Genomic DNA, 57671 nt, shown 5'->3' with positions numbered 1-57671 from the left:
TTTCCGGTACAGCGTCAGCCAGTCCGGCGACGGGTGGACCGTCACCCACCGGGCCCCCCGGGTCATCACCGACGCCGACCGATCGACGCTCCAGGTCCGGGAGACAGGGACCCTCGGGGCGGTCTCCGCCATCCGCCTGCTGGGGCGGGAACGAAAGTGGGAACCAGGCCGTTTCGAGGTGTGTGCCGGCGTCCCTCTCCAGGGCGCGGAGGGTTCGCGCTCCTGGCTTTTCCCCGTGGACCGGCGGCCCTGGATGACGAAGTACGACTACGGTTTCCGGATCACCCTCAAGGACGGCCGCGAGATCGACCTGCTCCGGGGCGGCGGCCTCATGACCGTCCGGTTCCGGGGCGACGTTCCCCTCGCGCTGACCCTCGTGCACGTCATCCCCATGTTCGTGGGCCTCTTTTTCGTGATCCTGGCCTGCCTCCTGGCCTTCCGCGAGATGCGGGACCGCACGTCGCCGCCCGGCGCCGTGCGGACCGGTTTCAAGGGCTGGCTCCTGATGGCGCTGGGGGGCCTCCCGCTGGGGTGGCCGATGAACTGGTACGCCTTCGGGGTCGTGTGGGAGGGGTGGCCCTTCGGCGCCGACGTGACCGACAACAAGACCCAGGCGGCCCTGCTGGCCTACGGGATCGGGCTGTGGCTCGCCCGGCGGTGGGGGAAGACCTGGCTGGTCCCGGTCGCCACCGCCGTCGTGGTGATCGTGTACCTGATCCCCCACAGCATCTAGGCGCCCGGGCCCCGGGGGACCCATGTCAAAGCTCGAGGACCGGATCTGGGAAGCCCTGCGGGAAGCGGGGGCCGCGGTGCCCGCCGACGAGCTGGCGTCCCGGTTCCTGGGCTCCGGGGCGGCCGCCGTCGGGGGGCGCGTGATCGAAACCGTGCTCGCCCGCGACCGCCGCTTCGCCCGTTCGGGCGACGGCTGGGCCGCGATCGAGGCCGTCCCGGACCCGTCGCCGAAACTCGAGGACTGCGAGTGGGTCGCCCTCGGCGGGGACCTCCTCCCCGTGGGCCCGACACGGGAACCGCTCCTCGCCGTCACCCGCTTCCGGCCGGGCGGCCCCGGCGGACCCGGCGCCGACGCCCCCTGCCGCACCGAACTCTACCTCCTCGACTCCCCCCGCGTTCCCCGGGGCCTGGCGGAGGACCTCCGGGACCGTTGGGGCTTCCCCTGCACCCTGGCCCCGGAACGAAAGGTCCTCCGCCTCCTGGACGAACTCCTCGCCGGCCGGGGCCTCTTCCTCCGACTGTACGCCTCCGCGCCGGTGGGAGCCCTTCTCGGCCTTGCGGAAGCCACGGGCACGGCGCTCCCCGAGCACTTCCACCCCCTGGCCGACGTGGCCCGGATCGCGCTGCCCGGCGGCGCCCGCCCGACGCTCGAGGACGTCCTCACGGCCCTGCACGTGGAGGTGCGGGGGGAGACCCCGCTGCAGACCGAGCTGCGGGCGCTGCCCGACCTGCTCCCCGCCCTCCTCGAGGAGTTGATGGCCGCCGGGCTGGAGACGCTGGCGGACGTTCCCGCCCGCCTCGCCGAATTCTGCCGCCCCTTCGACTTCGCGGGGCGGGCCTTCGGCGCCGCCGACCTCGAGGCGCTCCCCGAGGCCCCGGGGGTCTACCTCCTCCACGACGCCGACGACCGGGTCGTCTACGTCGGCAAGAGCGTCAACGTGCGCCGGCGGGTGTCGGGCTACTTCCGGTTTCTCGCCGAGGGGGACGTCAAACTGGAGAAGATCCAGGCCCTGACCCACCGCGTCGGGGCCATCCCCCACGGTTCCGACCTGGAGGCCTCCCTCGAGGAGGCCCGCCTCATCCGGGAGCTCCGGCCGCCCGTCAACACCCAACTGGAAATCCGGCCCGAGCCCGAGCCCAAGCCGCTCACCGAACCGGTGGTCGCCCTGCTCCCCCACGCCGACGAGGGCCGCGCCGCGGTCTTCGTCCTTCACCCGGCCGGCTGGGTCCACCGGCGTTCGCTGGAGCGGCGGGCGACGGACGTCCTCGGCCTGGAGCGGTTCCTGGAGAGCGCCTGCGGGGACGCCGCGGCCGCGCTCCCGGGCGCCGACCGGGAGGGGTTCCCCCTCGCCCTGCGCTGGCTGCGACGGAACACCCACCGGGTGGCGTTCTTCAAGTACCACGACCACCCGGACGCCCCGGCCGCGGTCCGGGCCCTCCTGGCGCTCCTTCGCGACTTGCCGCCGCCGGCGCCGCCCGAGGGGGGACCGGCGCGTTAATCCCTTGGCACGGAGAAGAGGCGTTCCCGTTCGCCGCGGGGATACCCAACGTCATCACCGGTCCCTGGTTTCTGTCTTCTTCGTTCGTGTGGTTCGTGGTTCAATTTCCGGTTTATCCGGGCCGGGAGGTAGGACATGGCGGAGAAACCGAAATTCAGGCTCCCTCACACCCTGGTGCTGATCTACGTCCTGGTGCTCCTGGCGTACGTCCTCACCCTGGCCCTGCCCTCGGGGCGCTTCGAGATGCGCACGGCCGTGATCGGCGGGACGGAGCGCTCCCTCCCCGTCGCCGGCACCTTCCACGCCGCCCCCAAGCCGCGGGTGGGGCCCGAGATCCTCCTGCTGGCCCCGGTGAAGGGTTTCGAGGACGGCATCGAGATCATCGCCTTCCTCTTCATCATTGGCGGGGCCTTCGCGGTGATCCTGAAGACCGGCGCCCTGGAAGCGGGGATCCAGCGCCTCTCGGCCCTCTTCGCCCGCCGCCCCTCCCTGCGGTGCCTGGTCGTCCCCGTGCTGATGACCGTGTTCTCCGTGGCGGGGGCCGTCTTCGGGATGTGCGAGGAGACCATCCCCTTCGTGCTGATTTTCATCCCTCTGGCCCTCTCCCTGGGCTACGACTCCATCGTGGGGGTCGCCATCCCCTTCCTGGGCGCCGCGGCCGGGTTCGCGGCGGCCTTCCTCAACCCCTTCACCGTGGGGATGGCCCAGAGCGTTTCGAAGATCCCCCTCTACTCGGGCATGGAGTACCGGCTGGTGCTGTGGGTCCTCGGGACGGCCGTCATCGTGGCCTACGTGATGGTCTACGCCGAGCGCGTCCGGCGACGGCCCGAGCTGAGCCCGGTCCGGGACATCGACCTGGCCCGGGACCTCCACGGCCTGGACCGTGCGGAGCCCCTGCCCTGGGGGTTCGTGCAGAAGCTGGTGGTGCTCCTCCTCGTCGCCGCCATGACCACCCTGGTCTGGGGGATCCTGGCGAAGCAGTGGGGCATCCCCGAGATGGCGTCGCTCTTCCTGGCCCTGGGGCTCGCCGCCGGCTTCGTGGGGAGGCTCACCCCCAGCGAGATCGCCGCCCTCATGGTCTCGGGCGCCAAGGACATGGTGGGCGTGGCCTTCGTCATCGCCTGCGGCCGGGCTTTCCTGATGATCCTCCAGGCGGGAGTGGTGGAGCACACCGTCCTCGAGGCCATGGCCTCGGCCATCTCCCTGGTGCCGTCGTTCCTCCGCGCCCAGGTGATGTTCCTGGCCCAGGCGGTGATCAACTTCTTCATCCACTCCGGGACGACGCAGGCCGTCCTGACCATGCCCCTGATGTCCCCCCTCGGCAACCTGGTGGGCATCCCGAGCCAGGTCTCCGTCCTGGCCTTCCAGCTCTGCGAGTTCGTCAACCCGGTCCTCCCCACCTCGGCCGTCACCATGGGGATCCTGGGGATGGCGGGCATCCCCTACGAGCGCTGGGCGAAGTGGTTCTTCCCCCTCCTCCTGATCCTGGTGGCCTTCAGCCTCCTGGCCCTCGTCCCGCCCACGCTGTTCTTCCACTACGGCCCTTGAGGAGAGGTGGTTAGGCTGAAGGCTGTTAGGCTGAAGGCTGTTAGGCTGAAGGCTGTTAGGCTGAAGGCTGTTAGGCTGAAGGTTGTTAGGCTGTAGGGCTGTAGGCTGTAGGTCCGGAGGAATTACCGTCGGTATCGGTATCGCAATCGGGATCGCAATCGCAATTGCTGTCGGTATCGCAATCGGGATCGGTATCGCCGTCGGTATCGTTATCGGTATCGCAGTCGCCGTCGTGTCGCAACCGCCGTCGAGATCGGCCGGGTCGCGAGGCTGTGGGTTGTAATCCTTGCAAAGAATACCCTTGACGTTCCCTCAAAAAGTGCCATCGCCAACCGGGCGATGGCTCGAACAAAGGCGCTCTCCAGAAACAAACTCGCAACCGATTTGGAAAGAACAGGTTGCGAAATATGGTTTCTGGTCGATTGGACGGCCATCCCGCCGCCCCCTCTCTCCAGAAACATATTCGCAACCGTTTTGGAGAGAATCGGTTGCGAAATTCGGTTTCTGGTCGATTGGACGGCGACCCCGCCGCCCCCGGAACGCGACGGCGGGGGGATCAGACGCACCCTGAAAGGGTGCGGGGAAGGCGGGTTTTTCCCGGCCGCTGCTCCCCGGACCGGAAAAGGGGAATTCCTTTGCGAGGCTTTGCATCCTGGCGCCTTTGCGAGAGACCTGTCAGGTCGATTCCGGGCCCGGATCGGCACAAGCGGGGCATTTTAGCCCTGGGGTATGCCGGACGACGCTGCCGGGATTCCCTTTTCCGTCCCCCCCATCGGGTACAACTGCTCTGAAAGGGGTGGGAGCCCACCGACGATCATTTTGGCAAAGATCTTACTTCGAAGGGACTACGCTTTCTCCGGGACCTTGCCCGGTGAAGTGGCCTCGGCAGGCAACCGGAAATGACAACATGTTGGCAAAAGCGCAGCCGCTAAAGCGCCTACCGGCTCTTCTGTTCGATCTTGATGCGCACGCCGCCGGCGCGGGCGGTTTCCACCTCGATCTCGGCCGTGGCGTTGGGCGCCTTGGCGAGCCGCCAGTACGCCTTGAAGGGCTTGTCCTGGAAGCCGGTCACCTGCCAGCCGGCCGACTTGATGTAGTTGTCGTAGAACGCCTTGACCTCCTGCAGGGTCGCCGTGGTGGTCAGCTTGACCTCGGTGATCCGGGCCCAGCCGCCCTTGCCGCTGCCCGTCTGCTGCTCCGCGACGGTCGCCCCGGGGTAGGAGGGGATGTCGGACCCCGTGTCCGCGGCGGGGGTTCCGCCTTCGGCGGGCGGCGGGGTCCCGGGGGCGTACGCCGCGGGGAGGCCCTCGCCGGTGCCGGCGGGCAGCGCCCCGGCATCGGGCGGGATCGCCGTGCCGGCGGGCGGGGCGGCGGCGGCGGGCTGGGCCTGGCTGGTGGCCGCGGGGGTGCCGGCGGCTTCCTGCGGCTGCTGGGAGCACCCCGCCAGCACGGCCGCGGCAACGAGCAGGATCACGCTCAACAGGGATTTCATATCGCCTCCTTCCACTGGATTCCGAGAGGGGGTTGACGACCTCATTCTATGCCTGCTCCCCGGCGGCGGTCAAGGGGTTCCTTCCGGGGCGGTCCGTCAGTGGAACACCGCCGGTTGGCCGGTGGCGGCCAGGACGCTTCGCCAGAGGCTCCCGTCCGTGAACACCCGTTTCTTCCGGCTGGTGGACAAGGCGATGGGGACGTAGGTGAAGACGTTGTTGGTGTGTCCCACCAGCACCCCGGTCATCCCCGCCATGCCGGCGTGGACGGCGTACCGGGCCAGCTGGTCCGACAGGACCCGGTCCGTGGCGTTGGCGGGGACGCTGCGGATGAAGTAGCTGGGGTCGAAGTACTTGACCTCCACCGTGGTGTCCTGCCGCTTGCAGTGCTCGCGGATCCGGTCCCGCAGGAGTTCGCCGACATCGTGCAGACGGACGTTCCCGGAGGCGTCGGTCTCGCCGGACTTCTCGGCGAAGAGGTCCTGGCCGGCTCCCTCGGCCACCACCACCACCGCGTGGCCGCGGTTGAGGATGCGCTTGTGGAGGACGTGGAGCAGGCCGTGCTCCCCCTCGAGGGAGAAGGGCACCTCGGGGATGAGGCAGAAATTCACCTCCTGGCTGGCCAGGGTGGCGCCGCAGGCGATGAAACCCGCGTGGCGCCCCATGAGCTTGACCAGGCCGATGCCGTTGGGTGCGCTCTTGGCCTCGTTGTGGGCGCACTCGAGCACTTCGCGCGATTTCTCGATGGCCGTGTTGAAGCCGAAGGACATGGAGACGTAGGGGATGTCGTTGTCGATGGTCTTGGGGATCCCCACCACGGCCAGCGGGTATCCTCGCCGGGACGCCTCCCGGTGGATCTGCAGGGCGCCGTTCTGCGTCCCCTCGCCGCCGAGGCACAGGAGCAGGTTGATCCGCTCCCGCTTGAGGTAGTTCACCATGACGGCCGGGTCCTGGGCGCCCCGGGAGGAGCCGAGCACGCTGCCCCCGGCGTCCTGGATGCGGCCCACGAATTCCGGGGTCAGGGGAATGGGAGGCTGCCCCTCCGCCGGGTTGAGGCCCTGGTAACCGTACCGGACCCCGAAGATCTCCCGGACGCCGTAGTTATGGTACAGCTCGAGGGAGGCCGAACGGACCACGTTGTTGAGCCCCGGCGAGAGGCCGCCGCAGGTGACGATGGCCGCCCGGGTCTCCTGCGGGTCGAAGAAGATCTTCTCCCGGGGGCCCGCCTTTTCGAAGAAGACGTCGCCGGGACGGTCGGCGGGGGTGTTCACCTCCACCTGGTAGCGCACCCGGGACTCGGGGTGGATGAAAAATTCCGGGAAACTCTCCCAGCGCTTGTCCCGCAAGGGGGACTCGATACGGGGTTCCCCGAGGGTGGGGACGACGGTCTCTTCGGGTCTGATCATGGTGCCCTCCCGGCGCGTGGTCCGCCGAGTCCGGTCGGCTTGACGGCGCCTTCCGAAGGGTAATCGCTTCCTCTCCCCCTGTCAAGGTCTCGAACCGTCCGCCGGCCGGGGGGCTCGCAACCCGTATGAACTTTCGTGTTCCTTGGCCGCACCCCCGCGACCCGTTTTCCTCCGCGGTCTTTGCGCCTTGGCGAGAGCGGGTCCGTATCCTGATCTCGCCAGGGCGCCTGCTTGTGCGGCATGCCCCATATGCGCCTCCTGCCGCGACGGCTCAGCCTGTCCCTATGGTCCCCTTGGTCGCTTGGTCCCTTTGTCCTTTAACGCCGTTTTTTCATCACGGTGCTTTCATGCCTGTTAAAAGCTTGTCACCCTCCGCTTTGTGCCTGCGCGCCGCAATCCACAAGATGCAGGGTTGGGGGCTGTCGTCGCCACGGTGGCCGCCGGTCCCGGCGGCGAACGCGTCCCCGGTTGCGACGGCGACAGCGATAGCGACGCGGCAGCGACGGCGACTGCGACGGCGATTGCGACTGCGATTGCGACTGCGATTGCGACTGCGATTGCGATACCGATACCGATTCCGATTCCGACCCCGACGGTAATTCCTCCGGACCTACAGCCTACAGCCTATTTCCTCCCCATCGACATGCGGGCATTTTGCAGGGCATAGGCCGTGTCGAGGATCTGTTCGCGGGTATGGAGCAGGTCGCGTTCCGGGATGCCCAGGTGTCGGAGGAGCCGCGTCTCCAGCTCCCCGTGTGTTTCGAGGGCGGCGTCGGGGCGGATGTGGGCGATGGGGACGCCCCGCTCGGCCATCCGGCGGGAGACGAGGATCGCGCGGTGGCAGAAGAGCGGGTCCTTCTCCGCGCACAGCAGCGCGACCCGGTAACGGGTCATCCCCTCCATCACCCGGTCCAGGCCCCGTCGGAACCGGTCGGTCCGTGCCAGGCGGACGTAGGAGACCCGTCCGTCCTCCCGGCAGGCGGGGTCGTCGCTGCGGGCCCCCAGTTCCTCCCCCAGGAAAACGTAGGCCGAGCCCATGGCCCGCAGGGAAACCCGGAGGGGCTCCCGGTTGTACTGGGGGTTGAAGCGGCTGTAAGGGCTTGACCGAACGTCCGCCACGGCGTTGATGCCGTGGGCCGCCAGGAGTTCGGCGAAGCGCTCGAGCGGGTGTGTGGAGTGGCCGAGGGTGTAGAGCAAGTTCTCCATCCCTTGAAGTTTACCGCTTCCGGACAGGAGAAGCAACGGCGTTGTCTGGCCACGGGGGGGCCGTGGTGGACGGGCATCGGAACGGGAAGGCGGGCACGGGAAACTCCCCGGGTCTCGGCGGAGAGTTCATGACCTCCGACGGCCTTGACGTCATCTTGACCCTTTCAACCCGCTTCTTGAGCCGCGATTGACGCGGGCGGGGATAATCTGAAGGAGAGCATGGGGGAGGTACGATGCAGGACCTGATTTTCCCGGTGGTGCTGGCGGTTTTTTTCGGGGCGGGACGCTGGCTGGCCCGCGCCTGCGACCGGCTGACGAGGGTGTCATGAACCTCTTCCACGTCATCGCCGGCATCCTGGCCGCGGGGCTCTTCCTGTACCTGCTCCGGGCACTCCTGAAACCGGAGGACTTCTCGTGAATTTGCACGACGGGGGGCAGATCGTCCTGTTCGTGGGGGTGCTGATGGCCCTGGCCTGGCCGCTGGGCGCCTACATGGCCCGGGTGTACGAGGGGCGGCGGACCTTCCTCCACCCGGTTCTGGCCCCGGTGGAGCGCGGGCTCTACCGCCTCTGCGGCGTGAGCCCGGGCACGGAAATGAGCTGGAGGGCCTACGCCGGGGCGCTCCTGTCGCTGAGCCTGCTGGGCGGCCTTGTGGTGTACGCCGTGCAGCGCCTCCAGGGCGTGCTTCCCCTCAACCCGGCCGGGATGGGCCCGGTCCCTCCCGACCTGGCCTTCAACACGGCGGCCAGCTTCGTCTCGAACACCAACTGGCAGTCGTACGGGGGCGAGAGCACCCTGAGCTACCTCACGCAGATGACGGCCCTGACCGTCCAGAACTTTCTCTCGGCGGCCACCGGGATGGCCGTGCTGGCGGCGCTGGTCCGCGGGTTCACCCGGCACTCGGCCCGGGGGATCGGCAACTTCTGGGTGGACCTGGTGCGCTCGACCCTGTACGTCCTGCTCCCGCTCTCGGTGGTCCTGGCCCTCCTCCTGGCCGGCCAGGGCGTGGTCCAGACCCTCGGGGGACCGGTCAGTGTGCGGACCCTCGACGGGAGTCCCGACCTAGAGGGGAAACCCGCCGGTTCCCAAACGCTGGCCCGGGGGCCCGCGGCCTCCCAGACCGCCATCAAGCTCCTGGGGACCAACGGCGGCGGGTTCTTCAACACCAACTCCGCCCACCCCTTCGAGAACCCCACGCCGTTGTCCAATTTCCTGCAGATGCTGGCCATCCTCCTGATCCCGGCCGGCCTCTGCCACAGCTTCGGCCGCCTGGCGGGGGACACCCGCCAGGGGTGGGTCCTCCTGGCGGCCATGCTGTTCGTGTTCCTGGCCCTGCTGGGGCTCTGCGTGTGGGCCGAGTCCCGGCCGCACCCCGGGTTGGCGGGGCTCGGTATCGACCCGCACCGGAGCGCCGACAACCCGGGCGGCAACATGGAGGGGAAGGAGGTTCGCTTCGGGGTCGTCAACTCGGCCCTCTTCGCGGTGGTCACCGCATCCACGTCCTGCGGGGCTGTGAACGGCATGCACGACTCCTTCTCGCCCCTGGGGGGGATGGCGCCCCTGTGGTTGATCCAGCTCGGCGAGGTGATCTTCGGCGGCGTGGGGTCCGGCCTGGGCGGGATGCTGGTGTTCGCCGTCATCGCCGTCTTCGTGGCCGGGCTCATGGTGGGCCGCACGCCCGAGTACCTCGGCAAGAAGATCGGGGCCGGGGAGATGAAGATGGCCGCCCTGATCATCCTGATACCGGTTTTTCTCACCCTGGCGGGAACCGCCGTGGCCGTGACGACGCCCGCGGGGTTGGCCGGCCCCTCCAGCCCCGGCCCCCACGGTTTCACCCAGGTCCTCTACGCCTTCTCCTCCGCCGCCAACAACAACGGGAGCGCCTTCGGGGGCCTGAACGCGAACACCCCGTTCTACAACATCCTGCTGGGGTTGGTGATGCTGGCCAGCCGCTTCTGGCCGATCATTCTCCTCCTGGCCCTCGCCGGTTCGCTGGCGGCCCGGAAAAAGACACCCGCGGGGGAGGGGACGCTCCCCACGAACGGCCCCCTCTTCGCCGCCTGGCTCACCGCGGTGGTGGTGATGGTGGGGGCGTTGAGTTTTCTCCCGGCGATGGCGCTGGGCCCCATCGTGGAGCACCTGCTCCCGCGGTGACCCCGGTTCCGCGCCCGGCACCCGGAGCACAAACCCGGTCGCCGGCCCGGCGACCCTGGAGTCGACACCATGAGCACCACGGAACCCCGAGACCATAAAAGGCGCCGGTCGATGTGTCTGCAGCTTTACCGTCGAGCCCTTCTCGATTCGTTCGTCAAGCTCGCCCCCCGCCGGATGGTGCGGAACCCCGTCATGTTCGTGGTGGAGGTGGTCAGCGTCCTCACCACCGCCCTGTGGGCCCAGGCCCTGGCCGGACGGGGGGAGGCCCCCGCCGCCTTCATCGGCTGGGTGACGCTGTGGCTGTGGTTCACAGTCCTCTTCGCCAATTTCGCGGAGGCCCTGGCGGAAGGCCGCGGGAAGGCCCAGGCCGAGTCGCTCCGCCGGATGCGGAAGGACTCCCGCGCCCGTCGTCTCGCCCCGGGCTTCGTCACCGGGGCCGGGAGGAAGCCGGACGACCGGTCATGGGAGACCGTCTCCTCCTCCGACCTCCGGAAGAACGACCGCGTCCTGGTGGGCCCGGAGGACCTCATCCCCGCGGACGGCGAGGTGGTGGAAGGTATCGCCACGGTGGACGAGAGCGCCGTCACCGGCGAGAGCGCCCCGGTGATCCGGGAATCGGGCGGGGACCGCAGCGCCGTCACCGGCGGGACGCGCGTCCTCTCGGACTGGTTGATCGTGCGGGTGACGGCGGTGTCCGGCGAGGGCTTCCTCGACCGCATGATCGCGCTGGTGGAGGGCGCCCGCCGCAGGAAGACCCCCAACGAGATCGCCCTGGACATCCTCCTGGCGGGCTTCACGTTGGTCTTCCTGCTGGTCTGCGTGACCCTGCTGCCGTTCTCCCTCTACGGCGTCCGGGCCTCCGGCACGGGGACCCCCCTCTCCCTCACCGTCCTCGCGGCGCTGCTGGTGTGCCTGATCCCCACCACCATCGGCGGGCTCCTGAGCGCCATCGGCATCGCCGGCATGGACCGCCTGATCCGGCGCAACGTCATCGCCCTCTCGGGGCGGGCCGTGGAAGCCGCGGGGGACGTGGACGTCCTGCTGCTGGACAAGACCGGCACCATCACCCTGGGAAACCGTCACGCCGTGGAACTGATCCCGGTGGGGAGGACCCGGGTCGAGGACCTGGCGGAGATCGCCCAACTGGCATCGCTGGCCGACGAAACGCCGGAGGGGCGGAGCATCGTGGTCCTGGTCAAGGAAAAATACGGCCTGCGGGGCCGCCCCGTCAAGGCGCCCGGCTCGCCGGGGATGGTTTTCGTCCCGTTCTCGGCCCAGACCCGGATGAGCGGGGTGGACCTGGACGGGACCTCCATCCGGAAGGGGGCGCCGGAAGCCATGATCGAGCACATCCGGAGCCACGGCCAGGCCGTCCCGCCGGAACTGACGGCCGCGGTCGAGACCATTGCCCGGTCGGGGGGCACCCCGCTGGTGGTGTCCCGGAACGGGGCCGCCGCCGGGGTGATCCACCTCAAGGACGTGGTGAAGGGCGGGATCCGGGAACGCTTCGCCCAACTCCGGCGCATGGGGATCAAGACGGTCATGATCACCGGCGACAACCCGGTCACGGCCGCGTCCATCGCGGCCGAGGCCGGCGTGGACGACTTCCTGGCCCAGGCCACCCCGGAAGCGAAACTGAAGTTGATCCGGGAGTACCAGGAGGGGGGGCGCCTCGTGGCCATGACCGGCGACGGCACCAACGATGCCCCGGCCCTGGCCCAGGCGGACGTGGCCGTGGCCATGAACACGGGGACCCAGCCGGCCCGGGAGGCCGCCAACATGATCGACCTGGACAGCAACCCCACCAAGCTCATCGAGATCGTGGAGATCGGCAAGCAGATGCTCATGACCCGGGGCGCCCTGACCACGTTCAGCATTGCCAACGACGTGGCGAAGTACTTCGCCATCATCCCCGCCGCCTTCGCTTCCACCTGGCCGGTGCTGGGCGCCCTCAACGTCATGGGGCTCAACAGCGCCGTGCTCTCCGCCGTCATCTTCAACGCGCTCGTCATCGCGGCCCTGATCCCCCTGGCCCTGCGGGGGGTCCGTTATCGGCCCGTCGGCGCGGCCCAGCTGCTCCGGACCAACCTGCTGCTCTACGGGGTGGGCGGGCTGATCGCCCCCTTCGCCGGGATCAAGATCGTCGACCTCGTGCTGTCGATCCTGGCTTTCTGAGGAGCAGACCCATGTGGAAGGACATCGTCGACCAATTGAAAACCGCCACCCTTCTCCTCCTGGCGCTCACGGCGCTGACGGGTCTCCTCTACCCGCTGATGGTTACGGGGGTCGCACAGACCCTCTGCCCCGACCGGGCAAACGGGAGCCTGGTCCTCCGGGACGGGGCCGTCCGGGGTTCCCGCCTCGTCGGGCAATCGTTCCGGGCCCCGGGGTACTTCCGTGGGCGACCCTCGGCCACGACGCCGGCCTGCAACGCGGCCGCGTCGGCGGGGTCCAACCTCGGCCCCTCGGACCCGGAACGGCTCCGCCGGGCGGCCGCCGTGCTCGAGGCGCTCCGGGGCGCGGGGCCGCGGGGTGCATCGCCGGTGCCCGTGGACCTGGTGACGGCGTCCGGGAGCGGGCTCGACCCGGACATCAGCCCGGCGGCGGCCGAGTACCAGGTCCCCCGGGTGGCCCGGGCCCGGGGGATCGACCCGGGACGGCTGCGCGAGCTGGTCCGCCGCAGGGTCGTCCCTCCCCAGTACGGGATCCTGGGGGACGCGCGGGTGAACGTGCTGGAACTGAACCTCGCCCTCGACCGGCTGACCCGGGCCGAGGACCCGGGCCCGGGTTTGACGCCCTGACCGGGAGGATTGGTTTTGACACCCGGACGGATACGTTTTAGGATTGACCCGTGAAACACGATGACCCCAACCAAGATGAGCGGCCCGACCCGGATGCCCTCCTGGCCCGGGCGCAGGAGGCGGAGCAGCGGCGGCGGAGGGGGCGGCTGAAGATCTTCCAGGGCTACGCCGCCGGGGTGGGGAAAACCTATTCCATGCTGGAAGCCGCCCGCCTGGCGAAATCGAACGGGGTGGATGTCCTGGCGGGCTACGTGGAGACCCACGGGCGCCGGGAGACGGAAGCCCTTCTCGAGGGTCTCGACGTTCTCCCCCGGCGCGTCGTCGAGTACCGGGGCGTCCGCCTGGAGGAATTCGACCTGGACGGGGCCCTCGCACGCCGCCCCGCCCTGGTCCTCCTGGACGAACTGGCCCACTCCAACGCCCCCGGTTCCCGGCACCTCAAGCGCTGGCAGGACGCGATGGAACTCCTGGCCGCCGGCGCGGACGTCTTCACCACGCTCAACGTTCAGCACCTGGAGAGCCTCAACGACGTGGTGGCCCGGATCACGGGCGTCACGGTCCGGGAAACCCTGCCCGACATCGTCCTGGACGAGGCGGATGCCGTCGAGGTCGTCGATCTCCCGCCCCCCGAACTCCTCCGGCGCCTCCGGGAGGGAAAGGTCTACGTCGCCGAGCAGGCCGCCCGGGCGCTGCACCGGTTCTTCCAGGAAGGGAACCTGATGGCCCTCCGGGAGCTGGCTTTCCGGAGCGCGGCGGAACGGGTGGACGGGGAGATGCGCGCCTGGATGGAGTCCCGGTCCATCGAGGGCCCCTGGGACACCACGGAACGCCTGTTGGTCTGTGTGAGCGGCAGCCCGTACAGCGAGCGCCTGATCCGGGCCGCCCGGCGGCTGGCCGGCGAACTGCGGGCCGAGTGGCACGCGGTCTACGTGGAGACCGAGGAGAGCGGGCCGCTCGCGCGGGAGAACCGGGAGAACGTCTGGCGGGACCTGCGCCTCGCCGAAAGCCTGGGCGCCCGCGTGATGACCTTGACCTCGCCCGCCGCCACCGACGCGATCCTGGACTATTCCCGGAAGCGGAACATCACCAAGATCGTCGTGGGAAAACCGGCCCGGTCGGGGTTGGCGGACCGGCTCCGTGGCACGGTGGTGGACCGGTTGATCCGCCGGAGCCGGCCGATCGACGTGATCGTCGTCGGCCTGGCCCCCGACCCCGAATCGCGTCGGAAAGGCCGCGCCCGCGCCCCGGCCGGTCCGCAGGGGTTCAACTACGCTTTCGCGCTGGGCCTGGTCGTATTGTCCACCCTCGTTTGCGCGCCGATCCACCGCGTCATCGAGCCCGCGAACCTGGTCATGGTCTATCTTCTGGCGGTGGTGGTGGCCGCCCTCCGGCTCGGCCTGGGGCCGGCCATCCTCACGGCGTTCACCGGGGTCCTGGCCTTCGACTTCTTCCTGGTCCCCCCGGCCTATACCCTGGCGGTCCACGACACGGAGTACCTGATCACCTTCCTGGCCCTGTTCACCGTGGGGGCCGTCGTCGCGTCCCTCGTGGACAAGGCCCGGTCCCGGGCGGAGGCCGTGCGACTCCGGGAGATCCGGACCGAGAGCCTCTACGCCCTCAGCCGCGACCTGGCGTCCGCCGGCGCGGTGGAGGCGGTCGCCGAGGCGGTGATCCGGCGCGTCGGGGAGACGCTGGATTCACGGGTCGCCCTCCTGCTGCCCGGGGGTTCCGGGCTGGAGTGGGTGGCCTGTTCGCCGGGTCTCCAGGGCGACGAGAAGGAGATGGCGGTGGCCCAGTGGGTCCACCAGAACGGAAAGCCCGCCGGTCTCGGGGTCGACACCCTGGGGGCGGCCACCCTGCTCCACCTGCCGCTGCGGGGCGCCGACGGCCCCGTCGGGGTGCTGGCGGTCGCGCCGCGGGCGCCGGAAACCCTGATGTCCACTTCGGAGCGGGCGCTCCTCGACGCCTACGCCAACCAGATCTCCCTGGCGCTGGAGCGGGTGCTGCTGTCCCGCCGGGTCCAGCAGGCCCGGCTGCTCGAGGAGGCGGAAAAACTGCACCGGGCCATCATGAACTCGCTCTCCCACGATCTCCGGACCCCCCTGGTGACCATCACCGGCGCCATCAGCAGCCTGCGGGAGGAGGGGGACGGGCTCCCGTCGGAAACCCGGCGGGACCTGCTGGAAGGGGCCTGGGAAGAGGCCTGCCGATTGAATCGGCTGATGGGGAACCTGTTCGACATGTCCCGCTTGGAGGCGGGCATTCTCAAGCCCCGCCTGGAGCCGGTCGACGTGCCCGACCTGGTCGGCGCCGCGCTGTCCGCCACGGCGTGCAGGCTCGGGGAGCGGGACGTCCGGGTGGACACGGAGGGGGACGTGCCCCCCGTCCCCCTGGACTTCGTTCTGATGACCCAGGTGCTGGTGAACCTCCTGGACAACGCCGCCAAGTTCTCGGGGCCGGCAACGCCCGTCACGATCGGGGCCCGCGTCGCCGGCGGCCGGCTGGAGCTGGCCGTGGAGGACCGGGGGCCGGGCATCCCCGAAGAGCAGCTGGACAGGGTCTTCGACAAGTTCTTCCGGGTGCAGCGGGGGGACGATGTGCCCGGGTCGGGCCTCGGGCTGGCGATCTGCAAGGGGATCGTGGAGGCTCACGGGGGAACGCTCCGGGCGGAGAACCGGCCGGGCGGCGGGGCGCGCTTCGTGGTCACGCTCCCGATCCCGGGGGTCGCAGCGGGGGCAGCCCCTTCCGGCGGCCCGGCGCACCCCGGCGAAAGGAGCGGAACATGAGCACCTTCGATCTGAAAGGGATCAGGGTCCTGGTGGTGGACGACGAGAAAGCCATCCGTCGTTTCCTGCACACGGTTTTCTGCGCTCACGGGACCGAGATCGCGGAAGCGAGCTCCGGTTTTGAGGCCTTGGCGGCCGCGGCGGCGGGGCGGCCCGACCTGGTCGTCCTGGACCTCGGCCTCCCGGACATGGACGGCCTGGACGTGATCCGGCGCCTGCGGGAGTGGTCGGAGGTCCCGATCATCGTTCTGTCGGTGCGGGAATCGGAGGACCAGAAGATCGGGGCCCTGGACGCGGGGGCCGTGGACTACGTCACCAAGCCCTTCGGTACCGGCGAACTCCTGGCCAGGGTACGGGCGGCGTTGCGACGGGCCTCCCCGGCGGCTGCCGAGCCGGTCTTCCGCTCGGGGGACCTGGAGGTGGACCTGGCAGACCGGCGGGTCCGGGTCGGGGGGATCGCGGTCGCCCTGACCCCGAACGAGTTCGACCTGTTGCGCCTCTTCGTGCTTCACGCCGGCAAGGTGTTCACCCACCGGCAGGTCCTGGTGAAGGTCTGGGGCCCCGGGTACGCCGAGGACCGCCACCTGCTCCGGGTCAACGTGAGCAACCTGCGGCGCAAGATCGAGGCGGACGCCTCGCGTCCCCGGCACCTCGTCACCGAGCCCGGCGTCGGCTACCGTCTGCTGGTCCATGAACCGCCGGGGTGAGCCCCCCTGTTCCCGGGCCCCTCACCTTCGTCACCCGGTGGCTGCACAACTACATCACCTTCGCCCTGCACCGCGGCTTCTACCAGCATGGGACGCCCTTCGTCATCGTCCCGATCCGCGTGTCGTGAACCGACGGCTTTTCTCTGCCATCATCGCGCCGAAGATCGGAACGTGCCGATTCATAAAACCCTTGCATCGGCGAGGACAGGAAGATTATGCTGGGGGCGTGTTCACACCCCCGAGCCCGCGGCGGTCCGCGTTGATCCTGGCTTGGCCGGGGCCGGCCGCCGGGCGGGGCAAACACCGAGAGCGGGAGGCAGCCGTGGGAAAGAAAAAGGACAAGGTGGAGCGCGAAAGGAAGGCGAAGCGCGGAGGAAAGGCGGAGCGCGACGGGAAAGCGGGGAAAGGGGGGAGGAAGGAACCGGGGTCCCGCGCGGAAACCCCGGCGGCCGCGCACGTGCAGCCCCCCGGCTCCCACTACGGGAAGATGCAGAGCAAGATCTACGACGGGGAGTTGGCCCGGCTGCAGATCGAGCTGGTCAAGCTGCAGGAGTGGGTCAAGCGCGAGGGCCTCAAGATCGTCGTCCTCTTCGAGGGGCGCGACGCGGCCGGGAAGGGGGGCGCCATCAAGCGGATCACCGAGTCCCTGAACCCGCGCTACTGCCGGGTGGTGGCCCTGGGGACGCCCACGGAGAAAGAGAAGACCCAGTGGTACTTCCAGCGCTACGTGACCCACCTGCCGGCGGCGGGGGAGATCGTCCTCTTCGACCGGAGCTGGTACAACCGGGCCGGCGTGGAGCGGGTGATGGGCTTCTGCACGGACGCGGAGTACCAGGAGTTCCTGCGGACCTGCCCGGAGTTCGAGCGGATGCTGGTCCGGTCGGGCATCCTCCTGGTGAAGTACTGGTTCTCCGTCAGCGACGAGGAGCAGGAGCGGCGCTTCCAGCAGCGCCTGAAGGACCCCACCCGGCGCTGGAAGCTCAGCCCCATGGACCTGGAGTCCCGGGCGCGGTGGGTGGAGTACTCCCGGGCGAAGGACGCCATGTTCGCCTACACCGACATCAAGCAGGCGCCCTGGTACGTGGTGAACGCCGACGACAAGAAGCGGGCGCGGCTCAACTGCATCGCCCACCTCCTGGGCCTCGTCAACTACCAGGACCTGACGCCTGAGCCCCTCGAGCTGCCGCCCCGGCAGCCCGACGGCGGGTACGTGCGTCCCCCCCTGGAGGACCAGACCTTCGTGCCGCAGGTGTACTGAGCCCCCGCCCCCCGGAGCTTAAAGGCCCGCACCCGGCGGAAGCCGGGCGGGGCGAAGCCGGCGGATTCGCGACAACCCGGGAACTGAGCGGGAACGTGTTGGGGATGCCTTTGTTTGGGCCATCGGCCGGCAGGCGATGGTACATGTTGCGGGAACGCCAAACCTGATGCGGTCGCAAAAAGTCGCGAAAGGGGGATTTCCCGCGAAGAACACGAATATACGCGAATTTATAACACGAATCATATCTATTGATTGTTGATTTCTGATTCGCGTTCATTCGCGTGATTCGCGGGTAAAATGCGACTTTTTACGGGGGTGTCATTCTCTGCGTTCTTTGTGGCTGAATTGACTTTTGCGGGACGGTCAATCCCTTGACAGCATTCGCATGCGGTCGTAGACTCCCGGCATGGACGCGCTGATCCGCACGCTGGCCCGAACGATCCGCGCCGGGGGGCTCGTCCCGGCGGGGGGGCGCGTGGTGGCGGCGCACTCCGGGGGGGCGGACTCCACGGCCCTGGTTCACCTCCTCCACGCGTTGGCGCCGGAACTGGGCTTTTCCCTCGAGACGCTCCACGTCAACCACGGCCTCCGGGGGGCCGACGCCGACGCCGACGCGGCCTTCTGCGCGGAGACCGCCCGGCGCCTGGGGGTCCCGTTCCACCTCGAAGTGCTCGACCCCGCGACGCTCCCGACCGCCAACGTGGAGGAAGCCCTCCGGGATCGGCGGCGGGAGATCTACCGCCGCCACCTGGCGGACAGCCGGGCCCGGGTGGCCCTGGGGCACACCCGGGACGACCAGGCGGAGACCTTCCTCCTCCGGCTCCTCCGCGGGGCCGGCCTCGAAGGGCTGGCCGCCATGGCGCCGTCCGAGGGCGGGTTGATCCGGCCCCTGCTGGCCATCCCCCGGGAGCGCCTGCTCCGCTACCTCGGGGACCACGGCATCCCCTTCCGCAGGGACCTGTCCAACGACGACCCCCGGTACACGCGGAACCGCCTGCGGCGGGAGGTGCTGCCCCCCGTCGAGCGGCTGTTCCCCTCCGCGGGCGCCCTGATCGCCCGGGCCGCCGCAACCCTGCGGCAGGAGTGGGAGGCGCTGCGGGCCCTGGCGGCGGACCGGGCGGCGGCCCTGCTCCGAACGGGCGACGGTCCGCCCGGCTTCGACAACCGGGAACTCGAGCGGCTCCCCCCCGCCCTCCGGCCGACGGTGGTGCGCGAGGTGCTCCGGGCGGTCCGCGGCGACCTCCGGCGGTTGACATCGGCCCACGTCGGGCAGGTCCTGGCCTTCGCCAGCCGCGCGCCGGGCGGAAAACGCCTGGCGCTGCCGGGCCTGGGCCTGTTCAAGAGCGGGCACCGGGTGGTGTTCGGCCCCGTGGCCCAGCCCCTCGAACCCTTCGAGCACGTCCTGCCGGTCCCCGGACGGGTGAGGGTCCCCGAAACCGGCGAGACCTTCGGTTGTGCCCTCGAGGCCGGCGGAGGGGGGGAACAGGTCGAAGTCCCTCTCCCCGGCGGGGCGCCGGCGCTGACAGTCCGGAATGGCCGTCCCGGCGATACGATCCGCCTGGCCTGCGGGGCGAAGAAGCTCAAGAAGCTCTTCCAGGAGGCCCGGGTCCCCGTGGAGCGCCGCTCCCGGGTCACCCTGGTCTGCGGCCCGGGCGGGGAGATCGTGTGGATTCCGGAACTGAAACGAAAACTGTGGTATAATGATTTCGGTTTCAAAACAATTTTCCTTGAGAGGGAATCATGAAGCAGGCTCACCCCGGATTGGTCGTCTGGAAGACACAGCAGGAGATCCGCCGCGAAATCGCCCGGATGGCGAAGGAAATCCGCCGGGATTTCCGCAACAGGGACCTCCAGATCATGGGCATCCTGCGCGGGGTGTTCGTCTTCATGGCCGACCTCCTCCGGAAGATCGACATGCCCGTCGGCTGCCACTTCGTCAACATCTACTACAAGGACATCCTCATCGGCGACAACCAGGTGAAGGAGATCGAGGAGGCGGTGATCTACCCCACCGTCGACATGAACGGGAAGACGGTCCTCCTCCTCTGCGACGTGGTGGACACGGGGATCATCATCGACCACATCCGCAACCTCATCAAGCTGCGGGGGGCCGCCTCCGTCCACATCGGCGCCGTGCTGGACAAGAAGTGGATGCGCCGGACCGACCTGAAGGTCGACTACGCCCTCTTCGAGGACACCGAGGAGTGCTTCGTCATGGGGTACGGTCTCGACTTCCACGAACAGTACCGCCAGTTGCCGTTCCTGGCCAGGCTGAAGGGGTGAGCCCCGGCGTCGAAGCCTTTTTCCGCTTTCCCGCATCCCAATAGTCTGCTAGTATGACCGGTCCGGCTCCGGATGGAGGAAAGTGTGAACAATTTCACGAAAAACATACTGCTCTGGGTCGCCATCCTCGTGACCGTCGTGCTGTTGTACGGCGTGTACTCCAATTACCAGGAAGGCCCCGTCAAGGAACTCAAGTACGACGAGTTCAAGAAACTCCTCGAGTCGAAGGCGGTGAAGACCGCCACGGTGAAGGGGACCACGGTCCGGGGCGAGTTCGAGAGCGGGGGGCGCAAGACGCGCTTTTCCACGGTGATCCCCGAGGACTCGTCGGCGCAGATATCCGACGAACTCTACCGCTCCGCCGCCCGGGTGAACGTGGAATCCGTGGACAAGGATTCCTGGGTGTCCTGGATTTTCTCGCTCTGGCTGCCCATCCTCCTGTTCATCGGTTTCTGGGTCTTCATCATGCGCCAGATGCAGGGGAGCGGAAACAAGGCCCTCTCCTTCGGGAAGAGCCGCGCCCGGCTGCTCACCAACCAGCAGAAGAAGGTGACCTTCAAGGACGTGGCGGGGGTGGACGAGGCCAAGGAGGAACTGCGGGAAGTGGTGGAGTTCCTCATGGAGCCCCAGAAGTTCCAGAAACTCGGCGGGCGGATCCCCAAGGGCGTCCTGCTGGTGGGCGCCCCCGGCACGGGCAAGACCCTCCTGGCCCGCTGCGTGGCCGGGGAGGCCAACGTCCCCTTCTTCTCCATCAGCGGCTCCGACTTCGTGGAGATGTTCGTGGGCGTGGGCGCCTCCCGGGTCCGCGACCTGTTCGAGCAGGGGAAGAAGAACGCGCCCTGCATCATCTTCATCGACGAGATCGACGCGGTGGGCCGCCACCGGGGCGCCGGCCTCGGGGGAGGGCACGACGAGCGGGAGCAGACGCTCAACCAGCTCCTGGTGGAGATGGACGGCTTCGAGTCCAACGAGGGTGTGATCCTCATCGCGGCCACCAACCGGCCGGACGTCCTCGACCCCGCCCTCCTCCGCCCCGGGCGCTTCGACCGGCAGGTGGTGGTGAACCTCCCCGACGTGCGGGGGCGGTTGGAGATCCTCAAGGTCCACATCCAGAAAATCCCCCTCAACAAGGACGTCGATCTCGAGGTCATCGCCCGTTCCTCCCCCGGCTTCTCGGGCGCCCAGCTGGCCAACATGGTGAACGAGGCCGCCCTGAACGCCGCCCGCTACAGCAAGAAGGACGTGACCATGGCGGACTTCGAGACCGCCAAGGACAAGGTCCTCATGGGGAAGGAGCGGAAATCGCTCATCATCCGGGACGAGGAGAAGCGGATCACCGCCTTCCACGAGGCCGGGCACGCCATCCTCGCCGCCCTCCTGCCGGAAGCCGACCCCATCCACAAGGTGGCCATCATCCCGCGCGGCATGGCGCTGGGCGTCACCCAGCAACTGCCGGTGGACGACCGCTATACCTACCCCCAGAAGTACCTCGAGGCCGAGCTGCAAGTCCTCATGGGCGGCCGGATCGCCGAGGAGCAGTTCCTCGGGGTGCGCACGACGGGGGCCTCCAACGACATCGAGCGGGCCACCGAGATGGCCCGGAAAATGGTCTGCGAGTGGGGGATGAGCGAGCAGCTCGGGCCCCTCTCCTTCGGCAAGCGGGAGGAGCAGATCTTCCTCGGCCGGGAGATCGCCCGCCACAAGGACTACAGCGAGCAGACCGCCGTCCTCATCGACTCGGAGATCCAGCGCATCGTCGTGGGGAGCTACCGGGAGGCCGAGAAGATCATCCAGGACAACCGGGACGCCCTGGAGCGGATCGCGAACGCGCTCCTGGAGTACGAGGTCCTGGACGCCGCGGAGATCACCGCCATCATCAACGGTGAGCCCATCCGGGTGCCCCGGACCCCGGCGGGGCCCGACAAGCCGACACGACCCGAAAACGCCGGGGAGGAAGCCGTGTCGGGGGGGCTGGTGCAGCCGAAGCAGAGGCCCGCACCGGCATGAGACGACCGGGTTTGCGCATCGTCGATACGGGTCGCCGTCGGATCGTCTGCGGGACGGAACCGATGGTCATGGGGGTGATCAACGTCACCCCCGATTCGTTTTCAGACGGCGGCCTCTGGCTCGACCCCGCCGCCGCCGTGGACCGCGCCCTTCAACTGGCCGCGGACGGCGCCGCCATCCTCGACGTGGGCGGGGAGTCGTCACGGCCGGGGGCCTTCCCCATCCCGACCGACGAGGAACTCCGCCGGGTGGTCCCGGTCATCCGCGAGCTGGCCCGGCGCCTGGACCTCCCGGTCTCGGTCGACACCCGGAAACCGTCGGTGGCCGATGCCGCGCTGGACGCCGGGGCCGAGATCGTCAACGACATCTCCGGCCTGCGGGACCCCGCCATGGCCGCCCTCGTGGCCCGGTCGGGCGCGGCGGTGGTGACGATGCACATGCGGGGGACGCCCGAGACCATGCAGCAACTTTCGCCTTCGCCGGACATCCTCGAGGATGTGCACGGGTTTTTTGAATCGGTCTTGCATCTTTGCGTCGACCCGGTTAAGATCATTCTAGATCCGGGAATCGGATTCGGAAAGACGGTCAAGGACAACCTGGTTCTTCTGAACCGTCTGGGTCATTTTTCCGAATTCGGACGCCCGATCCTCGTCGGAGCATCCCGAAAATCCTTTATCGGGAAAGTGTCCGGCGCTCCGGTCCAGGACCGGCTCGGCGGTTCCGTTGCCGCCGCGGTCCTGGCGGCCGAGCGGGGTGCGGCCATCCTGAGGTGCCACGACGTCCGGGAGACCGTCCAGGCCCTGCGGGTGGCCCGGGCCGTGCGGGACGAGAGCGAAGGGTGAGATGAACATCTTCACGGAGATCGCCGCTTTCCTGAAGAACCTTCCGGTCAGCCCGACGGAGGTTGTCGACATCCTCCTGGTGTCGCTGGTGGCGTACCGGCTCCTCGTCGTCATCCGGGGGACCCGGGCCGCGAAGATGGCGGTGGGGATCGCCTTCCTGATTCTCGGCTACTTCATCGCCGAGCGGCTGGAACTCCCCCTGTCGCGCCGCATCCTCGCCAACTTCGCCCCGGTCATGGCCTTCGCCCTCATCGTCCTCTACCAGGACGAGATCCGGAAGATCCTGTCCGACATCGGCTCCACGCGGCTGTTCCGCCTCTTCATGCCGAAGGAGAAAGTGCTGGACTACGAGGAGATCGCCCTGGCGGCCGTCACCCTGTCGTCCAAGCGGATCGGCGCCCTGATCATCGTCGAGCGCGCGGTGGGGCTGCGGAACTACATGGAGAACGGCATCATGCTGAACTCCAACCTCTCCTACGACCTGCTGGTGACGGTCTTTCACCCCGAGACGCCCCTCCACGACGGGGCCGTGATCGTCCAGAAGGACCGGATCGCCGCCGCCTCGTGTTTTCTGCCCCTCACGCTGGAGCCGCACCTGAGCAAGGAGTACGGGACCCGTCACCGGGCCGCCATCGGGATCACCGAGGAGACGGACGCCATCGCCGTGGTGGTTTCGGAGGAGACGGGCCGGATTTCCATTGCCGTAGAGGGGAAGCTGAAGCGGATGGACGACTCCGACGCCCTCGCCGCCTTCCTCCGGCAGAACGTGGCGCAGCGGGCGAAACGCTTCCGGCCGTTCTCCTCGCCCGAACGGGAAAACCCCGAGCAGGGCTGACCCCTTGGACCCGCGCTTCCAACGCCTGCACCTGATGATCGGGCCGGAGAAGGCCGCCCGGCTGGGCCGCGCCCACGTGGCGGTGGTGGGCCTGGGGGCGGTGGGCTCCTATGCCGTCGAGGCCCTGGCGCGGGGCGGGGTGGGCCGGCTGCGCCTGGTGGATTTCGACCGGGTGCAGCGCAGCAACATCAACCGCCAGCTCTTCGCCCTGGAATCCACGCTGGGGCAGCCGAAAGCGGAGGTGGCGGCCCGGCGGGTCGCCGACATCAACCCCGCCTGCGCGGTGGAGCCCCTGCGGCTCTTCGCCCACCGGGAATCCCTGGACCTCGTCCTCGGGGGCGGGATCGACCTGCTGGTGGACGCCATCGACGCCGTGATCCCCAAAGTGGAACTGACCGCCGGGGCCCTTGCGCGGGGGGTCCCCCTCGTGTCGTGCATGGGCGCGGCCCTCCGCACCGACCCGTCCGCGGTGCGGGTCGGGCCGCTGTCGAAAGCCGTCCAGTGCCCGCTCGCGAGCCGGGTCCGCAAGCTGCTCCGCCGGCGGGGCTTCCCGGTGGACCACCCCTGCGTGTTCTCGGTGGAACCGGTGGACCGGTCGATCCCCCTGCCGCCGGAGACCGAAGACCCGGACACGGCACCCCCGGGGGTGCGGCGCGGGAGGGAGCGCCGAGTCCTCGGGAGCCTTCCCACCCTGACGGGCCTGATGGGGCTCCTCGCCGCCCACACGGCGATGCGGCTGCTCCTGGGGGGCTCCTTTGCCCGGGAGCCGGCGCTTCCCGAAGGGCGAACGCCCTGAAGCGGAACGGGCCCCGGCCGGTTCGGGCCCCCGCCATCCTGCCGGGACCCGCCGGGGGACGGGAGCCTCACGATTTTCCCCCGCGGAAGCCGTCGTCGTGCTAAAATGGCGATTTTCCGCTCCCCCGGGGCTCTCCCTTCTCCCCGGGCGACGGGCGGCAGCTCAATCCGCGGGAGGAATCCGCATGAAACTGACGGAAGCACAAGAGAAAGCCGTTCATACCTGGGTCGACCGGGGCTTGAAGGTTTACGAGATCCAGAACCTGCTGGAATCCGAGTTCGGGATCTCCATGACCTACCTCGACGTTCACATGCTTCTGGACGACATCCAGGCCGCGTTCAAGTCTGCCGCCGTGCCCCCCCCCGAGCCGGCCCCGGTCCTTCCCGATGCCGACGCCGACGAGGCGGGCGGGTGGGACGACGACCCCGAGGAACTCGGGGCGTACGCGGACGAAGCGGCGGCGGCATCCCCCGCCGCCCCTGGGAGAGTCCAGGTCGAGGTGGACCAGATCACCCAGCCCGGCTCCATCGTGAGTGGAAAAGTGACCTTCGGCGACGGCAAGCGGGCCGGGTGGCTCGTCGACCAGATGGGCCGGCTGGGTTTCATGCCCGAGGAACAGGGTTACCGCCCTTCGCCCGAGGACATGCGGGACTTCCAGGTCGCTCTCCAGCGGGCCCTGTCCCGGTATGGCTTCTGAGCCTTCCCCCGCCGGAAACGGTCCCGGGGCCATCGAGGCGGGCTTGAACCCGATCCGGGACCACCACAACCATGTCTCCCTCTACGCGGCCCTGGGCGGTGCGATCGACCTGTCCGGCGCCCGCTCGGAAAACGAGGCCCTGGACCTCCTGTCCGGCTTCGACCGGGCGGCCGTGACCGTCGCCATCGGCTGGCACGGGGGGCGCTACGGCTTCACGGCGTCCCGTCTGGATGCCTTCCCCCCCCTGGTGGTCGTCAACGTCTCCCTGCACGGTTTCGTCCTCAACCGGGCCGCGGAAGCGGCGCTCGGCCCGACCTTCCCCGGGATCGTCCGCCACTGGCGTGACCCGCTCTGGTGCGAGACCCGTTTGCCGCAGATCCTGGTGTTCCTCACCCGGACGGCGGGGATCGACGCGGGGAAGCTGGCGGCGTTCATGGCGTCCATGGCGGCGATGGGCGTGGACCGCGTGGACGACATGCTCATCCCCGGGGAGTCTTTCCTCGACCTGGTCGACGGCTCGCCCTTCGCCGGCCGGATACGGTCCTGGGCCTCGCCGGAGGTCTTCGCCGGCCTGGGCCCGCGGGGCCGGGACCGCGTGGACGGGGTCAAGCTTTTCGCCGACGGGGCCCTGGGCATGCGCACCGCGGCGCTTGCAGCGGGGTACCCCGACGGCTCGGCGGGCCTTCTGGTGCACTCGGACGCGGGCCTCGAAGCCGCGCTCCGCCGGGCGGCCGCGAGCGCGAAGGCGGTGTCCGTCCACGCCATCGGCGACCGCGCCCTGGCGCAGGTTGTCACCGTCCTCGAACAGCTGTCCGGGGAAGGGTGCGCCCTGCCCCGGCTCCGGATCGAGCACGCCCAGTTCATCGACTGCCCGCTGGCGGTCCGGGCCCGGCGACTCGGCGTGACCCTTTCCATGCAGCCCAACTTCAGCTCCGACTCGGAGGACTACGCCGACCGCCTCTCCGAGACCCAGCGCAGGGCCAACAACCCGTTCCGGATGCTCATCGACGAGGTTGGCTACCGGCCGGGCGAAGACCTCCTCTTCGGTTCGGACGGGATGCCGCACGGCCGGCTTTCCGCCCTCCGGGCTTGTCTTGGGCCCCCTTATGAGAGTCAGCGCCTCAGCCTCGACGAGTTCAGGGCCGGATACGGCGGCTGAGGGTGGGAAAGCTCCGGGATTACAGAGAGATTTCACCTTCTCCCCGTTTTCCCGTTGACATTTCGTTCGGTCACCGGATATGCTTCAACCATGAATTGACGGCAAGCCGGCGTATCCTGAACCAGGGAGAAACCGGGGGTGGAGAGGGTTTGCGTCGAGTCCGGCCGGGTTGCCCACGGATCTTCAGTCCAGAGGTGGAAGATGCATCCCTTCTCATGTCGGGCGGGGGCCCTGAAGGCCCTGCGCCGCCTTCTCGTCCTGTCGATGCTGGCATTGACGTTGTTCGCCTGCGGCGGGGGACCGCCGCCGACCGCCCCCCCTGCCGCCGCCGGCCCGCCGGCCGCCTCACCCGGTCAGGCCCCCGCCCGGGGGCCCGGGAAGAAAGTCCCGGCCGACCACGTTCGGGAGAAGAAGGGCGCCCTGCACAAACCCGGGATGAAGGACCCCCTCTCCAACTGCGCTTCCTGCCACGGGCAGGACCTGAAGGGGGGCCCAGGGGCACCCTCGTGCTATGCCTGCCATGAGAAGAACTGGCACTGAAAACACGAACGCCGACGGCCATCGGCCGTCGGCGTCAAACTGGTGGAGTAAGGGGGATTTGAACCCCCGACCTCAGCGTTGCGAACGCCGCGCTCTTCCAGCTGAGCTATTACCCCACGGGTTTCAAGGGACCCGCGCGGCGCAATATACGGCAAGTTCCCTCCGAACGCAAGGGGTTTGTGAAGGGAAGATCACCGACGGAGAGAGGTTAGTCCGATGAGCTTTCTGAAAATGGCCAAGATGAAGCAGAGCCTTCGAAAGATGATGCTCCTGCCGGTCGGGACCGTCCTGGTCCTGGCGGGGGTGATCTGGACCATCTACTTTTACTACCCCACGGCCGACGCCCAGGCCATCTTCGACCTCCGGCTCGCCGACGCGAGCAAGAGCGTGGACGAGGCCCTGCGGGAGAACCCCGAGCTGAGTACCACCATCAAGGATCGGGTGATGCAGTGCGTGACCGACCTGCGCCGGGGCGACACCCGCGACGTCCTCTCCCGGGCCGCCGATCTGCGGCGGAGCCCCGCCAGCATCAACAACCGAAGCCTGGTCCTGGCCATCAAGAGCATCAAGGACGCGGTCTACGCCTCGGATTACCAGCAGGGCTACCGCAACATGCTCATGGTCGGGGGGGGCATCTTCATCATCGGGGCCCTGGTGCTGGTCTACGGCTACATCCAGGTCAAGAGCGCCGGCATCTTCGTGACCACGGAGGTGCTGACCGGGAACCTCAAGAAGTACGAGGCTCCGGAGATCCTCAACAAGGAACTGCTCAAGCGCGACCCGCCCAAGAGCGTGACGGTGATGCTGACCGTGAACCGTTACGGGCACGTCACCGACATGGAACTGATGGAGGGCCCCACCTACCTGGTGCCTTACCTTCTCCAGGCGGTCCGGAAGTGGCGATTCGAGCCGTTTCTCCACAAGGGCAAAAGCGTCCCCGTCATCGGCGAGATGCGCATCTCCTTCAAGTAGGCATGGCCATCGAGCTGATCGCACCCGCCAAGATCAACCTGTACCTGAAGGTCCTCTTTCGGAGGCCCGACGGGTACCACGAACTGCGGACGCTCTTCCAGACCGTGGAACTGGCCGACCGCGTCGTCCTGGAGCCGCGGGAGGACGGCCGGGTCCTCCTCGAGTGCGACCGCCCCGGGATCCCTACCGACGGGACGAACCTCTGCGTCCGTGCCGCCGAGGCGCTCAAGGAGGCCACCGGGACCACCTCCGGCGCCCGCATCCGGCTGTTCAAGAACATTCCCGACAAGGCGGGCCTGGGCGGGGGGAGTTCCGACGCCGCCGCGACGCTCGCCGGCCTGGACCGTCTCTGGAAGACCGGGCTGGGGCGGGAGGCGCTGGCGGAGCTGGGGCGGGGCCTCGGGGCGGACGTCCCCTTTTTCCTGGCGGGGGGGACCGCCCTCGGCATCGGCCGGGGGGACGAGATCATCCCGCTGCCGGACCTCCCCCCGTGCTGGGTGGTGCTGGTCTTTCCCGCGGTGGTCGTCAGCACGCCCTGGGCGTACGGGCAGCTGAATTTGCTGTTGACAAATTCGGATGCAACGACTAATATTCCGCGTTTGCGCGGGTTTTCGCCGGATTCGGACACCCTGCTCCAGATGGCCGAGAACGACTTTGAAACGGTGGTCTTCAAAGCGTATCCGGAGCTTTCGCGCATCAAGGATCAACTCCGTGCGGCGGGGGGTTGCCCGGCCCTGATGAGCGGCAGCGGTTCCTCCGTGTACGGGGTCTTTCGCTCGGAAGCGCAGAGCCGGCGGGCCGCACAGTTGCTGGAGAACGGCCCGACGCCCGGTCGCGTCGTCGTGACGCGGTTCCTCCCCTCGGGAATCACCGGGGCGCCGCACTCTGCCGCCGTCGTTCATTGAACGCTGGGGAGTCGTCAAGCGGTAAGACACAGGTCTTTGGAACCTGCATTCGAAGGTTCGAATCCTTCCTCCCCAGCCACCTTCTCGAGCCGCCGCACCCGGTCGCGGGCGGGCAGCAGGAGAGCGCGCTGTGGTCAAAGGCGATTTGATCATCTTTTCCGGTTCGGCCAACAAGTCACTGGCCGAGGAAGTCTGCCGTTATTTGAAAATCCCGTTGGGCAAGTCCAGGCTGACCACGTTCGCGGACGGGGAGATCTACTTCCAGAGCCTCGAGAACGTGCGCGGCCGCGACGTCTTCGTCGTGCAGCCGACGTCGCGGCCCGTCAACCACAACATCATGGAACTGCTCATCATCATCGACGCCTGCAAGCGGGCCTCCGCGTCGCGGATCACCGCGGTGATCCCCTATTACGGCTACGCCCGCCAGGACCGGAAGGACAAGCCCCGCGTGGCGATCTCCTCGAAGCTGGTGGCGGACCTCATCACCGCCGCGGGTGCGAGCCGGGTCCTGGCCATGGACCTGCACGTCTCGCAGATCCAGGGCTTTTTCAACATCCCGGTGGACCACCTCTTCGCGGCGCCGGTGATCCTGGACTACATCTCCTCGCTGAACCTGCGGGACCTGACGATCCTCTCCCCCGACACCGGCGGCGCAGAGCGCGCCCGGGCCTACGCCAAGCGGCTGAACGCGAACCTGGCCCTGGGCGACAAGCGGCGGGTCCAGGACAACGTGGCCGAGGTGATGAACATCATCGGCGAGGTGGCGGGGAAAACCGTCGTCATCGTGGACGACATGGTGGACACGGCGGGGACCATGACCGAGATCTCCCACGCCCTGCAGCTGCGCGGGGCGACCCGGGTGCTGGCGGCGGTGACCCACCCCGTCCTAAGCGGGCCGGCCATGGAGAGGCTCCGGAATTCGCCGCTGGAGATGCTCATCGCCACCAACACCATCGAAGTGCCCGAGGACCGGAACATCCCCAGCCTGAAGGTCCTGTCGGTTGCGCCCCTGATCGGCGAGGCCATCCGTTCCATCCACTACGAGACGTCGATCAGCAACCTGTTCGTCTGAAAATCACCAGAGGAGTGTCTGATATGGAACCAATCACGATTGAAACCAAGCGGAGGTGGGATCTGGGGAAAAACGGCTCCCACCGCCTGAGAGTGTCGGGTTACGTCCCGGCCGTGCTGTACGGGAAGGACGAGGTCAGCGTCCCCCTCGCCGTGGACCGCAAGATGCTGGACCATCTGCTGCACACGCCCGGGGGCCGCAACCGGACCTACACCCTCAAGCTGGACGAGCAGAACACCAAGGAAGTCCTGATCAAGGACTTCCAGCTGGACCCCGTCCGCGACGAGCTGATTCACGTGGACTTCCTGGCCGTCAGCCGCGACCGGGCCGTCCAGGTCAAGGTGCCGGTGGAGGCGGTGGGCGTCGCGGTCGGGGTGAAGACCTTCGGCGGGATCCTCGGGATCCTCATGCACCATATGCCGGTCGAGTGCTTCCCCCAGGACATCCCCGAGACCATCCGGGTCGATGTGTCCGGTCTCGGGATCAACCAGAACCTGAAAGTCAAGCACGTCGACCTCGGCGACCGGGTGAAGATCCTGGCGGACCCCGAGACCATCGTGGTCCACGTCGAGGGCACCCGCGGCGCCGAGACGGCCCCGACCGCCGCCGAGACGACAGCGGAAGCCAAGTAACCGCCTGACGGATGTTGCCGCCCGCGGACGGATACGCCGTTTTCGGACTGGGAAACCCGGGGTTGCGATACCGGTACAACCGGCACAACGCCGGGTTTCTTTTTCTGGACTGGTTCGGGCCCCGGGTCCGGCAGGGCCCCGTGCGGGCGGAAACGGGCCTCTTCGCCCACGTCGGGGAGGGGGAACTCGCGGGGCGCCCCCTGCTCCTGGTCCGGCCGCAGACCTGGATGAACCTCAGCGGGCAGTGTTACGCGGCGGTCCTCGCCGCCCTGGGTTACCCGGTCGAACGAACGCTCGTCGTGTACGACGACCTCGCGCTTCCCTTCGGGGCGTTCCGGGTCCGCGGCCAGGGGTCTTCCGGGGGCCACCGGGGCATGGAGAGCATCCTGGCGGCGGCCGGCCGCACCGACATCCCCCGCCTCCGGATCGGGATCGGGGGCGAAGCCCCCCCCGAAGACACCGTTCACTACGTGCTCTCCGACTTCACGCCTTCCGAGTCCGGGCAGCTTCCCGAACTTTTCACCCGACTGGCCGAGGTCGTGGCGGTATGGGCTGAGGACGGCATCCGGGCCGCCATGGACCGGGCCGGCACCCTCCGGGGCGAAAGCCGCCGGGGGCCGCGGGATAGCGCCGGGACCGCGGTGAGGAAGGGGAGGCCCCGGAGCGGGACGCCGGCGGACCCAGGGGGATTCCCGGAGGAGAACTCGCCGGGCACCGGGTCGGAACCGGCGGCCCCCCCCCCGGAAAGCACGGACATGCCCTGAGCCGCCCAGGTCTCGACCCCCGTTCGACCTCCCCGTCCAAAGTGCCATCGCCCTCCAGACGATGGCTCAACCCAAGGTTTTTATAGTAATTTCCCTTTCGATGTGCGACGGGTTGCGAGACCGTCGGACATTGACATCCGGATGAGACGCTTGTTTGCAATTCCAGTTTATATGCATATTGATGATGTCACCAATTTGAATTTGGTTGGAGCGGGAAAATTGATGCTCCAGCAAAAAGCCGCCAACTGGATATCACCCGCGAATGACGCCAATCGACGCGAATATATAAAACGAATAATACCTATCGATTATCAGAATCCGATTCGCGTTCATTCGCGTGATTCGCGGGCTAAATCGACTGTTTGAGGCCTTTGACTGTTTTTCTCACGCAACCGTCAATCCGGCAGGCTTTCCCACACGATCCGGTCCGCCCTGAACACCGGGCCTTCCTTGCAGACCCGTTCCATGGTGACTCCCCCGGGGGGAGCTGCGCGGTCCGGGGCCGCGGTCCCGGCGGCGACCGGAAGGGCGCAGCCGAGGCAGATCCCGATCCCGCAGGCCATGCGGCTCTCCAGGGAGGCCCAGACCCGGGCGGGGTCGCCGGCCGTCTCGCAGACCGCCCTCATCATGGGGGTGGGGCCGCAGCAGTAGACCCGCTCGTCGGGCCGGTCGGCCAGGTAGCGCCCGAGGGGGCCGGTCACCAGGCCCTCCTCCCCGACCGAGCCGTCCTCGGTGACGGCGTGGAAGGCGCCGGGCGCGAGGGCGCCGAACCGGTCCGCCAGCGGGAGGTCGGCGGCGCGCTTCCCTCCGTAGAAGACGGTGAGGGAGGCCCGGCCGGCCCAGCGGGCGGCGAAGAAGTGCAGGGGCGCGATCCCGACGCCGCCGCCCGCCAGCACGATGCGCTCCCCGGGGGAGGGCTCGGGGAAGGTGTTGCCCAGGGGGCCGGTGCACCGGAGGGTCGAGCCCTTGGCGAGGCTGGACATCAGGCGGGTCCCCCGGCCGACCTTCTTGACCAGGAAGACGAGGCTCCGGGGACGGCCCCCGGCGTCCGGGAGGACGTCCAGGACGCTGATGGGACGGTTGAGGAGGGGGTCGAGGGAGAGGCCGGCGCCCGGAAGGCCCAGCATGAAGAAGTGGCCGGGCGCCGCCAGGGCCGCCTGCCGCGGGGCCGGGAGGTCGAGAAGGAAGTAGTCTGCCTGGAGGGGCTCGATCGATCGAACGGGGTTTTCGGTGCTAATCATGCCTGCGGCTCCTGAAGATCTTGTAATCGATTGCGGTCCGTGATATACAGGGAGATGAAACGACAACGGCAGCGGCGATTATAGCCCAAGAGGCGGATCGGAGAGGCACGAAAAACGTCGTATCCGGAGGGAAGATGGAAGGCGAGTTTCAATCCATCCACCTGGAGATCAAGAACCGGCTGGCGCACGTCACGTTCAACCGCCCCCCGCTGAACCAGCTCAGCCACGAACTCCTCGGCGAGGTGTGCGAGGCGATGGAAACCATCACCGCCGACCGGGAACTCGCGGCCGTGCTCTTCACCGCCCAGGGGGGCGGGTTCTCCACGGGCTTCGACTACTCGGAGCACAGCCGGGAGATCGGGTTCTCCATCACGGAGCGGTTCCGCAACCTCTGCAGTTACCTCCTGGGCCTGGACGTCGTCTCCATCGCCGTGGCCAACGGGAAGGTCAAGAACGCCGCCTGCGACCTCCTCTGGTTCTTCGACGTGGTCATCGCGGACTCGGAGGCGCTCTTCGTCTACGACAACTTCCGCACGGGGAATTTCCCTCCCCTCGGCACGGTTTTCCTTCCGGAGCGGCTGGGGGAGAAACGGACGTTCTCCCTCCTCCTCGAGGGCGGCCAGATGTCGGTGGACGAGGCGGTGAAAGCCGGGCTGGTCACCTGCCACGTCCCCCGGGACCAGATCAGCGCGGAACTCAAGAAGTGGATCGGGAACCTCTTCGGGCAGAGCACCCCCGTCCTGGGCGTGGCCCTCCGCAACCTGCGCCGCCGCCGCCAGTGGTTGTTCGAGAACTTTGTCGAGGACGCCTACTCGGATTATCTGAACGATCTGGCCGAAACGGAAGACTACGCCGAAGGTATCGCGGCATGGGTCGAAAAACGTCCGCCAGTCTGGAAAAATCTTTGAGAAAATGCTTTTTTAAGGAAAGGAACCGGCTTGACACCTGTTCGGGAAAGTGATACGGTGAGACGGATGTCGGAATACATTGAATTCTAGCTAACAGAAAGAGAAAAATGGCACTCATCGGCAACCTCAAGGAACTGAACCTCGTCAACCTGATCCAATTGAACTGCATCGAGAAGAAGACCGCCAAGCTGACCTTCAACTATCGCGGGAAAATCGGCGTCATCTACTTCGACAACGGGGAGATCCCTCACGCGCAGTTCGACAACATCTCCGGCCCCGACGCGATCTACCGGGCCATTCACCTTCCCGAGGGCGAGTTCAAGATCGAGGAGGGGATCCGGACCAACATCCGGACCAACGACATCAAGTGGTCGGAGTTGATCCTGGAGGGGATGCGCATCTACGACGAAAGCCAGATCGGCCAGGACCAGATCTTCACCGATTTCATCAAGAAGATGGAGCAGATCGACCGTTCCATCATCGCGGTGATCCTGCTGAGCAAGGACGGGCAGCCGAAGGCCAACACCGACCTGCAGGAAAACGAGCTCAAGCTCTACTGCGCCATGCTGGCTTTCGCCGCGGGCAAGATCCAGAACATGGGTCGCCAGTCGGGGATCGGGTACTTCAAGGACGCCACCATCCTCTTCTCGGACAAGATCGTGCTCATCTACGACCGCGATCCCGACATCATCGGCGTGTTCACGAACCCCCAGGCTAACCTCAAGATGCTGGAACCGGTCATCGCCAAGGAAATCCAGAACTACACCAACGAGCGACGCTAATGCACATCCCCAAGGGTAAAACGGTTCACAAGGAGCTGAGTTCCTCCTTTGTCGATTTCGGGAAATTCCTGGAGGAACTCAAGAAGAGCAGTTTTTCGGGTTTGGTGGAACTGATCGGCGTCAAGGGCGAGGTGGAAGTCCTCCTCGACTTCGGGGACGTCTCGAACGTCCGGATCCAGGCCGGGGAGGTCAAGTTCGGCCGGGACCTCATCGTCGAAGCCCTCCGGATGGCCTCCGCCGAGAACATGCTGATCTCCTCGTTTTGCCTCCCCGCCGAGTCCGTGGCCCTGATCTCCTGTTTCTTGCAGGGGCAGAAGATCTACGAGAACCTCACCTCCGAGTTCACCGACCCCGAGAAACTGATCGCCAAGTACGAGCAGGAGAAGGGGGAGTACTGCGTCGAGGCGATCTTCACGAAGAACTACGGCTGCGGCCTGGTCTTCCTGCAGGAGGGGCACGTGGTGGAAGCGCTCCTCTCCATCCTGGACAAGGACCTCACCACCGGGAAGCCGGCCGTCAAGGAGATCGTGGACGGCGCCCGTGAACTCGGGGCCACCTTCAACGTCTACAAGGGGAAGATCGAGGCGACGACGGCCCCGGCGGCCGGGCCCGTGCTGCCTCCCGCCGAGGTGCACGCGGTGATCGAGACCCTCATCGCGGAATTCGAGAAGATGGCCGCCAAGGGGGCCCGCAAGGACTTCAACTTCGACGCGTTCCTCCGGGAGTCCTGCCTCCAGGTCGCCGACCAGCACCCCTTCCTCGACCCCTTCGCCGCCGAGTTCCTCTACAAGGGCGGCAAAATGGAGCTCAACACCGTGGAGCCGCCCCACAAGGTCGTCGACGGTGTGTTCCGGCTGATCCTCTCCATGGGGGAGCGCCTGCAGCAGTCCAAGCAGGAGTTCTCGCGGGAGGAGTACCGGAAGGCCGTGCAGGCCGCCCTGGCCGGCCACGAGTACGTGGCCTCTGAACTGCTAGTGAACAAGCACCTTAACGATCTGGTCGGGAAATAAACATGGAAAAGCTGATCGCCGATTTCATCACCGAGATTTCGAACGTCATGGGCGTCAAGGCGGCCTATCTGATCAACTACCGGGGAGAGGTCCTCTACCCGACCCAGGAGAAGCTGGGGCGTTCGTTCTTCAACTCCGCGGCCGGGCTCGAGATGGTCCAGGCGATGGGGATCCTGGAGATGGCGGGGGAAGACATCAACGAGATGGAACTCCTGCTCCTTGAAGGGAAGATCCTCGCCTACAACAAGCTCAGGCTGAACTTCCCGGGGAAGTACGGGGTCCAGGAGACCATCCTCGTGGTGGTCGGGGAGAAGAACTTCAACAAGGCCCACCTGCGGCTCGCCCTGAACGTCTCCCTGTCCAAGGTCCTCACGGACAAGAAGTACAAGAAGATGGACATGCCGGTCAAGATCAAGAAGACCTCCATGCTCACCCGGGACAAGATGAACGAGAAGGAATTCGCGCTTTCCGAGAAGGCGAGATCGCTATTAACTTAACACGGGATGGGGAAATGAGTGAAACCTTAAAAGGCAATCTCTCTCAGCTCAAGTTGGTGGACATCCTGAAGATCCTCTGCAACAGCCAGAGGACCGGGAAGCTCTCCCTGCAGAGCGGCGAGGAGTTGGCGGACATCTACTTCCTCCAGGGCGCCATCATCCACGCCAAGTACAACCTGTCGCAGGGCGAGGAAGCCATCTACGACGTGATCGCCTGGAACGAGGGGGTTTTCGCGTTCCACCCGAACATCTCCGTCAAGAACCGGACCATCTCGACGCCCCAGGACGAGATCATCCGGAAGGGGGAGGGGATCGACGCCGACTGGGAGGCCATCCGGGCCGCCATCCCCAACACCAACCTCGTTTTCAAGATGAGTTCGGGGACCCCGAGCGAGATCTCCCTCAACGCGGTGGAGTGGAACATCCTGCGGCACATCAACGGGATCGACAGCATCCGGGAGATCGCCGTCAAGGTGGACATCATGCTCCTGGACGTGGCCAAGGCCTTCCGGAAGCTCTACGAGGCGGGCCTCATCGAGATCGTCGGCGAGGCCGTCGACCAGGTGGAGCAGAAGACCGGCATAGACCCCGCCCTCTTCGACCTCGTGGAGCGGGAACTGGCCCGCAACATCGGGCCCCTCGCCGCCATCGTGCTCGACGACCACATCCAGAGCCTGGGCGAAAGCCGGGACGCGTTCCCGAAAGACAAGCTCCCCGAGCTGATCGAGAACCTGTCCACCGAAATCAACGACCCCCGGAAAATGATCGATTTCCAGAAGAACATGCTGGATATCATCAAGAACGCCTGATAATCTCTTGGAATAGAGGTAAGGACCTTGAAACTCACAATTCGGAAAAAGCTGCTGGGTCTCTCTCTCCTGGCCGTCGTCCTCCCCCTGATCATTTCCGCGGCCATCATCTACTTCATCGTCACGACGCGCTCCCAGGAGGAATCGTTCCGCAAGATGAGTTCCTTTTCCCGGGTGGCGAACGGCCTGTTCATGAGCCGGCGCGACGAGATCCTGGCCCAGGTGGAGCAGATCCACCCGACCCTCGTCTACTACGAGTACGTCCGGCTCTTCACCGAGAAAAAACCCGAAACCCAGCCGGACATGGACAAGGCCGCCTTCGTCCTCGAGAACCTGAAGAAGAAGGCGAAACTGGACTACGTCATCCTGACCAACCCGCAGGGGATCGTGGTCTTCCGGACCAACAACCGGGCCTCCTCCGGCGCCCGGCTGGACGACCCCATGCTGGAGCAGGTCAAGGAGAAACCCCGCTGCACGCCGGTCCGCCTCGCCGTCACCTTCCTCAACGAGGAAGGTCTCAAGGACGCGGCCACGAAGCTGAACGTCAAGAGCGCCCTGGCCCTGCAGGCCGCCATGCCCATCAAGCGGGACAAGGAGCTTCTCGGTTTCCTCGTCGTGGGTGACGTTCTCAACAACAAGAACCAGCTCATCGACCTGTTCAAGAACCTCGTCTTCGAGAAGGACGAGATGGAGGCCGGCTCCTCGACGCTTTACATGCGGACGGAGACGGAGGACGCCGCCCTGGCCGTCGCCACCAACCGGGCGAGCGAAGGCGGACGCGGCCTCGGCGCCCCCATCGACAAGGTCATCTTCGACAAGGTGGTCAAGTCCGGCCTTGAGTTCACCGGGCCCGAGACCATTGCCAACATGTCCTACGTCAGCTCCTACATCCCTCTGCAGAACTACAAGAACGAGGTGGTGGGCGTGCTGGCGGTCAGCGTCAAGGAGACCTGGTTCCGCGACTTCCAGAACCGGATCCGCAACATCATCTTCATCGTCATCGGCATCGCCCTGTTCTTCTCCATCGTGCTGACGTGGTTCACGGCCGGCCGCCTGACGAAACCCATCGAGGAGATCACCGAGGCCGCCGACAAGATCTCCCTGGGCGAACTTGACATCTCCATCCAGGTCCGGGCCTCGGGCGACGAGATCGAGAAGCTGGCCAACTCCCTCGAGCGCATGCGCGTCTCCCTCAAGTCCGCCATCGAGCGCCTGCGCAAGCGCTGAACCCTTGCAGTGGACTTCACCGGGGCCGGCGAAAGCCGGCCTCTTTTTTTTAGGGTGAGCCCGGTGAGGATGCCCTGCGATGGCTGCCTCGCCAAGCCCGGCTTCCCCGGCGTCGTCGCCCGACCCCTCACCGCCGCCCACACTTTCCGGGCCCCGGATTCGTCCTTGACCGCCGCCCCGACGGGCGATATTCTGAGAAGAGCATCATCGGGAGGGGCACCATGCAACGGTATCGAGGCACCCGGTTTTCCCGTCGTTCGATCCCCGGTGTGATACTGGCCCTGGCGGCGGTCGCCTGCGTGCCGGCGTCCGGGATTTCCTCGGTTCAGACCTACGGTTGCTTCGAGACGGCGGGGGTCGACGTCGCCGTCTCGGGGATGAACTTCAACGAGACCGCCACCCTCGAGGTCCGGAAGCAGGGGACGGGCGCGTGGCAGCGGGGGCACGACTTCGTCCGCTACGACGGCAACCACCTGGCGTCCAGCCTGTTCTGGCTGGAGCCCGGCACCGTCTACGAGCTTCGGGTCACCCTCAGCGACCCCGACGGCGTGACGGGGACCAACCCGGTCACCGCCACCGTCGCCACCCGGCCGGAGTACACGATGCCGTCGCCGCTCCGGGTGGTGAACGTGGCGAACCAGGCCGAGTTGGACGCCGCCGTCGCCGGGGCGCAGCCCGGGGACGAGGTCCGCCTGGCGGCGGGCGCCTACCCCGGCGGGATCGCCCTCTTCGGGGTGTCGGGCACCCTCGCCAACCCCATCGTTTTCACCTCCCAGGGGGAGACCCGCCCCGTGATCCAGGGCGCGGACGCCGCGATCAGTGCGGAAGGCTCGTCCCACCTCGTCTTCGACCACCTGGAGGTGCACAACGAGAACGGCGCCGGGGTCTACATCCGCGGCAGCCACCACACCGTGATCCGGCGCTGCTGGATCCACGACAGCCAGCCGGGGGACTACACCGCCAACGTCGTCATCCAGCACAGCGAGGAAGCCACCCCTGCTTACTCGGGCCACCACCTGATCCTCGACAACGTCATCAGCGACGAGACCCACGACCCGGTGGACGAGAACCAGGGCCCCGGCGAGCCCAATGTCAACACGGCCGGCCAGAGCTACTTCGGGATCGTCCTGGCCTACCAGCCGGGGCCGTTCATCACCATCCGAGGGAACACCATCTACGGCGTGGTGGACGGGGTCCACCCCACCGGCGACGAAGGGTCCGGCCCGGTGATGGGGCCCGACGAGCCCGACCTCCTCCAGACCTGGCGGGACCAGAACCTGGACCTCTACGACAACGTCATCTACGACTGCAAGGACGACTGCATCGAGTGCGACGGCCACATGGTCAACGGCCGCGTCTTCCGCAACCGCCTCGGCAAATGCGAGAACGCCCTGACCGCCGCCCCCTTCTACCCGGGCCCTCTCTTCGTGCTCCGCAACCGCCTCCACGGCTTCCACCAGGGCTGCCTCAAGCAGAACACCGGCGTGGACGGCCTCATGCGCAACGTCTTCTTCTACCACAACACGGTGATGGAGAAGGCGCGGACCGACGACGGCTACTGCCTCTACCGGGGCGAGCCGGCCACCCAGGAGAAGTTCACCTACCGCAACAACGTCTTCTACGCCCGGGGCCGGGTCTACAACGGCGATCTCTACGCGAGCGGCTACCACCGGCTCGACACCTTCGACTGGAACACCCTGTACAGCACCCGGGAGCGGGACAGCGTCTACGCCTTCAAGTGGGTCTGCGAATACGGTGACCCGCTCAACAACACCCGGTACGAGACCCTGGCGGCCTTCCGGGCGGCCACGGGGCAGGAAGCCCACGGCACCTGGGGCGACCCGCTTTTGGACACCACCGCGCTCCCGGGCTACCCGGCGGGCTCCAAGCTCCTGAACCTGCGGCTGCTGGCGGGGTCCCCCGCCGCGGACAACGCGGTCCCGATCCACGGCATCAACGACGTCTACGCCGGCTCCGCCCCCGACGCCGGGGCCGCGGAGCAGGGCCCGCTCTCGGGCGACGTGGATGGCAGCGGGGAAACCGACGCCGCGGACCTGGCCGTCATCGCCAACGTGCTGGTGGGGAACCTGCCGGAGGGCCGCGCCCCCTGCGCCTGGCCCGAACGGGCGGACTACGACGACTCCGGCGCCCTGGCCGCCGCCGACCTGGTGGTCCTGGCCCGCACCCTGGCGGGACTATAGATATGCTCTGAATGGCCACTCCACAGTAACCTGACAGCGCAACGGGTATCCATCGGATGGGGTTGCGAAAGGCCATCCGGATTCTCTCGCTGAGACTGGATTCGTCATCTCTCCCATGTTCGTGTTGACACATTCGGGTATTTTGTGTACACTAGTATCGAGAGCCCATGAACACCGACTGAACCCCCGAAGGATGGGGGTGGTTTCCACTTTTTCTCCCGGGTTTGGTTCGTGTGAATGATGGTTTGTCACCGGTCTGTTCGAGTTGAGGTGAGGAATGGAAATCAACGTGCGTGAAGCCCGAAGCCGGTTGCGTGCCCTTCTGGAAAAGGTGCAGGACGGTGAAAGTGTGACCTTGACACGGCGGGGGGAACCCGTGGCGCGGATCATACCACCGGAGAAGTCTGTCAAGAGGCTCCCGTCCCTGGAAGAATTCCGGCGCGCCTTACGGGTCTCCGGCGAACCGGTGAGCGCCGTCCTGGACCGGGAGCGGAACGAGGGCCGTTTCTGATGTTCTATGTCGACACCAGCGTTCTCGTGCCCTACTACTGTCCCGAAAGCGCGAGCGGAGCGGCCGAGCGCTTTCTCACCGGGGAGCGGGACCTGGCGGTCAGCGACCTGGGCGAACTCGAGTTCTGCTCGGCTCTGGCCCGCAAGGTGCGTGAAGGGGGGTTGGGCCCGGAGGACGTCGGAAGGATCGTCGCCCTTTTCCGCTCTCACCTGGAAGGAAGCTATTTCCGGCGCCTGGTGGTTGAACCCTCCCACCTCCGGTTGGCGTCGGAGTGGGTGAGTTTGAACCTCGCCCCGCTCCGGAGCCTGGATGCGCTCCACCTTGCCGTGGCGTTCTCCGGGGGAAGGTGCCTGGTCACCTTCGACCGCCGCCTGGCCGCCGCGGCCTCCGCCCTGGCCGTCGCGGTCCGGATTCCGGGGGACGATTGAAATTTGATGAGCCCGCAAAAAGTCGCGAAAGGGGGATTTCCCGCGAATAACACGAATATCCGCGAATCTATAACACGAACAATATCTATTGATTATTGATTTCTGACACGGTCGCATAAAGTACCATCACCCTCCGGGTGATGGCTCAAACAAAGGCTTTACAGACACTTTCCGGTCCGCCGTCACCAGGCGGGCATCGAGGGCCTCCGCGAGGGCCAGGAACAGACAATCGCAGACGGTTCGACGGCAGGTGATCGCCAGGTCCAACGCCTTGGGAAGGAGTGGCTTCGAATCCCAGGAACGCAGGGGAACGGCTCGGAAGGCGTCGAATACCATCGTTCCACGTTTCCGTCAACGGGAAACGAAATCCCGGCACGGGCGTTCCGGGCGAACGCGAGTTTTTCCCGGCACCGCCCTCAGAACCGGTCCGTGATCACCACTTCATCGGCGGGCAGCTGGCCCGGCTTGGGCCACGCGGCCTTGGTGCCACGGCCGACGGCCACCATGAAGGCGATGACGTGGTCGGCGGGCAGGCCGATCAGCTTTCCCACCGCCTCGAAGTCGAACCCGTCCATGGGGCAGGAGTCGTAGCCCATCTCCTTCGCCGCCAGCATCAGGGCCATCCCGGCGATGCCGCAGGAGCGCATGGTCTCGTCGCGCTGCACCTGGGGCTTGCCGTCGTAGTAGGCGTGAATGGCTGGCAGGATGAACTCCCGGACCGGCGGGGGCGCGTCGCGCCAGTAACGCTCGGGCGCCTTGCGCCAGGCGTTCAGGTCGGCGCAGAGCACCACCAGCAGGGAAGCGTCGGTGACCTGGGCCTGGTCCCAGGCCGCGGCCCGGATCTGCCGGCGGAGATCCGGGTCGCGCACCACCACGAACCGCCAGTGCTGGATATTGAAAGCCGTGGGGCTCTGCAGCACCAACTCGAACAGGGCCCGCTCCTCCTCGGCCGTCAGTCGGTGCGCCGGGTCGTAGTGCTTGACCGCCCGTCGCGATTCCAGTGCGTCCGCCACATTCATGGTCCACCTCCGAAAGCATGATTTCCATCATTTTTGCATAGATGTCCCGCCAGGTTCAAGGATTCGGCGGGTGATCAGCTCCGGGTGACCGGTTTCGGCCCCCCCTCGGAAAAATCAAGATTTCTCTCCAACTTTCATCTCCCGGGGGAATATAATGTTTTTAGTGTTTTCAGTAGAGGGGTGAAGAGAATCGGAGGAAAATCCGATCGGAGAGGTCGGGTTCCGCTTGGGGATCATCATCCACTTTTTTCAGGAGGAATAATGCGCACTTTCCGTTTATCGCTCCGGGGGCGACTGTTCGCCCTGTGCCTGCCGGCACTGTTCTGGATCTGGGCGCCCGCCGTCGTGCGCGGTGAGGAGGGTGACCCCGGGGATACCCCGCCGCTCCCCACGTCCACCAGCACCATGGTGTGGGAGTACGTCAGCGCCCTGTGGGCCAACCCCGACACCGCCAATGCCAAAATCGGGGCAAACTGGATCCACCGGGAGACCGACAGCTGGTACCACCACAGCGAGAGCTTCGGGGTCTCCCCCCTCGGCGGCAGCGCCTTCCACGCACCGGTGGCGGTGGCCGCCGGGCGGACCCTCGACCTGACGCGGGACTGGTACACCACCGCCGCCTACACGGCCACCGCAAGCGGCAACGTGGTGGAGGTGCGCAACGAGAACGGGAGCACGGTCCACCTGGACGCCGGAAACGGCGTTTCGGCCCCCCGCCGCTACGGCGACCTCGTTCTCCTGGCCGCCGACGTGGACGGGTTGGTGGAGGCCGACGACTCCTACCACGACGAGATCCTCGTCCTCTACGACCGCATTCAGGACGGCGTGGAAACCCTGCGACTGACCGTTCTGAAGCACGATCTCACGGTGCTGGCCCAGACCGACGTCACCAACCCCGCGCCGGTCTTCTTGGACGGCCCCTGTGCCGACATGGCCGCGGGCGACCTGGACGGGGACGGCCTCAAGGAGATCGCGGTGGGGACCCAGTGGTTCAACGCGGCGGGGAACAGCTACTACGCGCGCCTCACGGCCTTCCGCTACCAGGACGGAAGCCTTCAGGCCGGCGCCTCCGGCCAGTTCGACTGCCCCTCCTACTACCATCCTCACCCCGTCAGCCTGGCCTCGGGCGACTTCAACGGCGACGGCGTCGAGGACCTCTTTGGGGGGACCTCCGTCGAGGGGAACTACACTCCCTACCTGGTCGAGGGGTACACCTTCGACGCGTTGCTGACGCCCACGCGCCGATGCAGCCCCTACGTCAACTTCAACTACCCTCTGCCTTACGGCTCGATGTACTTCACCCCGGCCGACTACCGCATCCACCTCGCCGCGGGGTGGTTCAAGGACCCCGGCACCACGGACCTCCCCACCCGGCGGCAGTTGGCCGTCGCGTCGGCCCAACCGGATTCCATGAATGTCGCCGCCGTCAACGTCGCCCTCGAGGTGCTGGACTTCGACGCCGCCTGGTCCACGGCCGGGGGCGGGCTCGCAACCATCTACGCCTACGATGTGGACCACTACTACACCTATCGCCCCGACGACATCAAGCTCCTTCCCGGCAACTTCTACGGCACCCTCAACACCGTGCCGTTCCAGGACCTCGGGGTCTTCATCACCCAGCTCCCCACCTCCACCTCCACCCGGGACATCAACTTCGTCGCCTGCAAGGTGGACCGGAACTCCCTGACCGTCAGCCAACCCTACATCAAGTGGAACGACGTGGGGATCCTCGATGCCGCCTTTCCCGGGCTGGGTGTGGCGCGCATGGACGACGGGGGGCGCTCCGTCCTTCTCGGACCCCCGATCCAGTTGGTCATGGAGGACGTGGTGACCCCCGACTACACCATCGAGGAACCCCCCAAGCACCTCGACTACCTGCCCGTGGACCCCCAGGATCCGACCGGGGAGTGGGCGGTGGTCAACCTGAGCCGCTACGACGAGTTTTCCTGCGCCTACACCCAGTCCGGTGAGCAGTCCGTGACCCACACCGGGCAGAGCAAGGCCGAGGGCGGGGCGGGCCTGAGCGCCGGGCTGGGCATCGACATGTCGGTGAAGGCCAACGAGATCCTGGTCAAGGAAAAGCTGGACGTCTCCCTGGACGCCAGCATCAAGTTCGCCTTCCAGCGCGCCGTCGACACCACCAATACCCAGTACAACTCCTACAGCTACAAGATGGAGCACGCCACGGACCACGACGACATCCTGCAGTACGAGGCCCGGACCTACAAGGTCTGGCGCTACCCCATCTACGGGTACACGGCCCTCAACCCCAACACCAACCAGGAGGCGCAGGGCTTCTACGACGTGAACTTCCCGCCCACCAGCGCCCTCACCACCTTCATCGGCGGGCTCGGCTGCTCCGACTTCTACCAGCCCGTCCACCAGAACGGCAACGTCCTCTCCTACCCCCTCCAGGCGTCCCACCCCTACGCGGGCGACCTGGGCAGCTTCACCCTGCCGGGCTCCAGCACCCCGGTGACGGACTTCCTCAACGACACCAGCCTCGCCTACGGCGTGGACGGGTCGGCAAAGACCCTGGACATCGAGTGGACCCAAAAAGCGGGGAGTGAACAGCAGAAGTCGTGGAGCGAGAGCCTCAGCGGCGACCTGGACTTCAAGATGTCCTTCACCGTCAAGGAGTTGTTCTTCGGCAAGCAGACCATCGACTTCAACGCCAGCCTCCAGGCCGACGGGAACTGGTCCCAGATCACCACCGACGACAAGGAGACCTCCACCACCAAGGGCCTGACCATCAATGTCCCCGCCTTTCCGGGCCTGAACTCGAGCCAGATCTATACGTTCACGCCCTACGCCTACTTCTCGACGGCAGGGAACAGCAAGGTCCAGCACGCCGTCACCCTCCCCGGCACGTCGAGCTGGTGGAACCACCAGTACGGGCGCCTCCCCGACCCCGGCCTCAACCTCCCGAACCACTTCCTGGTCCACAAGAACCCCTACACGGGCGAGTGGGACGACTGGGAGGTGGACGAGAGCACCGACGGCAAACGCGTGCGCGGACTCTTCATCCGGACGGGGGAAGCCGCCGCCGCCACCGGGGACCCCATGGACGTGACCCACTCCGTGGTGGACGGCGCCGCCCTCACCGTGACGGCGCGCGTGTACAACTTCAGCCTGCTCCAGTGCACCACGCCCTTCGACGTGCTGTTCGAGTACGTACCCGTCAACCCCGTGACCGACACCGAAACCGGTCCCCGGGTGGCGATCGGGTCTGCCCGGGTCTCCGCCCTGGGCCCCCTCGGGATGCAGGAGGTCACGGTTCCCTGGAACACCACGGGGTTGGGACCGGCCACCCCCGACACCTGCAGCACCTACCGCATCTGGGTGACGGTGGACCCCGGCGGCGCCGTGGAGGCCATCCACCCGCACGGGTCCGTCTGCGACAACAAGGAGGGCTACTGGCCCTGGAACGGGGGGGTCTCCGTCTGGAGCGCCTTGCCGGCCGCAAGGACGGCGGCGGCAGCGGAGGAATTCCGCCCGCGAATGCAGTTGGGGCTCCGCCAGCCCGACGGCACGCTCCACACCGGGTGGGGAACGGCGCCGGAAGGGGAAAACGCCAAGCTCAGCGCGCTCATCGTGGCCGACGCGCCCGACCGGCGAACCCTGCACGTGGTGTTCTATGACTGGGTGCTCTTCTCGGAGATCCCCCAGAAAGCCCTGGCCCACAAGCTCGTGCAGGGCGTCTCCTGGCATGGCCACGTCCTGGGCCACGCGGCGTACGCCAATCTCGACTGGCGGCCCCTCGAGCCCGGGGTGCACTTCATCCGCGCCCAGTTTGCCAACACTTCCCTGCCGTACGCCCGGACCGACTTCCCCCCGGAGGACTTCGGTGCGAACCTCCTAGTCTGGGTCCCGTCCGGCGACGCGGGTAAGGACCTTGAAACCGCGGGCCGGTCCCTGGAAAACCTCGAGGCGGAGCGGCCGCGGATCGTGGCGCTGGGGGGGGAGGACCTCTTCCATCACGTCCGGGCCTCCCTGAGCGTGATCGAGGCCCGGACGCGGGCGCGAATCCAACCGGTGGTCCCGTCCCGGCGCCGCGTGGAGTGAAGTACGCGCCGCCTGCCGGGCGGCGCGACTTTTTACCCATTCCCGCGGGCAACCGTGGGGTTTCGCCAGGCGCCTTCCGGCGCCTCCACGCAAAAGGCCGTTCGTGTGGCGCGTGTGTTCGTGGTTCCTTTCCGGTTTGTCCGGGTTGGGACGACCGCACAGAGGGCGGACTGAATTGCAAAATTTATTAACCGACTTTTGCCGCTCACCCGAATATGATACAGTGTGCCAAGTTCATCGGAGGGGAGTGTGCAAGAGTGTCGTCGGGGCCTGCCCGTGGGCGGACCGGCCCTGATATGCGCAATTTTCGGCTGGGAAAGGAGGACACATGATGGCGTCTCGTTCGTTCTTCCGGTGGAGCCTGCTGGCCCTGTGCCTCACGTTCCTGCTCGGCGCGGCCGCCTTCGCGGGGCCCGAGGAGGGCGACCCGGGGGACACCCCGCCGCTCCCCACGTCCACCAGCACCATGGTGTGGGAGTACGTCAGCGCCCTGTGGGCCAACCCCGACACCGTCAACGCCAAGATCGGGGCGCACTGGATCCATCGGGAGACCAGCAGCTGGTACGAGCACAACGAGAGCTTCGGGGTCTCCCCTCTCGGCGGCAGCGCCTTCCACGCCCCGGTGGCGGTGGCCGCCGGACGGACCCTCGACATGACGCGGGACTGGTACACCACCGCCGCCTACACCACCGCGGCCGGCGGCAACGTGGTGGAGGTGCGCAACGAGAACGGGAGCAAGGTCCAGCTGGACGCCGGCAACGGCGTCTCCGCCCCCCGGCGCTACGGCGACCTCGTTCTCCTGGCCGCCGACGTGGACGGGTTGGTGGAGGCCGACGACTCCTTCCACGACGAGGTCCTCGTCCTCTACGACCACATCCAGGACGGGGTGGAAACCCTGCGCCTGACCGTGCTGAAACACGATCTCACCGTGCTGGCCACGACGGACGTCACCGACCCGCCCCCCGCCTTCCGGGACGGCCCCAGCGCCGGCATGGCCACGGCCGACATCGACGCCAACGGCGCCAGGGAGATCGGCATTGGTTACCCGTGGTACAGTGCCTCCGCAAAGCTTTACTACACCCGCTTCCTGGTCTACCGCTACCAGGAAGGGGCGCTGTCCTGCGGTACGGCTGCACAGTCCAGCTTCTACTCGAATGCGGCCTACCCCGTCTGCCTGGCCGGGGGCGACTTCAACGGCGACGGGGTCGACGAACTTTTCACGGGCTCCATGAGCGACAGGTACACCATTCCCTACCTGATCGAGGGCTACGCCGTCTCCACAACCCTGGCGCCGTCCAAGGTGGCCTCTTTGACCCCGTACTTCGGTTCCTCCTCCTACAACATGTATTTCACCCCCGACAAATTCCGCCTCGACCTTGCCGCCGCCTGGTTCAAGGACCCCGGCACCACCGACCTCGTGACCAGGCGCCAGTTGGTCATCGCCTCGGGCCAGCCGGACTGGATGGACTACTACGTCGTCAACGCCGCGCTCGAGGTCGTCAACTTCCCGCTCGCCTGGTCTTCCCCTTCCGTCCAGTACACGACGATTTATGCTAATTCCGTAAACGGTTACTACCAAATCGCCCCGGACGACCTCAAGCTCCTCCCGGGCAACTTCTACGGGACTCTCAACACGGTGCCCTTCCAGGACCTCGGCCTCTTCATCACCCAGACGGCCTCGTCCGCCAACGGTCGCCAGGTCAACTTCGTCGCCTGCAAGGTGGACAAGGGCAACCTGTCCATCGCCCAGCCCTATTTCAAGTGGACCAACCTGGGCACCCTGTCCGGTTCCTTCCCGTCCCTGGGCGTGGCGAAGATGGACGACGGGGGGCGGTCCCTCCTCCTCGGCCCGCCCACCCAGATCATCATGCAGGACGTGCTGACCGTGGACTACACCATCGAGGACCCCCCCAAGCACGTCGATTACCTCCCGGTGGACCCCCAGGACCGGGATGGGGAGTGGGAGTGCGTCTTCGTCAGCATGTTCCCCGAGTTCTCCTGCATGTACAGCAAGGAAGGGGAGAACTACTCCTCCCACACCGAGCAGAGCGTGTCGGAGGGCGGGGCGGGCCTGAACGCCAAGATCGGCGCCGACATGGAGGTGAAGATCCACGAGCTCCTGGCGAAGGAGACCATCGACGCCTCCCTGGAAGCGAAGCTGAACTTCTCCTTCCAGAGGTCCATCGACACGGCCGACACCACGTACCACAACTACACCTACAGCCTCGACCAGGCCACGGACCGGGACGACATCATGCAGTACAAGACCCGGACCTACACCATCTGGCGCTTTCCCCTCTACGGTTACACGGCCCTCAACCCCAACACGAACCAGCAGGCCCAGGGTTACTACGACGTGAATTTCCCCCCGTCCAGCACCATGACCACCTTCATGGCCGGTCTGGGCTGCTCCGATTTCTACCAACCCGTTCACCAGAACGGCAACGTGCTCACCTACCCGCTCCAGTCGTCCAGCCCCTACACCAACGACCTGGGCGAATTCACCGTGCCGGGCGCCACCGAGCCGCTGTCGCAGTTCCTCAACGACACCAACCTGACCTACGGCGTGGACGGCTCGGAAAAGAACCTGAAAATCACCTGGACCGGCGGCGTCAGCGGCGAGACCACCCAGTCGTGGACCGAGAAGCTCAGCGGCGACGTCGACTTCAAGATCTCCTTCTCGACGAAGATGTTCGGCTGCCTCAAGGCGGGCATCGACGGCGAGATCGCCCTCCAGGCCGACGGGAGCTGGTCCCAGATCACCACCGACGAGAACGAGTCCTCCAACACCGGCGGGCTGTCCATCACCGTCCCGGCCATGCACGGCCTGAACTCGAGCCAGATCTACTCTTTCACGCCCTACGTCTACTTCTCGAAGTCGGGGAACAACAAGGTCCGGCACGCCGTCACCATCCCCGGCACCTCGGCGTGGTGGGTTCAGCATTACAACGGCTTGCCCGACCCCGGCCTCAACCTTCCCAACCACTTCCAACCCATCTGGAACGAGTACACCGACGACTGGGACGAGTACGAGGTGGACGAGAGCGACATGGGCAAGCGCATGCGCGGGTTGTTCCTCCAGACCGCGGAGCCCGCGGAGGCGACGGGGGAGCCCATGGACGTGACCCACTCGGTGACGGACGGGACCGCCCTCACGGTGACGGCGCGGGTGTACAACTTCAGCTTCAAGGCGTGCGCCACCCCCTTCGATGTGAAGTTCGAGTACGTCCCGGTCAGTGACAACGACTTCGAGACCGGCCCCCGGGTCACCATCGGGACGGTGCGCGTCCCGTCCATGAACCCCCAGGAGGTCAAGGAAGTCTCCGTCCTCTGGAACACCACGGGGCTGGGCCCCGCCAGCGCCAGCATGAGCAACATGTACCGCATCTGGGTGACGGTGGACGCGGGGAACGTGGTGAACGCCATCCACCCGCGCGGGTCCGTCTGCGACAACAAGGAAGGGTACTGGCCCTGGAGCGGCGGGCTGCAGATCTACGGCGCCTCCAAGGGCGAAGGCCCCGTCCAGCTCACGTCGCAGGCGTTCTTCCCGAGGATGCGGCTGGGCCTGCGCCAGACGGACGGCACGCTTCACACCGGGTGGGGCTCGGTCACCATGGGCGAGTGGAGCAAGCTGAGCGCCCTGGTCCTCTCCGACGTTCTGGACCGCCGGACCCTGCACGTGGTGTTCAAGGACTGGGTGCTCTTCTCCGACAAACCCCAGAAACCCTTGGCGTACAAGCTGGTGCACGGCGTTTCCTACAACGGGCACAACTTCCCCCACCTGGCGTACGCCAACTTCGACTGGCGGCCCCTGGAGCCCGGGGTGCACTTCATCCGGGCCGAGCTGGCCAACACCTCCCTCGCCGTCTCGAACGCGAACTTCCCGTTCGAGGACCACGGGGGGAACCTCCTGGTCTGGGTGACGTCTTACGATGCGAAAAAAGACCTGGAGGCCGCGGGTCGCTGCCTGGAGAAGCTCGAGATGGAACGGCCGCGGATCGTGGCCCTCGGGGGAGAGGCGTTGTTCGACCGGGTCCGGGAGGCCCTGAGCCGGATCGAGTCGGAGACGTGGGACCGGGTCCACGCCACCCTCCCGTCCGACCGACGCGCGGACTGAAGTACGCGCCGCCTGCCGGGCGGCGCACGAGTTGTCGCCGGGCTGGCGCCTTCCGGCAGAAGGCGCGTACAGTACGCGCCGCCTGCCGGGCGGCGCACGAGTTGCCGCCGGGCTGGCGCCTTCCGGCAGAAGGCGCGTACGGCTGGCGCCTTCCGGCAGAAGGCGCGTACGGGTGGCGCCTTCCGGCAGAAGGCGCGTACGGGGGGGGTGTGAGTTTGTTGTCATCATGCACAGGAGGAACCATGACCCAGATTCGTCCATCCCTCCGGGGTTACCCGATCGTTCTCTTCCTGGTGGCCCTTCTCGGGGCAATTCCCTTTGTGAGCGCCGAGGATGGCACCGCCCCGGGCGAAACCCCTCCCCTCACCCTGTCCACCAGCACGGTGGTCTGGGGCTACGACAGCGCCCTGTGGGCCAACCCCGACCCCGCCGGTTCGACGATCACCGCGAGCTGGCTCCACTGCGAGTCGGACGGTTGGTGGCACCACTCGGAGCATTTCGGGGTCTCCCCCCTCGGCGGCAGCGCCTTCAAGGCCCCCGTGGCCATCGCCGCCGGCAGGACCCTCGACCTGACGCGGGACTGGTACGCCACGGCGTTCTACACGACGGCCTCGACCGGCAACGTGGTGGAGATTCGCCTCGAGGGCGGGTCGAAGACGATCCGTCTCGACGCGGGCAACGGTCTGAACGCCCCCCGAAAGTACGGCGACCTGGTCCTGGTGGCCTCCGACGTGGACGGGGTGGTGGAGGCCGACGACTCCTACCACGACGAAATCCTGGTCCTCTACAACTACATCCAGGACGGGGTGCAGTCGCTGCGGCTCACCATCCTGAGCCACGCGCTCGAGGTCATGGCCACCCAGGAGGTCTCCGACGCCAACACCAAGTACCTGGACGGCGTCTGTTCCGACCTGACCACGGGCGACGTGGACGGGGACGGGAGGCGGGAGATCCTGGTGGGCACCCCGGCTTACTTCCCCCAGTACGCGGTGATCTTCTCTCATCTCCAGGCCTACCGTTTCCTGGACGGCGTCCTGACGGCCGGCGCGGTGGGGCGCAGCAACCACGGCGGCATGTATACGCAGCCCGTCAGCCTGGCCGCAGGCGATTTCAACGGGGACGGCATCGAGGACGTCATCATGAGCACCTCCCTGCCGCACAACAATCCCCCCTACTACCTGCAGGTGTTCACCTTCGACGCCAGCTTGACACCGACCCCGGGGTTGGTCATCCAGGTCCCATTCAACGCGGTGGACGGTTGGGACAGTATCCTGACACCCGACAAGTACCGGGTCCAACTGGCCACGGCCTGGTTCAAGGACCCCGGGACCGCCGACCTTTACACCAAGCGGCAGCTGGTGCTTGCCTCCACCCAGCCGCACGCCAAGGGCAACTCGGCCATCGACGTCCGGATCGACGTTCTGAATTTCGCCGGCAACTGGGAGATCGGCAGCGGTCACATCACCTTTACCTCCACGGACTCAACCCACTACTTCCAGGGGGTCCCCGACGACATCCAGCCCCTGCCCGGCAACTTCGAGGGGACCAACAACACCGTGCCCTTCCAGGACCTCGGCGTGTTCATCACCCAGGCGTCCAACGCCCCCAACGGCCGGCAGATCAATTTCGTCGCCTGCAAGGTCAACCCGACCACCCTGATCGTCGGAACGCCCTACATGAAATGGACCGAGCTGGGCGCCTTGTCCAGTTCCTTCCCGTCCCTGGGCGTGGCGAGGATGGACGACGGGGGGCGCTCCATCCTCCTCGGCCCGCCTACCCAGATCATCATGCAGGACGTGGTGACCGTGGACTACACCATCGAGGACCCCCCCAAGCACGTCGATTACCTCCCGGTGAACCCCCAGGACCGGGAAGGGGAGTGGGAGTGCGTTTTCGTCAGCATGTTCCCCGAGTTCTCCTGCATGTACAGCAAGGAAGGGGAAAACTACTCCTCTCACACCGAGCAGAGCGTGTCCGAGGGCGGGGCGGGCCTGAACGCCAAGATCGGCGCCGACATGGAGGTGAAGATCCACGAAGTCCTGGCGAAGGAGACCATCGACGCCTCCTTGGAAGCGTCGCTGGGTTTCGCCTTCCAGCGGTCCATCGATTCGGCCGACACCACCTACCACAACTACACCTACAGCCTCGACCAGGCCACGGACCGGGACGACATCATGCAGTACAAGACCCGGACCTACACCATCTGGCGTTACCCCGTCTACGGCTACACGGCCCTCAACCCCAACACGGGCCAGGAAGCCCAGGGCTACTACGACGTGAACTACCCGCCTTCCTCCACCGCCACGACCTTCATGGCCGGCCTGGGGTGCCCGGACTTCTACCAGCCCGTCCACCAGAACGGCAACGTACTCACCTACCCGTTGCAGTCGTCCAGCCCCTACACCAACGACCTGGGCGAATTCACCGTGCCGGGTTCCACCGAGCCGCTGTCCCAGTTCCTCAACGACACCAGCATCACCTACGGCGTGGACGGCTCGGAAAAGAACCTGAAAATCACCTGGACCGGCGGCGCAAGCGGCGAGACGACCCAGTCGTGGACCGAAAACCTCAGCGGTGACATCGACTTCAAGATCTCCTTCTCGACGAAGATGTTCGGCTGCCTCAAGGCGGGCATCGACGGCGAGATCGCCCTCCAGGCCGACGGGAGCTGGTCCCAGATCACCACCGACGAGAACGAGTCCTCCAACACCGGCGGGCTGTCCATCACCGTCCCGGCCATGCACGGCCTGAACTCGAGCCAGATCTACTCTTTCACGCCCTACGTCTACTTCTCGAAGTCGGGGAACAACAAGGTCCGGCACGCCGTCACCATCCCCGGCACCTCGGCGTGGTGGGTTCAGCATTACAACGGCTTGCCCGACCCCGGCCTCAACCTTCCCAACCACTTCCAACCCATCTGGAACGAGTACACCGACGACTGGGACGAGTACGAGGTGGACGAGAGCGACATGGGCAAGCGCATGCGCGGGTTGTTCCTCCAGACCGCGGAGCCTGCGGAGGCGACGGGGGAGCCCATGGACGTGACCCACGCGGTGACGGACGGGACCGCCCTCACGGTGACGGCGCGGGTGTACAACTTCAGCTTCAAGGCGTGCGCCACCCCCTTCGACGTGAAGTTCGAGTACGTCCCGGTCAACGAGGCGGACTTCGAATCCGGCCCCCGGGTCACCATCGGGACGGTGCGCGTCCCGTCCATGAACCCCCAGGAGGTCAAGGAAGTCTCCGTCCCCTGGAACACCACGGGGCTGGGCCCCGCCAGCGCCAGCATGAGCAACCTGTACCGGATCTGGGTGACGGTGGACGCCGGGAACGAAGTTAACGCCAACCACCCGCGCGGGTCCGTCTGCGACAACAAGGAAGGGTACTGGCCCTGGAACGGCGGGCTGCAGATCTACGGCGCCGCCAAGGCCGGCGGCCCTGTCCGTCTCACGTCGGACGCGTTCTTCCCTAAGATGCGGCTGGGCCTGCGCCAGACGGACGGCACGCTCCACACCGGGTGGGGAACGGCCCCGCAAGGGGAGTGGAGCAAGCTGGGTGCCGTGATCCACGCCGACGTGCTGGACCGCCGGACCCTGCACGTGGTGTTCAGGGACTGGGTGCTCTTCTCGGACAAAGCCCAGAAACCCCTGGCGTACAAGCTGGTGCAGGGCGTCTCCTGGAAAGGGCACGACCTTGGCCACGTGGGGCACACCAACCTCGACTGGCGCCCCCTGGAGCCCGGGGTGCACTTCATCCGGGCCGAATTCGCCAACACCTCCCTCCCGTTCTCGAACCTGAACTTCCCCTTCGAGGACTACGGGGCGAATCTCCTGGTCTGGGTCCCCTCCAGCCACGCGGCGAAAGACCTGGACTACGTGAACGCGGCGCTGGACGAGGTGGACGCAGGGTGGCCCTGGGCTGCCGGGGCGGGGGTCGAGGAGTATGTCGGCCAGCTCCGGCTCACGCTGGAGGCGATCCGGGAGGAAGCCCGAACCCGGCTCCTCGCAGACCGCCGGATCCAGTAGGATGAACAATGCGGAAGTACGCGCCGCCTGCCGGGCGGCGCACTATTTCCCTTTCACGGGTGCGAGCCGGCGGGTTCGGTTGGACGCCTTCCGGCAGAAGGCGCGTACGGTACGCGCCGCCTGCCGGGCGGCGCCCGGGTAGCCGCCGGTTTGGCGCCTTCCGGCAGAAGGCGCGTACGGTACGTGCCGCCTGCCGGGCGGCGCACGGGTAGCCGCCGGTTTGGCGCCTTCCGGCAGAAGGCGCGTACGGTACGTGCCGCCTGCCGGGCGGCGCACGGGATTGCCGCCAGCGGTAAGGGCTACAAAGCGTTCTCCGTAAACGATGTCCTCGATGACGGCCTCGGGCCTGGCCAGGGTGCCCAGGATCCCGTCCACCAACGCCCGCTCGAGGCCCTCCGGCGCTTCGCCCGGCCGGGGCACGGCCGTGTGAAGGCGGCAGGAGTCCGTCAGCTCCCGATCGCCCGTCATGGTGCTCTCCCTTTTTCGGCGCTGGTGGCGGGTTTTCATTTCACGCGGGAAAGCCGGCGCGGCTGGAACGGCATCGAGCTTCCGCCTGCCGGGAGAAGGATGCAGGAGCGAGGCGCTTTTCCCGTTTCCCCCCGGTCAACGGCTCTCGTTCTTTTTCTCCGGAACCCCGGCGGGGGGAACTTCGGAAGGCGCGGCCCCGCCGGCCGCGTTCCCGCCTGGCCGGGATGTGCGGCCCAGCAGCCACGCCCCCAGGGCCATGGTGACGGCGTGGAAGCTCAGGGGGGGAATGAAGCCGCCGACGGTGGCCGTCCAGGCTGAGCGGGAGAGGACCCCTCCCACGATGTAGACCATTCAGGCCAAGCCCAGGGCCAACAGGCCGTAAGCGACGATTTTTCGACAGGACTTCACTTTCACCTCCCGCGGTGCCGGCGCCCCTTCAGCCCTGCAGGGCGCGGGTCAGGAGCCAGAGCGTCAGGACCGCCGTGGCGCCGTGAAAGAGATAGCCGGCAATCGCGTGCCAGCCGAAGGCGCTTTTCCTGCCGCGGATCACGTCCGCCATGACCCCGCCGATTCAGCCGGCCGACAGGAGCCAGGCCGCAACCGCCGCCACCCACCATCCCATCGGGCCACCTCCCTCGTCGATAATCTCTTCATACTCCTTTCGCGGCCCGTCGTCAAGGGAACTCTCCCGCGAGGAGCGGCTGTTTCGCGGGTTGTTTGCCCGACGCCTCGGGGGGGGGATCCGGCCCGAGAACCGCGGCGGGGGCTTGGGACCGGGGACCCGCCGGTCCCCCGGGAACGTTCCGGGCCGGGTGGCAAGCCGGGGGGGCGGATGTGATATGATAGCTTGCATGAGCACGCGCATCGCGATTTTCGTTCTCGTCGTTCTCCCGCTCGCGCCCGGGTGGGGCGTCGCGGGCACTGGAGCCCCCCCCGGGAAGCTTCCCGGCGTGCGGGTGGAGCACGTGGCGCCGGGCGGTCTGGCGGAGAAGGCCGGGCTCCGGGAGGGCGACCTGCTCCTGGCGTGGGCGGGGGCCGGCCCCCCGGGCCCGGGCGGGACACCGGGGGCGCCGGCGGGGGGCGTCGTCCGCTACCCCGCAAGCCTGGAGGCGGTCGAAAGCGGGCTCCTTTCGAACTTTCCCGTCAGGCTCACCGGCGTGAGGGAGGGCCGGGACCGGTCTTTCACCCTGGGTTGGGGCGACTGGAAGATGACCACCGGCCCTGTGCTTCCGCCCGAGATCGCGCCGGAGTACGAACCGTGCCTGTCGGCTTTCCGCTCGGACACCCCCGCCGCCGGGGCCGAGGCGTGGGAGAAACTGGCGGGCCGGCTGAAGGACCGGGGCGACCCGGTGGGGGCCTGCCTGGTGTACCTCCGGGCGGGGGACGCCTGGCAGGACGACCGGGTGCGCAACCCCTCCTCCGCCTTGCGCTGCTTCCGCACCGCCCGCGACCTGGCGCAGGCTTCGGGGCTCGGGGAGTTCCTCCCGTACCTCTGGCTCCGGATGGCCGCGGCCCTGCGTGCGTCCCGCGACCTGTCCGCTGCGGCGGATGCGGCCCGGGAAGGCATCGCGCTCCTGGAGAAGGAGGAGGCGGGTTCCCCCCTCCTGGCGGGAGCGCTGGCGTTCCAAGGGGATCTCCTTCACCCGCTGGGAAGGGGGCTGGAAGCCGTGCAGTGCTTTGAACGCAGCCTGTCCATCCTGACCCCACGCGGGCTGGATTGTCACGCGCTCTGGTTGGCGCACTGCGGCCTCGGGTTCCTGGCCTTCTGGAAGGGCGACTACCGGAAGGCCGAGACGGAATACCTCGAGGCCCTGGCCTGCGCGGAGCGGATCTACCCGGACCATGTCCGCCTGGCCTTCACGCTGAGCCGGCTGGGGATCGTGGCGAACCGGTCCGGGAAGCCTCGAGAGGCCGCGGCCTACCTGAACAAAGCCCTGGAGGTCGGTGAGCGGACGGGCCCCGACACGCTGGAGATGGCCATCGTCTTCCTCGACAGGGGGGTCTTCAAGCGGGAGGGCGGGGACCTGGACGAAGCGGAGCGCTGCTACCGCCGGGCCCTCACCCTCTTTGACAAGGAGGGTGCCGAAACCCAGGAACGGGCCATGGCTTTGAATTCTCTCGCCAACCTGGCCCGGCAGCGGGGAAGGGCGGCCGAGGCGCGGGAGCACATGACGGCGGCCCTGGCCATTTTTCACAAGCTCGTCCCCGACAGCCTGAACGAGGCGATGGTCCTGATCAACCTCGCCGCCGTGGAACAGAACGCGGGCAATCTCACCGCCGCGGAGGAGTACATCCGGAAGGGCCTCGACATCTGTGAGCGTCGGGCGCCCGGCAGCATCAACGTCGTCTACGCCCGGACCAACCTCGGGAGCGTGCTCATGAGCCTGGGTGACCTCGCCGCCGCCCAGGCGCACTTCAGCGCGGCCCTCGGGCTCCTGGAGAAACTGGCCCCGGGCAACCCCCAGGCGGCGGGAATCCTCCTCAACCTGGCCAACGTGGAGTCCGCACGGGGAAACCTGGTGGACGCCGAGCGTTACTACACGCGGGCGCTGGAACTGTTCCGGGCGCGGAGCCCCCGGAGCGTCGACACGGCCCTGTGCCTGAAAAACCTCGGCATCCTGGTCAAGCGCCGATACGACTTCGCCCGGGCCCGTGAACTCTGCCTCCAGGCGCTGGGCATCCTGGAGGAGATCGACCCCGGGGGCGTGGAGGTCGCCCGGGTCCAGTGCGTCCTCGCGAACATGGCGCGCTCCGAGAAGAATTTTGTGTCCTGCCGGGTCGCCTTCCGGTCGGCGCTGACGATCTTCCACGCCGTTGCCCCGGGTGGAACGGACGAGGCCAGTGCCTGGTTCAACTTCGGGGCGGTGGAGCTGGCGGCGGGCAATGCCCGGGAGGCACGGGGCATGGTTGAAAAGGCCGAGGGCATGTTCCGGGCCATCGCCCCGGTTTCCGTGGAGCGGGCCACCTGCCTGATCACCCTGGGGCACATCCTCCGGGTCACGGGTGAAAGCGACCGGGCCGAACAAACCCTGAAGGAGAGCCTCGCCATCCTGGCCCGCTTCCTGTCGGGGACCCAGGAGGAAGCCGAGACCCTGCTGGAACTGGGTCGTCTCCACCGGGACCGCGGGGAGCTTGAGCAGGCCCTGGACTGCTTCCGGAGGGCGGTTTCCGCGGTGGAGAACGCCCGCGGCCGACTGGGCGGAGGACGGGAAACGCAGGAACTCTACTCGGGGTACGAGGCGGAGTTCTACCATGACCTGGTGGACGTGCAA

General features: G+C 67.2%; 43 protein-coding genes and 2 tRNA genes (2 of these 45 running past the window's edge). 38 read left to right on the top strand and 7 right to left on the bottom strand.

From position 1 onward, the window contains the following. The 3 genes from KA419_01890 to KA419_01880 form a co-directional block, all read left to right on the top strand. A protein-coding gene (locus KA419_01890) for a hypothetical protein (GenBank protein ID MBP7864673.1) crosses the window boundary here: on the top strand, positions 1-733 show its 3' portion. It extends 80 nt beyond the left edge of the window; 733 of the gene's 813 nt are visible here — the last part of the coding sequence; its start codon lies beyond the left edge, outside the window; it ends in the stop codon at positions 731-733. 22 nt (positions 734-755) lie between these two features. Beyond that, positions 756-2231 carry a nucleotide excision repair endonuclease gene (locus KA419_01885; protein ID MBP7864672.1) on the top strand — a complete coding sequence of 492 codons (1476 nt, stop codon included), beginning with the start codon at positions 756-758 and terminating at the stop codon, positions 2229-2231. Between the two features lie 135 nt (positions 2232-2366). Then, positions 2367-3779, top strand: a complete 1413-nt coding sequence (locus KA419_01880; GenBank protein ID MBP7864671.1) for a YfcC family protein — start codon at positions 2367-2369, stop codon at positions 3777-3779. Between the two features lie 937 nt (positions 3780-4716). On the opposite strand, the gene KA419_01875 is transcribed toward KA419_01880, so the two are convergent. The 3 genes from KA419_01875 to KA419_01865 form a co-directional block, all read right to left on the bottom strand. Next, complete coding sequence (locus KA419_01875) at positions 4717-5271, bottom strand: hypothetical protein (GenBank protein MBP7864670.1); 555 nt, start codon at positions 5269-5271, stop codon at positions 4717-4719. Positions 5272-5367: 96 nt separating this feature from the next. Next, the gene (locus tag KA419_01870) at positions 5368-6675 is read right to left on the bottom strand and encodes an ATP-dependent 6-phosphofructokinase (GenBank protein ID MBP7864669.1); all 1308 of its coding nucleotides are present in this window, start codon (positions 6673-6675) and stop codon (positions 5368-5370) included. Between the two features lie 624 nt (positions 6676-7299). Beyond that, complete coding sequence (locus tag KA419_01865) at positions 7300-7872, bottom strand: DUF488 domain-containing protein (protein ID MBP7864668.1); 573 nt, start codon at positions 7870-7872, stop codon at positions 7300-7302. Positions 7873-8206: 334 nt separating this feature from the next. Here KA419_01865 and kdpF point away from each other — a divergent pair, with 334 nt between their 5' ends. The 16 genes from kdpF (at position 8207) to KA419_01785 (ending at position 26746) form a co-directional block, all read left to right on the top strand. Next, positions 8207-8299: a K(+)-transporting ATPase subunit F gene (gene kdpF, locus KA419_01860; GenBank protein ID MBP7864667.1), complete on the top strand. Its 93-nt coding sequence runs from the start codon at positions 8207-8209 to the stop codon at positions 8297-8299. 44 nt (positions 8300-8343) lie between these two features. After that, positions 8344-10035 (top strand): potassium-transporting ATPase subunit KdpA, encoded by a 1692-nt coding sequence (gene kdpA, locus KA419_01855; GenBank protein MBP7864666.1) that lies wholly within the window; start codon positions 8344-8346, stop codon positions 10033-10035. A 111-nt stretch (positions 10036-10146) separates the two neighbouring features. Beyond that, the gene (kdpB, locus tag KA419_01850) at positions 10147-12210 is read left to right on the top strand and encodes a potassium-transporting ATPase subunit KdpB (GenBank protein MBP7864665.1); all 2064 of its coding nucleotides are present in this window, start codon (positions 10147-10149) and stop codon (positions 12208-12210) included. An 11-nt stretch (positions 12211-12221) separates the two neighbouring features. Continuing rightward, the gene (gene kdpC / locus KA419_01845; GenBank protein MBP7864664.1) at positions 12222-12836 is read left to right on the top strand and encodes a potassium-transporting ATPase subunit KdpC; all 615 of its coding nucleotides are present in this window, start codon (positions 12222-12224) and stop codon (positions 12834-12836) included. Positions 12837-12886: 50 nt separating this feature from the next. Further along, a complete protein-coding gene (locus tag KA419_01840) occupies positions 12887-15622 on the top strand; it encodes a sensor histidine kinase KdpD (protein MBP7864663.1) in 2736 nt (911 codons plus the stop codon). Further along, complete coding sequence (locus KA419_01835; GenBank protein MBP7864662.1) at positions 15619-16329, top strand: response regulator; 711 nt, start codon at positions 15619-15621, stop codon at positions 16327-16329. Before KA419_01840 ends, KA419_01835 begins: the two co-directional genes overlap by 4 nt. Positions 16330-16816: 487 nt before the next feature. Then, positions 16817-17587: a polyphosphate kinase 2 gene (gene ppk2 / locus KA419_01830; GenBank protein ID MBP7864661.1), complete on the top strand. Its 771-nt coding sequence runs from the start codon at positions 16817-16819 to the stop codon at positions 17585-17587. Positions 17588-17993: 406 nt separating this feature from the next. Beyond that, positions 17994-19331 (top strand): tRNA lysidine(34) synthetase TilS, encoded by a 1338-nt coding sequence (tilS, locus tag KA419_01825; protein MBP7864660.1) that lies wholly within the window; start codon positions 17994-17996, stop codon positions 19329-19331. Then, positions 19328-19870 (top strand): hypothetical protein, encoded by a 543-nt coding sequence (locus KA419_01820; protein MBP7864659.1) that lies wholly within the window; start codon positions 19328-19330, stop codon positions 19868-19870. Before tilS ends, KA419_01820 begins: the two co-directional genes overlap by 4 nt. 72 nt (positions 19871-19942) lie before the next feature. Next, positions 19943-21877, top strand: coding sequence for an ATP-dependent zinc metalloprotease FtsH (ftsH, locus tag KA419_01815; protein ID MBP7864658.1), 1935 nt, complete (start codon positions 19943-19945; stop codon positions 21875-21877). Further along, entirely contained in the window at positions 21874-22719 is an 846-nt protein-coding gene (folP, locus tag KA419_01810) for a dihydropteroate synthase (protein ID MBP7864657.1), read from the top strand. The genes ftsH and folP overlap by 4 nt, the downstream gene beginning before the upstream one ends. Position 22720: 1 nt before the next feature. Continuing rightward, positions 22721-23554 (top strand): diadenylate cyclase CdaA, encoded by an 834-nt coding sequence (gene cdaA, locus KA419_01805; protein ID MBP7864656.1) that lies wholly within the window; start codon positions 22721-22723, stop codon positions 23552-23554. A gap of 34 nt (positions 23555-23588) precedes the next feature. Next, on the top strand, positions 23589-24350 hold the full coding sequence (locus tag KA419_01800) for a tRNA threonylcarbamoyladenosine dehydratase (protein MBP7864655.1): 762 nt from the start codon (positions 23589-23591) through the stop codon (positions 24348-24350). 184 nt (positions 24351-24534) lie between these two features. Beyond that, positions 24535-25047 (top strand): hypothetical protein, encoded by a 513-nt coding sequence (locus KA419_01795; protein MBP7864654.1) that lies wholly within the window; start codon positions 24535-24537, stop codon positions 25045-25047. 43 nt (positions 25048-25090) lie between these two features. Continuing rightward, positions 25091-26206, top strand: coding sequence for an amidohydrolase family protein (locus KA419_01790; protein ID MBP7864653.1), 1116 nt, complete (start codon positions 25091-25093; stop codon positions 26204-26206). 201 nt (positions 26207-26407) lie between these two features. Beyond that, entirely contained in the window at positions 26408-26746 is a 339-nt protein-coding gene (locus KA419_01785; protein MBP7864652.1) for a hypothetical protein, read from the top strand. 40 nt (positions 26747-26786) lie between these two features. Here the strand turns inward: KA419_01785 and KA419_01780 are convergent. Then, positions 26787-26862 (bottom strand) — tRNA-Ala (locus KA419_01780). Between the two features lie 100 nt (positions 26863-26962). Between KA419_01780 and KA419_01775 the strand changes: the two genes are divergently transcribed. The 6 genes from KA419_01775 to KA419_01750 all read left to right on the top strand — a co-directional run bounded on the left by KA419_01775 (position 26963) and on the right by KA419_01750 (position 31091). Beyond that, positions 26963-27718, top strand: a complete 756-nt coding sequence (locus tag KA419_01775) for an energy transducer TonB (protein ID MBP7864651.1) — start codon at positions 26963-26965, stop codon at positions 27716-27718. A 2-nt stretch (positions 27719-27720) separates the two neighbouring features. Further along, positions 27721-28623 carry a 4-(cytidine 5'-diphospho)-2-C-methyl-D-erythritol kinase gene (ispE, locus tag KA419_01770; GenBank protein ID MBP7864650.1) on the top strand — a complete coding sequence of 301 codons (903 nt, stop codon included), beginning with the start codon at positions 27721-27723 and terminating at the stop codon, positions 28621-28623. A 4-nt stretch (positions 28624-28627) separates the two neighbouring features. After that, positions 28628-28702 (top strand) — tRNA-Gln (locus tag KA419_01765). A gap of 66 nt (positions 28703-28768) precedes the next feature. Next, entirely contained in the window at positions 28769-29695 is a 927-nt protein-coding gene (locus KA419_01760; GenBank protein ID MBP7864649.1) for a ribose-phosphate pyrophosphokinase, read from the top strand. A gap of 23 nt (positions 29696-29718) precedes the next feature. Next, positions 29719-30327: a 50S ribosomal protein L25 gene (locus tag KA419_01755; GenBank protein ID MBP7864648.1), complete on the top strand. Its 609-nt coding sequence runs from the start codon at positions 29719-29721 to the stop codon at positions 30325-30327. 62 nt (positions 30328-30389) lie between these two features. Continuing rightward, positions 30390-31091: an aminoacyl-tRNA hydrolase gene (locus KA419_01750; GenBank protein ID MBP7864647.1), complete on the top strand. Its 702-nt coding sequence runs from the start codon at positions 30390-30392 to the stop codon at positions 31089-31091. 395 nt (positions 31092-31486) lie between these two features. On the opposite strand, the gene KA419_01745 is transcribed toward KA419_01750, so the two are convergent. Continuing rightward, positions 31487-32332: a dihydroorotate dehydrogenase electron transfer subunit gene (locus tag KA419_01745; GenBank protein MBP7864646.1), complete on the bottom strand. Its 846-nt coding sequence runs from the start codon at positions 32330-32332 to the stop codon at positions 31487-31489. A gap of 134 nt (positions 32333-32466) precedes the next feature. Between KA419_01745 and KA419_01740 the strand changes: the two genes are divergently transcribed. From KA419_01740 to KA419_01700, 9 genes are all read left to right on the top strand, one after another. Further along, positions 32467-33240, top strand: coding sequence for an enoyl-CoA hydratase/isomerase family protein (locus KA419_01740; GenBank protein MBP7864645.1), 774 nt, complete (start codon positions 32467-32469; stop codon positions 33238-33240). Positions 33241-33347: 107 nt separating this feature from the next. Next, entirely contained in the window at positions 33348-34022 is a 675-nt protein-coding gene (locus KA419_01735; GenBank protein ID MBP7864644.1) for a DUF4388 domain-containing protein, read from the top strand. Continuing rightward, positions 34022-35032, top strand: a complete 1011-nt coding sequence (locus KA419_01730) for a hypothetical protein (protein ID MBP7864643.1) — start codon at positions 34022-34024, stop codon at positions 35030-35032. Before KA419_01735 ends, KA419_01730 begins: the two co-directional genes overlap by 1 nt. Before the next feature lie 2 nt (positions 35033-35034). Next, entirely contained in the window at positions 35035-35529 is a 495-nt protein-coding gene (locus tag KA419_01725) for a hypothetical protein (protein ID MBP7864642.1), read from the top strand. A 14-nt stretch (positions 35530-35543) separates the two neighbouring features. Beyond that, on the top strand, positions 35544-36338 hold the full coding sequence (locus KA419_01720; protein ID MBP7864641.1) for a DUF4388 domain-containing protein: 795 nt from the start codon (positions 35544-35546) through the stop codon (positions 36336-36338). 27 nt (positions 36339-36365) lie between these two features. Continuing rightward, positions 36366-37565 (top strand): cache domain-containing protein, encoded by a 1200-nt coding sequence (locus KA419_01715; GenBank protein ID MBP7864640.1) that lies wholly within the window; start codon positions 36366-36368, stop codon positions 37563-37565. Positions 37566-37786: 221 nt separating this feature from the next. Beyond that, the gene (locus tag KA419_01710) at positions 37787-39766 is read left to right on the top strand and encodes a right-handed parallel beta-helix repeat-containing protein (GenBank protein MBP7864639.1); all 1980 of its coding nucleotides are present in this window, start codon (positions 37787-37789) and stop codon (positions 39764-39766) included. Positions 39767-40043: 277 nt separating this feature from the next. Then, positions 40044-40277, top strand: a complete 234-nt coding sequence (locus tag KA419_01705; GenBank protein ID MBP7864638.1) for a type II toxin-antitoxin system prevent-host-death family antitoxin — start codon at positions 40044-40046, stop codon at positions 40275-40277. Continuing rightward, on the top strand, positions 40277-40705 hold the full coding sequence (locus KA419_01700) for a type II toxin-antitoxin system VapC family toxin (GenBank protein MBP7864637.1): 429 nt from the start codon (positions 40277-40279) through the stop codon (positions 40703-40705). Before KA419_01705 ends, KA419_01700 begins: the two co-directional genes overlap by 1 nt. A gap of 416 nt (positions 40706-41121) precedes the next feature. On the opposite strand, the gene KA419_01695 is transcribed toward KA419_01700, so the two are convergent. Next, positions 41122-41724, bottom strand: a complete 603-nt coding sequence (locus KA419_01695; GenBank protein MBP7864636.1) for a nitroreductase family protein — start codon at positions 41722-41724, stop codon at positions 41122-41124. Between the two features lie 261 nt (positions 41725-41985). Here KA419_01695 and KA419_01690 point away from each other — a divergent pair, with 261 nt between their 5' ends. The 3 genes from KA419_01690 (at position 41986) to KA419_01680 (ending at position 53931) form a co-directional block, all read left to right on the top strand. After that, positions 41986-45789: a VCBS repeat-containing protein gene (locus tag KA419_01690; GenBank protein ID MBP7864635.1), complete on the top strand. Its 3804-nt coding sequence runs from the start codon at positions 41986-41988 to the stop codon at positions 45787-45789. A gap of 328 nt (positions 45790-46117) precedes the next feature. After that, positions 46118-49906, top strand: a complete 3789-nt coding sequence (locus KA419_01685; GenBank protein MBP7864634.1) for a hypothetical protein — start codon at positions 46118-46120, stop codon at positions 49904-49906. A 242-nt stretch (positions 49907-50148) separates the two neighbouring features. Beyond that, positions 50149-53931, top strand: a complete 3783-nt coding sequence (locus KA419_01680) for a VCBS repeat-containing protein (protein MBP7864633.1) — start codon at positions 50149-50151, stop codon at positions 53929-53931. 603 nt (positions 53932-54534) lie between these two features. Here the strand turns inward: KA419_01680 and KA419_01675 are convergent. Further along, positions 54535-54750, bottom strand: coding sequence for a hypothetical protein (locus KA419_01675; protein MBP7864632.1), 216 nt, complete (start codon positions 54748-54750; stop codon positions 54535-54537). A 500-nt stretch (positions 54751-55250) separates the two neighbouring features. Between KA419_01675 and KA419_01670 the strand changes: the two genes are divergently transcribed. After that, a protein-coding gene (locus tag KA419_01670) for a CHAT domain-containing protein (protein ID MBP7864631.1) crosses the window boundary here: on the top strand, positions 55251-57671 show its 5' portion. It continues 1443 nt past the right edge of the window; the window shows 2421 of its 3864 coding nt (coding positions 1-2421); it begins with the start codon at positions 55251-55253; its stop codon lies beyond the right edge, outside the window.

This window comes from Acidobacteriota bacterium (genome assembly GCA_018001935.1).
In the GTDB taxonomy this organism is placed as follows: Bacteria; Acidobacteriota; JAAYUB01; order JAAYUB01; family JAAYUB01; genus JAGNHB01.
Note: the sequence above shows the minus strand (reverse complement) of the source record. Positions and strands in the feature narration are given on the sequence as shown.

Coding starts and splice junctions, on each gene's coding strand:
- KA419_01885 (MBP7864672.1), top strand. CDS start 756: ATGTCAAAGCTCGAGGACCGGATCTGGGAAGCCCTGCGGGAAGCGGGG.
- KA419_01880 (MBP7864671.1), top strand. CDS start 2,367: ATGGCGGAGAAACCGAAATTCAGGCTCCCTCACACCCTGGTGCTGATC.
- KA419_01875 (MBP7864670.1), bottom strand. CDS start 5,271: ATGAAATCCCTGTTGAGCGTGATCCTGCTCGTTGCCGCGGCCGTGCTG.
- KA419_01870 (MBP7864669.1), bottom strand. CDS start 6,675: ATGATCAGACCCGAAGAGACCGTCGTCCCCACCCTCGGGGAACCCCGT.
- kdpF (MBP7864667.1), top strand. CDS start 8,207: ATGAACCTCTTCCACGTCATCGCCGGCATCCTGGCCGCGGGGCTCTTC.
- kdpA (MBP7864666.1), top strand. CDS start 8,344: ATGGCCCTGGCCTGGCCGCTGGGCGCCTACATGGCCCGGGTGTACGAG.
- kdpB (MBP7864665.1), top strand. CDS start 10,147: ATGTGTCTGCAGCTTTACCGTCGAGCCCTTCTCGATTCGTTCGTCAAG.
- kdpC (MBP7864664.1), top strand. CDS start 12,222: ATGTGGAAGGACATCGTCGACCAATTGAAAACCGCCACCCTTCTCCTC.
- KA419_01835 (MBP7864662.1), top strand. CDS start 15,619: ATGAGCACCTTCGATCTGAAAGGGATCAGGGTCCTGGTGGTGGACGAC.
- ppk2 (MBP7864661.1), top strand. CDS start 16,817: ATGCAGAGCAAGATCTACGACGGGGAGTTGGCCCGGCTGCAGATCGAG.
- tilS (MBP7864660.1), top strand. CDS start 17,994: ATGGACGCGCTGATCCGCACGCTGGCCCGAACGATCCGCGCCGGGGGG.
- KA419_01820 (MBP7864659.1), top strand. CDS start 19,328: ATGAAGCAGGCTCACCCCGGATTGGTCGTCTGGAAGACACAGCAGGAG.
- ftsH (MBP7864658.1), top strand. CDS start 19,943: ATGGAGGAAAGTGTGAACAATTTCACGAAAAACATACTGCTCTGGGTC.
- folP (MBP7864657.1), top strand. CDS start 21,874: ATGAGACGACCGGGTTTGCGCATCGTCGATACGGGTCGCCGTCGGATC.
- cdaA (MBP7864656.1), top strand. CDS start 22,721: ATGAACATCTTCACGGAGATCGCCGCTTTCCTGAAGAACCTTCCGGTC.
- KA419_01800 (MBP7864655.1), top strand. CDS start 23,589: ATGATCGGGCCGGAGAAGGCCGCCCGGCTGGGCCGCGCCCACGTGGCG.
- KA419_01795 (MBP7864654.1), top strand. CDS start 24,535: ATGAAACTGACGGAAGCACAAGAGAAAGCCGTTCATACCTGGGTCGAC.
- KA419_01785 (MBP7864652.1), top strand. CDS start 26,408: ATGCATCCCTTCTCATGTCGGGCGGGGGCCCTGAAGGCCCTGCGCCGC.
- KA419_01775 (MBP7864651.1), top strand. CDS start 26,963: ATGAGCTTTCTGAAAATGGCCAAGATGAAGCAGAGCCTTCGAAAGATG.
- ispE (MBP7864650.1), top strand. CDS start 27,721: ATGGCCATCGAGCTGATCGCACCCGCCAAGATCAACCTGTACCTGAAG.
- KA419_01755 (MBP7864648.1), top strand. CDS start 29,719: ATGGAACCAATCACGATTGAAACCAAGCGGAGGTGGGATCTGGGGAAA.
- KA419_01745 (MBP7864646.1), bottom strand. CDS start 32,332: ATGATTAGCACCGAAAACCCCGTTCGATCGATCGAGCCCCTCCAGGCA.
- KA419_01740 (MBP7864645.1), top strand. CDS start 32,467: ATGGAAGGCGAGTTTCAATCCATCCACCTGGAGATCAAGAACCGGCTG.
- KA419_01735 (MBP7864644.1), top strand. CDS start 33,348: ATGGCACTCATCGGCAACCTCAAGGAACTGAACCTCGTCAACCTGATC.
- KA419_01730 (MBP7864643.1), top strand. CDS start 34,022: ATGCACATCCCCAAGGGTAAAACGGTTCACAAGGAGCTGAGTTCCTCC.
- KA419_01725 (MBP7864642.1), top strand. CDS start 35,035: ATGGAAAAGCTGATCGCCGATTTCATCACCGAGATTTCGAACGTCATG.
- KA419_01720 (MBP7864641.1), top strand. CDS start 35,544: ATGAGTGAAACCTTAAAAGGCAATCTCTCTCAGCTCAAGTTGGTGGAC.
- KA419_01710 (MBP7864639.1), top strand. CDS start 37,787: ATGCAACGGTATCGAGGCACCCGGTTTTCCCGTCGTTCGATCCCCGGT.
- KA419_01705 (MBP7864638.1), top strand. CDS start 40,044: ATGGAAATCAACGTGCGTGAAGCCCGAAGCCGGTTGCGTGCCCTTCTG.
- KA419_01700 (MBP7864637.1), top strand. CDS start 40,277: ATGTTCTATGTCGACACCAGCGTTCTCGTGCCCTACTACTGTCCCGAA.
- KA419_01695 (MBP7864636.1), bottom strand. CDS start 41,724: ATGAATGTGGCGGACGCACTGGAATCGCGACGGGCGGTCAAGCACTAC.
- KA419_01690 (MBP7864635.1), top strand. CDS start 41,986: ATGCGCACTTTCCGTTTATCGCTCCGGGGGCGACTGTTCGCCCTGTGC.
- KA419_01685 (MBP7864634.1), top strand. CDS start 46,118: ATGATGGCGTCTCGTTCGTTCTTCCGGTGGAGCCTGCTGGCCCTGTGC.
- KA419_01680 (MBP7864633.1), top strand. CDS start 50,149: ATGACCCAGATTCGTCCATCCCTCCGGGGTTACCCGATCGTTCTCTTC.
- KA419_01675 (MBP7864632.1), bottom strand. CDS start 54,750: ATGGTCTACATCGTGGGAGGGGTCCTCTCCCGCTCAGCCTGGACGGCC.